The following is a 57043-nucleotide window of genomic DNA, read 5'->3' as shown; positions in this document are numbered from 1 at the left end:
TGGATGTGTTCCGGCGCTTCCCCTGAAGTGCCTTCCACTTCCTCATGGCCGTCGTGGCCGATCAGGAGGATATCGAAATCGTCCTTGGCGAAGCGGACGGCTTCCTTGTGCACTTTTGTGACCAGGGGGCACGTGGCATCAATGGTGCGCAGGCCCCGGGTTTCGGCGGACTCGACCACTGCCGGGGACACTCCGTGGGCGGAGAAGATCACCAGGGCACCTTCGGGCACCTCATCGGTTTCGTCCACGAAGATGGCGCCCTTTTCCTCCAGCGAGCTGACCACGTGGACGTTGTGGACGATCTGCTTGCGGACGTACACGGGCGGACCGTAGTGCTCCAGCGCCTTTTCTACGGCGATCACGGCACGGTCAACACCGGCGCAGTAACCGCGCGGAGCGGCCAGCAGTACCTTCTTGGTGCCGTTCACGGGGGCCGCAGCTGCTACTTCCTCCGGGGAGCGGCGCCTGCGCGGAATGGTTGGCATCGAAAGGGATACAGCCGAGGTGGTCATGCCTCCATGCTACCGGCTGGCCCCAACCCGTTTCCGGGATGCGAACAACGTCACAATGCCCACCGCCACCAGGACGCCGCCGGCAACCCCGGCCGTGGTGATCCACGTTTGGAAGTCCGCGCCGGCGGCGGCAAGGAAATGGTCGCGGAACATATTGGCCACCGCGTTGCCGGTGTCCGTGGCCTGGGCGCGGGCTGAGCCCAGCCGCAGCCCCAGCCCCCACAGCCCGGCGAGCGCCAGTCCGCCGAGGCCGGCGGCCAGCAGTACCGTCCCGCGGCGGCGAGCCGCCACGAGCGCCAGCAGGAACGCTACGGCCGACCCGATGGCCAGGATGTAGCCCATGGGCGCGTAGGTGGCCAGCCGTTCAGTCCATTCCCTTTGCGCAGGCTGGCCTACATTGATCAGCGTCTGTTCCGGTGGATCGATGGGAAGCCTGGTGGTGCGGGAGATCTCCTCCGAGCCCAGGGCAACCAGTGGGGCAACGTCGAGGGTCAGGGACGACGCCGATGCTCCTCCCTGGGATGCCGCGGCAGGATCGGCAAAGCTGAGTCGGTGGCTTCTGCGGAGGGTCTCCTCCCAGGCCGCCGGATAGCCGGGCAACCCGGTCAGCGACTCCGCCGCCTTTTCAAGCATTGGCTCCACCAATCCCGAGAGGAACCCGGGAACCGACCCGGTGTCAATCGTTCCCACTGCGGCCGCGGCCAGTTTCTTTTGGAATTCCGTGTCCTTGCCAAGCGGAGCTGCAAGACGGACGAAGCCGTCTTCCTGGACGATGTTCCGGTCCACCCAGATGGCGGGAACGGCAACGGCGGCGAGGAGGATGCCCAGCACGGTGGCGATGGCAGAGATAAAAGTGCGCACAACAGGTCCTTAGGGGTTGGGGGCCTTATCCCATCCTAGGCAGGGTCCGGGGGCTGCCCCTGTCAGTCCCCGGTGCTAGACCTTATGGATAAGGTTGATTGACCGCCCACAACAGTTGAAGGACCGCATGCCCGCAGCACCAGCCTCCCACCGGCGTCCGCATGTCTGACCAGGCCTCCTTACCGGGTACCGCCCCCACCACCCTGCCGGCCACTGCGGCGGAAACCAGCCCGGACAACCCCTGGCCGCTGCAGCTGCTGTCGCAGAAGCTCAAGGCGCACATCGACCGCACCCCGTCGGCGTGGGTTGAAGGCCAGGTCATTGAACTGAACCGGCGCGGGACCAACGCCTACATCACGCTTCGGGACGTGGATGCCGAGGTGTCGCTGCCGGCATCCGTCTGGACCAAGGTCCTGGAGCGGCAGAACCTTCCACTGGAGCGCGGTTCACGGGTAGTGGCCCTGCTGAAACCGGAGTTCTGGCTGAAGACGGGCCGGCTGAACATGCTGGTACGGGACATCCGGCCGGTCGGACTGGGTGACCTGCTGGCCCGCATTGAGCGGCTGCGCCAGGCCCTTGCAGCTGAGGGTCTTTTCGCCGACTCCCGGAAGAAGCGACTGCCCCTGCTGCCGCACCGCATCGGCCTGATCACGGGACGGGACTCGGACGCCAAGAAGGACATCCTTCGCAACGCGGCCCTGCGGTGGCCGGCGGTCGAGTTCGAGATCCGCGAGGTGGCCGTCCAGGGGAACACAGCCGTGTCCCAGGTGGTCCGTGCCCTGCGTGAACTGGACGACCGGCCTGAGGTGGATGTCATCGTCATCGCCCGGGGCGGCGGGGCACTGGAAGATCTTTTGCCCTTTAACAGCGAGGAGCTGATCCGGGCCGTGGCCGCGGCCAACACGCCCGTGGTGAGCGCCATTGGCCATGAGGCGGACCGCCCGCTACTGGATTACGTCGCCGATCTGCGGGCCTCCACCCCCACCGACGCCGCGAAGCGAATCGTGCCGGAGGTATCCGAGGAACTTGCCGGGGTGCGCCAGGCGCGGGAACAGCTGCGGCGCTGCGTGGAACGGCTGGTGGACCGGGAGTCGGACCGGCTGGCGGCACTGCATTCGCGGCCCGTCATGGCGGCGCCCGAGGGCATGGTCTCCGTCCGGGGCGAGGAAATCGAACGGCTGCTGCGGCGCTCGTCCGCCGCGGTGAGCTCCACGGTGGTGCGGGCAGCGGACCAGCTGGAGCATCTGAAAGCCCAGGTCCGTGCGCTCTCACCGCAGAAGACCCTGGACCGGGGGTACGCCGTCGTCGAACTGGCAGGCGACCAGGCCGCACGGATCGCCGAGGCCGGCCACGCCGTCGTCCGCAGGCCCGCCGAAGCACCTGCGGGTGCCGCCTTGTCCATCCGTGTCGCGGAGGGCCGCTTCGGAGCCACCTCCACCGGCCCTGCGGAGTCCACCAGGGCACCGCACCCAGGAAACCCAGACCAGCACCAGGAAGTGGAAGAGAAGGCATGACCGAACAGAAACCAGAATCCGATGTCGCCGCGCTGAGCTATGAGGAAGCCCGGGAGCAGCTCATCGCCGTGGTGGGCAGGCTGGAGGCCGGAGGGGCAAGCCTGGAGGAATCCCTGGCCTTGTGGGAGCGTGGCGAGGCACTGGCCGCGCGGTGCGAGGAGTGGCTCGAGGGAGCACGAAAGCGCTTGGCCGCTGCCCGGGACCAGCCGCTGTAACCAACCAACCGCCGGACCGGGCCAGCCCTGGGAACCGCGGCTGTCAAACCGGGGGAACCTGCTCCGGCCCCACGGGCCCGGGTCAGGAACGGGCCACGAGCTCCCGTTCAATGTCGACGTCGAATTCAGCCTTGGGCCACTCCAGGCGGAAATCGGACAGCGCCGACATCACCAGTTGCTGCACGGCGATGCGGGCGAACCATTTCTTGTTGGCCGGAACCACGTACCACGGGGCAATCGCTGAGCTGGTCTCGTCAAACGCGGCCTGGTATGCAGCCATGTAGTCATCCCAAAAGGCGCGTTCCTTCAGGTCGCCACTGCTGTATTTCCAGTGCTTGGCAGGGTTGTCCAGGCGGGCCAGCAGCCGGGATTTCTGCTCATCCTTGCTGATGTTGAGCATCACTTTGATGATCTTGGTGCCGGCGTCGGTTTGGCGGGCTTCGAATTCGTTGATGGCCCGGTAGCGCCGGCTGATTTCTTCCGGGGTGGCCCAGTTGTGGACGCGGTGGATGAGGACGTCCTCATAGTGGGAGCGGTCAAAGATCCCCACCATCCCGGCTGCGGGGACCTCCTTCTCGATACGCCAGAGGAAATCGTAGGACTTCTCCTGCTCGGTGGGGGCCTTGAACGCCTTGAACTGGACGCCCTGGGGGTCCATGGTTGCCATGACGTGGTTGACGATTCCGCCCTTGCCGGCTGTGTCCATGGCCTGCAGGACCAGGAGGATCCGTTTCTTTCCGCCGGCCCGGGATTCGGCGAACAGCTGTTCCTGCAGCTCCGAGAGCGTCCCGTCCATCTCAGCCAGCAACGCCTCGCCGTCCGCCTTGTTGCCGTTGTAGCCCGGGGTGGCGTCCGGGTCCACCGCTGCCAGGGAAAATCCCTTTCCAACGCGGAGCGTCTCAGACGGATGCTGGTCGAAGCCAACGACGCGGGCCATGGGGTTCCTCTCCGCAGGGGGTACACGGGCCCGGTGGCCCGTGAGCACAGGCTAGTTCCCCTGGTACCTGCTTAGGAAGTCCCCCATGCGCCCAATGGCTTCTTCGATGTCCTTCACGTTGGGCAGCGTCACCATGCGGAAGTGGTCCGGGCGCACCCAGTTGAAGGCGCGGCCGTGGGATACCAGGATCTTCTGTTCCCTCAGCAGGTCAAGGACAAACTTCTCGTCATCCCGGATGTGGTAGACCTCGGGGTCAAGCCGCGGGAACAGGTACAGGGCGCCTTTGGCCTGCTGCGTGCTGACGCCGGGAATGGCGTTCAGCATGTCGTAGGCCTTGTTGCGCTGCTCCAGCAGCCGGCCGCCCGGGAGGATGAGGTCGTTGATGCTCTGGTAGCCGCCCAACGCCGTCTGGATGGCGTGCTGGGCCGGGACATTGGCGCACAGGCGCATGTTGGCCAGGAGGTTGATGCCTTCGAGGTAGTCGGCGGCGTCCTTCTTGGGTCCTGAAATGGCCATCCAGCCTGCCCGGTAACCGCAGACGCGGTAGGCCTTGGACAACCCGCTGAAGGTCAGGCACAGGACGTGGTCGCCCGTGAGGCCGGCCAGGTTCACGTGGACGGCGTCCTCGTACAGGATCTTTTCGTAGATCTCGTCGGCGAAAATCACCAGGCCGTGCTTTTCGGCCAGGGCCACGATGCGTTTCAGGGTCTGTTCCGGGTACACAGCGCCGGTGGGGTTGTTCGGGTTGATGACCACGATGCCCTTGGTGCGGGGAGTGATCTTGGCTTCCATGTCCTCCAGGTCAGGCTGCCAGCCGGACTCTTCATCGCAGAGGTAATGCACCGGTTTTCCGCCGGCGAGCGCTACGGAAGCCGTCCAGAGCGGGTAGTCCGGCGTGGGGATGAGCACTTCGTCGCCGGAGTCCAGCAGCGCCATCAGGGACATGGTGATGAGCTCGCTGACGCCGTTGCCCAGGTAGATGTCGTCAACGTGGATGTTCTGGATACCGCGGGTCTGGTAGTACTGCGAGACGGCGGTGCGGGCAGAAAAGATGCCGCGGGAATCGCTGTAGCCCTGGGCGTGGGGCAGGTGGCGGATCATGTCCACCAGGATGGCGTCGGGCGCTTCAAAGCCGAACGGTGCGGGGTTGCCGATGTTCAGCTTGAGGATCCGGTGGCCCTCCGCCTCCATCTGCTGGGCGGCTTCGAGGATCGGTCCACGGATGTCATACAGGACGTTGTTGAGCTTCGTGGACTGCCTGAATTCTGCCATCCCTCAAATATGCCACAGGAAGGATGAATGGCCGTTGAGACATCCGCCACATGGCCGACGGCGGCTGCCGGACCTTCGAAAGGCCGGCAGCCGCCGTCGTTGTCACCCGCGTGTTCCTGCCCTGGGCAGGGAACGCGGACCTACTTGACGATGCCCTTCTCCTTGAGCCAGTTGGTTGCTGCCGTCTTGGCGTCCTGCTTCTGGCTGCCGCTGACGGAGCGGTTGAGGTTGATCAGGTCATCGGTGGTGAGGGTGCTGGAGACCGAGTTGAGTGCCTGCTTAGCCTTGTCCGTCATCTTGGCCTTGTTGTACAGCGGCAGGACCTGCTGGGCGATGAAGTTGTTCTTGGGATCGTCCAGCACCACGAGGTCGTTGTCCGCGATGGACGGCGTGGTGGTGTAGATATCGGCCACCTGCACCTGGTCCTCCAGGAGGGCCTTGAGCGTCACCGGGCCGCCGCCGTCGCTGAAGGGCTCAAGCTTCTTGGGTTCGCAGTTGTAGTTCTTCTTCAGCCCAGGCAGGCCGTAGGCGCGCTCGGCGAAGGTGGCCGGGGCGCCGACGACGATCTGGCTGCAGACCTTGGCCAGGTCCTCAATGGATTTCAGCTGGTACTTCTCGGCCGTTGCCTTGGTGACCACCATGGCGTCCTTGTCTTCGGCCTTGGACACGTCCAGGACGCCAAGGCCATCCGGCAGCTTGCCCGGCAGCGCCTTGGCGATGTCACCGGCGGAGACTTCCGTGGCTTCCTTGTCCACGTAGAGCAGCAGGTTGCCGCTGTAGTCCGGCACCACATCCACTGACCCGTCCTGGACGGCCTTGAAGTAGACCTCGCGGGAGCCGATGTTCGGTTTGGTGGTGGCGGTGATTCCGTTGGCGTTCAACGCGCCGGCGTACAGTTCGGCGATGATCTGGCTTTCCGGGAAGTCCGCGGAACCCACCACCAGGGATGTGGCCCCACCGGAAGCGCCGGCGCTGGATGCGGGCGCGTTCTTCAGCGGATCGGACGAACCGCCGCAGGCTGACAGCGCCACTGCCAGGCCAAGCCCGGCGGCAAGGCCGCTGAACGCCCGCCTGCCGAGGCGCTGGGGACGGCTATCTTTCATGATTTACCTCCTTGTACAACAGTCTCCGCAACAACGGGGTCTGTGAGAGCAACCGCAGCCTCCTGGCTGCGGAAGGACAGCTTCGAGGCCCCTGGTGTCAGGAACAGCCTCTGGAACAGGGACAGGAGAAGGTCGACGGCGATGGCCAGCACTGCGATGAGAAGGGAACCTCCCAGCATCTGGGGGAAGTCGCTGAGGACCAGTCCGTCAAAGAGATACCGGCCCAGTCCGCCGAGGTTGATGTACGCGACCACGGAGACGGTGGCGATCACCTGCAGCACGCCGGTCCGGAAACCGCCGAACATGACGGTGAGGGCGTTGGGCAGTTCGGCCCGGAACAGAACCTGCAGTTCCGTCATGCCCATGGCCCGGGCGGCATCAACCACGTTCCGGTCCACGCTGGAGATGCCCGCGTAAGTCCCTGCCAGGAGCGGGGGCACCGTGAGGATTACCAGGGCCCAGATGGGCGGCATCAGCCCGATGCCTGCCAGGAGCACGAACAGGATCAGCAGGCCAAGGGTGGGCAGGGCGCGCAGTGCGCCGGCCAGGGCCACGACAGCGACGCGTCCCCTTCCCGTGTGGCCGACGAACATCCCGACGGGTACTGCAACGGCGGTGGCGATCAGCATGACCAGGCCGGTGTACTGGAGGTGCTCCCCCAGCCGGGCGGGAATGCCCATGCTTCCGGCCCAGTGCAGGGGGTCGGCGAGCCAGGCGAAGGTATCGGCGAAGACGTTGCTCATGCTGCCTCACCCACTGTGGAAGCAGCCTCTTCAGCAGCGGTGGTTCCGGAGGGGACGCCCAGGGCTCCGTGGTTCTTCAGCTTCCCGGCCCGCTCCCAAGGGGTGAGGACGCGTTCCAGGAGGACCAGGACGGCGTCCATCAGCAGCGCGAGGACCAGGATGGCGATGATGCCCACCACCACCTCGGTGACGAAGTCGCGCTGGAGCCCATCAGTGAAGAGCATGCCCAGGTTGCCCACGCCCAGGAGGGCCGCAACGCTGACCAGCGAGATGTTGCTGACGGACACCACCCGGAGGCCGGCAAACATGACCGGAAGGGAGAGCGGCAGGTCAACCTGCAGGAACCGGGCCAGGGGCTTGAACCCCATGGCCTGCGCGGCCTGGCTGACGTCCGCGTCCACGGAGTCGAAGGCATCAAGGGCCGCGCGCACCAGCAGGGCCACGGCATAAATGGTCAGCGCCACCACCACGTTGAGGGGATCCAGGATCCGGGTCCCCAGGATGGTGGGAAGGATGATGAACAAGGCCAGCGACGGGATGGTGTAGAGAAGGGAAGAGGCCGTCAGCACCACGGAGCGGAGCGCACTGTTTTGCCGCGCCAACTGTGCCAGCGGGATGGAAATGAGCAGGCCCAGGACCATGGGGACCAGCGCCAGCACCAGGTGCTGGCCGCCGCGCTCCAGGATCATGCCGGTATTGGCCAGGAACCATTCCATCAGAGGGCAGCCTGCCGCACCTGGCGCGCTTCTTCGATCAATGCCAGGACCTCACCGCCGCGGACCACGCCCAGGACCACGCCGTCGGCATCCACGGCGACGCCCAGGCCGGAGGGCGAGGACAGGGCGGCATCCAGGGCGCGGCGGAGGCTCTCTCCGGGGCGGAACAGCGAGCCGCCGGGAATCAATTCAGTCTCCGTGCCGGGTGCCGACCATCCCAGCGGACGCTTGTCCGCGTCCACCACCAGTTGCCAGCCGCCGGCAGCGCTGGAATCGGACTGGTACCCTCCGGAGGCCCGGATGATCGTGGGCACCGGGTGGATCGCCACGCCGTCGGACGGGGAAAAACCAAGGTGGCGGAAGCCGCGGTCGCGCCCCACGAAGGAGGCCACGAAGTTGTTGGCCGGCGCCCGCAGGATCTCCTCTGGCGAGGCGTACTGGGCCAGCTTGCCGCCGGTGGCAAAGACAGCCACCTTGTCGCCCAGGATGGTGGCCTCATCAATATCGTGGGTCACGAAAACGATGGTCTTGGCCAGATCCTTTTGCAGCCGCAGCAGCTCGTGCTGGAGTTCGTCGCGGACAACGGGGTCCACCGCGCTGAACGGCTCATCCATGAGGAGTACGGGCGGGTCCGCAGCGAGGGCACGCGCCACGCCCACGCGCTGCTGCTGGCCGCCGGAAAGCTGCGACGGGTAACGCCCACCCAGCGACGGCGCCAGGCCCACCACATCCAGGAGTTCTCGGGCACGCTTCCGGGCGTCCGCTTTGGAGACCCCGTTCAGGCGCGGAACGGTGGCGATGTTGTCCAGGACGGAGCGGTGCGGCAGGAGACCGGCGGACTGCATCACGTACCCCATTGACCGCCGCAGTTCCGCCGCCGGTACCGACGTGACATCCCGGCCGTCCACGGTGATGGTCCCGGACGTGGGTTCCACCATCCGGTTGATCATCCTGAGGGACGTTGTTTTGCCGCAGCCGGAAGGACCCACGAAGACGGTGACGGACCCTTTGGCGATGGACATGGACAACCCGTCCACGGCAGGCTGGCCGCCCGGATACTGCTTGGTAACGCTCTGGAACTCGATCATCGCCTGGTCCATGATGCGGACTTACCTGTTCTCTTGGACGGGCTGTTCCCAGCACCGCGACACTGCCATAAGCACGCTGATAGTTACGGTAACCCAAACCGGGTCAGGCTTCAGCAGCTGGGGCCCTAATCCGTACAAAGGAATCCCTACTGTAACCATTCGGAACCCCGGCCGGGATGGATGGGATTCACTGGATCCGGCCCTGCAGCGGCTCCTGTCACGGGCGCCGCGGCCGGGCCTACAGTGGAGGCGTGACCAACTTGGAAGTATCGCCGCAGCAGGAAGTTTGCCCACCCGCACCCGAAGGAGGGATGTCCGGCCCCTGCCTGCAGCTATGGCCGGAACGTGAAGTACCCCTGGGCGGCGTCCGCGCCATGAACGTCAAGCGCACGTTGCCCCAGCGCGGCCTTCCCACGATCGGGGCCTGGTGCTTCCTGGACAGTTTCGGCCCGGACCGGACCGCGATGTCCGTCCTTCCCCACCCCCACATCGGGCTGCAAACGGTCACCTGGCCGCTGGCGGGGCACATCCGCCACCGGGACAGCGTGGGCAGCGACGTGGTGGTGCGCCCCGGGGAGCTGAACATCATGACAGCCGGCCACGGCGTCTCGCATTCCGAGTTCGCTGTGCTTCCTGCCGGCGGCGGGGAGTTGCCGCTGCAACGGGGCCTGCAGCTGTGGGTGGCCCTTCCCGACGGGGACCGGCACCGGGAACCGGCATTCGAACAGCACCGCGAGCTGCCACGCGCTGCCGGGCCGGGCTTCACGGCGACGGTCATGGTGGGCGAGCTTGCAGGGGTGGCCTCCCCCGCAACAGTGTTTTCGCCGATCGTCGGCGCGGACGTTTCCTGCGAGGGCGAGGCGGTGCTGCCGTTGAAGCCCGGCTTTGAGCACGGCATCCTGGTCCTCGACGGCGGCCTGGCGGTGGACGGGCAGGACCTGCCGGCGGGACCGCTGGGCTACCTGGGCACCGGCCGCAGCGAACTCAGGGTGGAGGCTCTCCCCGGTACGAGGTTCCTGCTGATCGGCGGCGAGCCGTTTGGTGAGGAACTGCTGATGTGGTGGAACTTTGTGGGCCGCACCCATGACGAAGTGGAAAAGGCCAGGGACGACTGGGAGGCGCAGGCCGGCCTGCCGGACGCTGAGACGGCTGCAGCCCGCTACGGCCTGGTGCCGGGCCACGGCCCGGATGCCGGGGCGGAGGCCGGCCGGATTCCCGCTCCCCCGCTCCCCGGTGTCCGGCTGACACCGCGGAAGCGTTCCGTGGGCTAGGCGGGTTCGGCCACCAGCTGCAGCACGCCGAACACCGGTTCCTGGTCCAGCACCCTGACGTCGGTCACGCCGGTTTCGGCGAGGTTCCGGCGGAAGGACTCCTGCAGGGGTGCCACGTTCATGCCCAGACCGCCGCCCAGGATCACCGGACCTTCGATTTTCAGCTGGCCCAGCACCTGGCCGGCCAAAGCAGCGAGGTCCTGCCCGGCCTGCTCCAGCAACATGGCGCTGTCCCGGTGCCCGGAGGCCGCGGCTTCCACGACGTGCCTGGCCTGCTGCGCCCAGAAGCGCCTCCCGGTGTCCGGGGAGTGGAACAAGGCGATGAGCTTGTTGGGGTGGTCCAGCCCGCAGGATGCCAGGAGCGCCGCCGTAAGCTGGTCGACGGGCAGGCCCTGGTTCATCCTGCGGAGGCTGTGCCGCACCGCTTCCCGGCCCAGCCAGTAGCCGCTGCCTTCATCCCCCAGCAGGTATCCCCATCCGCCGGCCCTGGCCTCGCCGCCGTCGGCATTGCGTCCCCACGCGGCAGATCCGGTGCCCGCGATGACCGCTACTCCGGTGGCGGCGCGGCCCGCGGCCAGCAGGAGGCGGGAGTCATGGACAACGGTGACGCGTGCTTCGGGAGCCAGGGGCTGGATCAGCGCAGCCAGGGCGGCGGCGTCTTCATCGGTATCGATTCCGCCGGATCCCGCGTATACCCGGTCCACGTGACCTCCGCCGATCATGGCGAACAGGTCCGCAAGGTTGCGTGCCGCCTGCTCGCGGCTGACATTCTGGACGTTGGAGCTTCCGGCCGATTCGTCGGCTACGGGGTGGCCGTCCTCGAAACGGATGCCGTGGGTCTTGGTGCCCCCGATATCCAGCCCGATCGTGATGCCGTGCAAAGGACTGGCCGCGGAGCCTGCCGCTTGGTCAAAAGGAGTGGCAGAGGAGTTCTGGGTGTTTGTCACGTCACAAGGGTACTTGCCCCATGGTCTTTGGCACCCCGCCGCCCCTGCACCGGAAGCCAGCCGCCGCCGTCGGACATTTTCCCGGCTCAGCGGCCTGCCCTCGTGACCAGCCCGGCCAGTAGCGCGGGCCCCTGCCCCACCACCAGCTCGCGGAAAAGCCTGGCCGGAACCGGCTCGCTTTCCGGTTTCCTGCGCCGCCAGCTGACGCCGACTTCCCGGAAGGCGAGTGCCGAGTCCAGCGGAACCTCCACCCACCCCAGGTCCCCGGTTTCGGGACGCGGAGTCCGGCCGGGAGCGTCGCCGCCCGGCGGCAGGATGCTGACGCCAAGGCCGGCGGAGACCAGGCCGCGGACGGTGTGGGAATCCTGGCTTTCGAAGGCGATCCGCGGACGGTACCCGGCCTCGCGGAAGAGCGCGTCGGTCAGGGAACGCAGCCCATAGCCGGGCCCGAGCACTACGACGGGCTCCATCCGGATGTCGGCCAGCCGGGCCATCCGCTGCCGGGCAAGCGGATGGGCGTGATGCACCACCAGGCGCAGCGGCTCGCGGTACAGCGGCGCCGAGTCGAGGTTCTTGCCCGGCGGCGCCACGGGTGCCGTGAGGGCGAGGTCCGCCTCCCCCGCTGACAACTCATCCAGGCAGGTATCCCGGGCGCCTTGGCTAAGGCGGAAGCCGGTCCCGGGATGCCGGGCACGGAAGGCGCTGATCAGCAGCGGCAGGGTGGCTTCGCCGAAGGTGTGCTGGAAAGACACGGACACGGTGCCCCTGACCACCTGCGACTCGTTCCGCACCAGATCGAGTCCGGCCTGGAACTCTGCGAGCGCCTGCTCGACGTACGGCAGCAACGTGCGGGCAGCCTGAGTCAGGCGGACTCCGCGGCCGTCCCTGACCAGGAGTTCGGTGCCGACGGCGGCACTGGCCCTCGCCAGCGCCCGGCTCACCGTTGACTGGGGTACTCCGAGCAGTTCGGCCGTTTCCGTCACGTGCTCCGTCCGGCCCAGCTCTGCGAGCACCGGCAGCAGCGGCAACAACTGCGCAAGTTGTTTCCGGTCAGGCTCCATCGGCAGTTCCTCCCAAGGGAAAACAATCCATAATTGCTATCACTTTGGCATAAAGCATGCATTGGATGCATTCATCCGCCGAGACTACGCTGGCTGGATGCCTCAGAACGCAAGCGCCGGCACTGACGCTTCCCCCCTCTGGAACGGCCACGCCAAGGGATCCAGGGCCTACGGGCGGATCCTGGCCGGCCTGTCCTGCGCCGGCGTGGCCACCTTCGCCCAGCTCTACTCCACCCAGGCGGTCCTTCCCCTCCTGGCGGCCGACCTGCGCATCACTGCTGCCGAGGCCGCCCTCACTATTTCCCTCGCCACCGTTGGCCTCGCCGCCACGGTAATCCCCTGGTCCTTCCTGGCGGACCGGATCGGCCGGGTGAAGGCCATGATGTGGGGCATCACCGCGGCCACCATCCTGGGACTGCTGGTACCCATGTCCACCAGCTTCACCATGCTGCTGGTCCTGCGGCTGCTGGAGGGAATGGCCCTGGGCGGCATTCCCGCCATCGCCATCGCCTACCTGAACGAGGAAGTCAGCAAAGCCCACGCCGCCCTCGCCGCGGGAAGCTACGTGGCCGGCACCACGCTGGGAGGACTGTCCGGGCGGCTGGTGGCGGGGCCGGTTGGCGAGCTCTGGGGATGGCGGTCCGCGGCGCTGGCCGTGTCACTGCTGGCGACCGTTGCCGCCGTCGCGTTCCTTGTCCTGGTGCCCCGCGCCCGGGGTTTCGTCCCGGCCCCGGCTTCCGGGCTCCGCAGTGCCATCGGGACCCTGGGCGGCCACCTGCGCAATATCAGGCTGCTGGCCCTGTACGCCCAGGCATTCCTGATGATGGGCGGCTTCGTGGCGGTCTACAACTACCTGGGCTTCCGGTTGTCCGGTGCGCCGTTCGGGCTTCCGGCGACAGTGATCAGCCTGATCTTCCTTGCCTACCTGTCCGGCACGTTCTCCTCCCGCTGGGCGGCGGGGATGACCACGCGGTACGGCCGCCGGAGCGTGCTGCTGGCAGGACTTGCGCTGGCCCTGGCAGGACTGGCCCTGACACTCACCCAGTCCCTGGTCCTGATCCTGGCCGGGCTGGTGGTGTTTACCGGCGGTTTCTTTGCAGCCCACAGCATCGGCTCCGGCTGGACGGGTGCCATCGCCAGGACCGGACGGGCGCAGGCAGCGTCACTGTACAACCTTGCCTACTACCTTGGTTCCAGCCTGCTGGGCTGGGCCGGCGGCCTGGTCTTCCAGGCCTGGGGCTGGAACGCCCTTGCGGGAGCTGTCATGGTCCTGGCCTGCCTGACTGCGGCAACTGTCGCCGTCGTCCATCCGCCGGCGGAACGCGCGTCCTGAGCCGGCGTGCCGCGGACGAATTAACCAACTTCACGAGGCCTTGGGAGGGTTTGGATGTTCGGCAGGACGCGTGCCTGCTGCGCAGCTCGCGGCGATTCTGCGGTCTAGGATGAACTAGGACCGCTTGGAAGGAACCGCAGTGAGCACGAATGCAAGGAACACCAGGCCCGGGGCGCACCTGGAGCCGCTGGACGCCATCGACGAGCGGCTCCTCGCGGCCCTGGTGGCGGATGCCAGGATTTCCAACAAACAGCTCGCCGAGATGGTGGGGATTGCGCCCTCGACGGCACTTATGCGCACCCGTGCCCTTTCGGAGCGGGGCATCGTCCAGGGTTACGAGGCGAAGCTGAGCCTGTCAGCCATCGGCAGGTCCGTACAGGCACTGGTGGCTGTACGGCTCCGCGCCCACGACAGGGACCAGATCGACCGTTTCACCGCCCGCGTGCCGCACCTGCCCGCCGTGCTGTCCACCTTCCACACCTCAGGTTCGGTCGACTACCTGCTGCACATCGCCGTCGGGACTACAGAAGACCTGCGGGACTGGGTATTGGACAACCTGGCCACCGACCCCGTGGTGGGGCACACCGAAACCACCCTCGTCTTCGAGCACATCCAGGGCAACCACGGCCCGCTTCCGGACTAGCAGCGAAACAGCCCCGGGGGCCACGGTTCAGGCGGCGGACTGCCGCCTCGCCGTTTGGACCAGCGTCGCGGCGGCAAGTCCAAGGGCCGCCGCACCGCACAGCAGGACGAAGCCCTGCACGGCCGCTGCCATGCCGAACGCGGCGCTGGCCCAGCCCAGGCCCAGGACCGGCACCGCGCTTCCCAGGTAGGTGATGACGTAGACGGTGCTGATGATCTGCGCGTGGCGGGCCGGTTCCACCCTGGCCGCCACATCGTTGAACACGGTACGGAATGCCAGCCCCTGCCCCACTCCGGCGGCAACGGCGGCGCCCACCAGCATCACGGGGCTGTGCCAGGTCCCGGCGGCACCCAGCAGCATGACGGAGACGCCTAGCACGGCCAGGCCGGCGGGCACGGTCAGGCGCCCGCGCACGGTCACCAACTGGCTCAGGGCCGATGCACCAAGCGGCAGCCCGGCGAGAACGCCGATCAGCGGCCGGGAGTCCGTGCCCAGGACCTGGGCGAAGTATCCCGGGGCCAGGGACAGGGAGAAGCCAAACACGGCAAAGCTGAGGAAGCCGACGCCGGATGCCAGCCAGAAAGCGCCCCTCGCCTGGCGGGACACGGAGGGCCTGCGCGGCGCAAGGGCATGCAGCGGCCGGGACACCGCGGGAACCATGATGGCCGGGCGGGCACGGATCAGGTACAGCGGCACCAGAAGCCCGGCGAGCAGCAGCGAGTGGACGGCGTACGGAGCCGTGGTGGCGCCGGGAAGCAGGGACAGCAGGCCGCCGATGACAGGCCCGGCCGCAACTCCCCCTGAAGAGGCCAGCAGGGTAAAGCGCGACGCCCATTCCGGCCGGGAGGGAAGCAGTTCACGCAGGGCAGCCGCGCTGGCCCCCGTGGCAAGCGCGACTGCGATACCCTGCAGGGCCCGGCCGGCGCACAGGGCCGCCAGCGAGTGGGCCTCGGCAAATATTCCGCCACCCGCCAGTCCGGTCAGCACGGCCACCAGGAGGGCTGCCCGCCTGCCGATATGGTCCGACCAGTGCCCGGCCAGGAGCAGGGTCCCCACCAGCGCCAGGACATAGCTGGCGAAGGCTGCTGTGACTTCCAGGCTGGACAGTCCCAGGTTGGCCTGCAGCAGCGGGTACAGCGGCGTGGCAAGGTTGGCGCCCACCAGGAGCATGAAGATGGCGGCCCCGGAAATCACCAGCCGCGCCGTGGTGGATGCATTCCACCCGCTGGGCGTAGCCGGTACCGGACGCATGCGCAGTTCGCTGAAGACCGTCATTGTGCCGCCTTAAGGATCGCCGCGGCGGGTGGTCCTTGTGGGAGCCCTTCGCGGATACAACAGTGTTGATACAAGAGTGCGGCACGGCTGCGCCATCCGTCCGTTATGAGGTGGATAATTGAGCAAAATCATCAACTTACGGATCACCGCATGATGGAGAGTGACGATCTTGAACAAGTTGGACACCACAGACCTGAAGATCCTCCTGGCCCTCATCAGGGATCCCCGGATCCAGATCGGCGAGCTCAGCGACTCCCTGGGCATCGCCCGCAACACGGCCCAGTCGCGCGTGCGCCGCCTGCTCCGCACCGGCGTACTGCGCCCTGGCGGCCGCGAAGTCGATCTCGAAGCGGTGGGCTATGACGTGGTTGCTTTCGTCACCATCGAAGTCTCCCACCGCGAGCTCGACGGCGTCGTGGCGGCGCTGCGCCTCATCCCGCAGGTCCTGGAGGTCCATGAGATCTCCGGCCGCGGGGACGTCTGGTGCCGGGTGGTTGCCACGGACACCCACAACCTCCAGTCCTCCCTTCGGCAGGTCCTGAGGATCAAGGGAGTCATCCGGACAGAGACCGTTCTGGCCCTGCACACCCATATCCCCTACCGCACCGAGCCGCTCATCAGTGGCCTTAGCAGTGCCGCCGCCCCGGCTAGGATTTCCTGAATGACCATCATCGATAACGCCGTCTACGTCAACGGCGTCCGCCACGCAGAGCCCGAAAGCCTGGAACAGACCTTTGAGACCCTGGCCCGGCACGGCGGCATGGCATGGATCGGGCTCTACCGTCCCACTGCGGAAGAAATGACCGCCGTCGCCAGTGAGTTCGGGCTGCACGCCCTCGCGGTGGAGGACGCCGTCTCGGCACACCAGCGGCCCAAGCTGGAGCGGTACGACGACAACCTCTTCACCGTCCTGCGTCCGGCCCGGTACCTGGATGTGGACGAGACCGTGGAGTTCGGCGAGCTCCACGTCTTCACCGGGAAGAACTTCGTAGTGACCGTACGGCATGCTGAAACGGCGGGCGTGGCCCGCGTGCGGCAGCGGCTGGAGGCCCGCCCCGACCTCCTCCAGCACGGGCCTGAAGCTGTTCTTTACGCCCTGCTGGACCGGGTGGTGGATGACTACGCGCCGGTGGTGGCGGGCCTGGAGAACGATATTGACGAAATTGAGGACCAGCTGTTCAGCGGCGATTCCTCGGTGTCACGCCGGATCTATGAACTGGCCCGCGAAGTCATCCAGTTCCAGCGCGCCATCCACCCCCTGCCGGAGATGCTGGACCAGCTGAAGCGGGGCTTCGAGAAGTACGGGGTGGAAACCGAACTGCGGCACAACCTGCGCGACGTGGAGGACCACGTGGAGCGGGTGATTTCCCGGGCTGACTCGTTCCGGGACCTACTGCAGAATGCCCTGACCCTGGACGGAACCCTGACCGCCAACCGGCAGAACGAGGCCAGCGCCGAGCAGAACGAACAGGTCAAGAAGATCTCATCCTGGGCAGCGATCCTGTTCGCGCCGTCATTTGTGGCCGGCATCTACGGGATGAACTTCGACAACATGCCTGAGCTCCACTGGGCCGGTGGTTATCCCTACGCCTTGGTCCTCATGGTTGCCGCCGGGGCCCTCATGTACGGAATCTTCAAAAAGAAGGGCTGGATCTAGGGGCTTCGGCGCCGCGGGCCCTGCCGGCCTTTCCGGCCTTTCCGGCCGCCAGCGCCGCCCGCGCGTTGCCCGCCGCGTGGACCAGGACCGAGACAACCAGGAACGCAACCAGGACCTGGGCCGTGGAAACAAACACCCTGGCCCACCCGCCGTCGAGCGTGGGATCCAGGAAGTCGTAGACGTACCATCCGTCGAGGCCCCCGCGGATCCAGGAGAACGCAAGGAAAGCCACGGGATAGCCCAGCCAGGCGAGGGGCCGCCACCACGCCCCGCGCAACGTCCGTGTCACCAGGAGCCAGTCGAGCGCCGTCACCAACGGGGCGAGGCGGTGGTGCACCATCTGGGGCCAATACAGATCCCAGCTCCACCACGGTTCACCCGGCGGAGCCACCAGCACCACATAGATGATGCCCGTCATCACCAGATAAAGGACCAGCGCTCCGAAAAGGTGGTCCCACCAGTGCGGCAGCCGGGCCCGCCGCCGGACACCCGAAACAATCAAAACGAGCCCCAAGGCAAGGTTTCCCTGGACGGTGAACTCCGAGTACAGCTGCGGAACATCCACGTCATTGCCCGGGAGGGTGGCGTCGAACGTCTTCTGGACCAGTGCGGCGAGCACGAAGAGTCCGACCGATATGTGAACGGACCGGATCCAGGGACGGTCAGGGTGCAGGGCGCGGTTGGCAGGGGTATCCCGGCGGACCGGTGGGACCAAGGCCAAAGGACCGGCGGCGGGCTCTGTGAGGCTCATGGAGAAAGCGTGGAGCTGCGGAGGCGGAAGGGCTAGGGCCTTTTGGCAGTAAGGAATTCAACGCCGGCCGGGCCGGCCATTGGCCAGGCCGGCGGATGTACCGTCAGGCGTTGGTTCGGCGCTTTAGCCAGCCCCAGACGCCGGTGGCGACGAAGAGGACCAGGCCGATGATGGCGAGCCAGAGCAGGCCCTTCACGACGAAGCCGACGATGGACAGGATGAGCCAGATGACCAGCAGGCCGATGATGATTCCCATGGGCCCCACTCTAGGCCCCCATAATTCAATCGGGCCGCCCATCGGTCCCGCGTTTTGCCACGTGGCATTTTGCCCACTGGACTGCCCGCAGCGTCTGCCTCCGGCCGGCAGTGTTGGCTTGGGTCAGACCGCGGTGACCCGCCCCGTGCTTCCGTCCACCATGACGGCCTGCCCGTCGGCCAGGGTGCGGGTGCCGTTCCCCGTGCCCATGACGGCCGGGATGCCGTACTCCCGGGCGACGATCGCGGCATGGGAGCCGGCGCCGCCCAAATCCACCACCACCGCAGCAGCCCGCTGGAACAGTGGGGTCCACGATGGGTTGGTGTAGGGGCAGACCAGGATTTCACCGCTCCTGAGCAACCCGAATTCCTCCGGGCTGCGGATCACCCGCACTGTCCCCGTTGCCTGGCCGCGGCTGGCAGGCATGCCGCTGGCCAGGACCCCGTGCGGCCGCCGGGAGTCCGCGAACAGGGAAACGGGGTCTAGCAGCGGGATACCTTCAAGCTCCCTGCGCTTGGCAGCCCTTGCCAGCACCAGGCGGCGGTACCGTTCCCGGTCGTCCGGTGGCAACGCCCCGCCGTCGGGCATTGCGGCCAGTTCCTCGAAGCGCAGGTGGTTGACCTCCTGAGGGTCCGCCAAAACTCCTGCGATGACCAGGCGGCGCCCCAGCTCCAGCAGCGCCCGGCGCAGGGGCGGCAGCACTTTGGTGGCATGGAAGTGGCTGTCCTCCCGGAACGCCATCCCGGTTTTGGCTGCCTGGACAGTGGCCAGGACGTGGCGGCGGAGGACGGGCACACGGAGGGCAGGATGCCGCATCAGGTCCGCGAGCGCCTCGCCGGTCTGGTCCCGGACCGGCGGGCGATCGCCCATCATCGACGTGATGAGCCCGAGCACCACCTCGGGCGCGTCCGACCACGTGGGCGCGCTGCTGAGCAGCACACTGACCGTTTCGCGGTGGCCGTACTCGGCCAGGAAACCGTCGAACGCGGACCGGAAGCCGGCGAACTCCTGTTGGTGCTCAAGGGCAGCCAGCAGTTCGCCCGGTGCGAGGCTGCTGAAGGCCTGCTTCAGGGCCGGGCTGGTCCTGACCTGGTCAGCCAGATTCCCGAGCGCCGTGTTGGCCTGGCTGGTGCGGGTCTCCGCACCGGCGATGAGTGCGGGTGCAAGCTTCAGTTTGCCCAGTGGGATGAGCAGCAGGCGTAATTCCAGTTGGGGAAGGAGTATCCCGGGAAGGTACGAGATCCTGAGTTCGGTGATCCCCCGCATGGTGGTGAAGGCCTCAGTGGCGAGCGAAACGACTCCCTGCCAGGAGAGCGGGCGCGGGTCCTGGGCCGCCAGCCTGCTGACGTTGTCCAGAAAGGCCGTAAAACTGCTGTCGAGGGTCCACCGGGAAGGGTCGTAGCGCCTGGCCCGGCGGATAAGGGCCAGCGGCGCTGCCAGCGTCCGCAGGGTGGGCCGGGGTACCGGCGGAACCAGCCGCACCACCACACCGTCCTCTTCGGGCAACAGTTTCTCCACGGGCGGGAATGACACCCCCACGCTGCCGGCTATGCCATGGAGCATGGCCAGGATGCCGCGCTGCATCCATCCGGAGACGTCCAGGGGGTAGGGGCGGACCTGGAACATCTCCAGCAAAAAGGGCGCCAGCAGGCGCTGGATCGGGTTGAGCCGCAATGGCTGCGGGGGCAGGGCCGTTATGGGCCGGGCCTGCACCAGGAATATACGGCGGCCGGCAATCGCCCATTCGATGTCCTGGGGGCGGCCGAAATGGTCCTGCACGCCCACCGCCAACCGTGCCAGCTCAGCCGCCTGGCCGCTCCCGAGTCCGCGGACGGGCTCCCCTGCCCCAACGGACCTCTGGGTGCCGCCTTCGGTCCCTGCCCGGATAACCACCTCATGCCGGCCCGGCCTGAAGGCGCGGATCCCGCCCGCCCGGTCCAGGACATACCGTTCAGGGATGACCTCGCCTGCAACCACCGCCTCACCCAGACCGGGGCTCGCATCGATGAGGATTTCGTTGCGCTCACCAGCTACCGGGTTGGCGGTGAACATGACGCCCGCCAGGTCTGCGCGCACCATTTCCTGGACGACGACGGCCATGGCGGCGCCGCCGGGGTCCACACCCTGCCTGCCGCGGTAGGCAATGGCCCGGTCCGTCCACAGCGACGCCCAGCAACCCACCACGGCCTGGACCACCGCCGTCTCGCCATGGATATTCAGGTAGGTATCCTGCTGCCCGGCGTATGTGGCCCCTGGCAGGTCTTCGGCGGTGGCGCTGGAACGGACCGCCACCGGGCTCCCGCCCATCCCCGCATATGCCGCGGCAATGTCCTTGCGGACACGGTCCGGCATCTTTGCCTCCGTGAAAAGACTGCGTACCTCCGCCGGCGCGGCGCCTGCCTTGAGCAACCGGCCCAGCTCGCCGCCCACCCCGGATTCCTCCAGCATGGCAAGGTATGCCCTGGTGGTCACTACAAATCCGGGCGGAACCGGAAAGCCGGCGCGGACCAGTTCGCCAAGGCTGGCGCCTTTCCCACCGGCCAGGGCGACGTCGCGGGCACCGAAATCCCCCAGGTTGCCGACCGTCGTCCCATTCATTCCGGGGCTCCTGACACTGTTCCGCCCGCTGCTCACTCCACGCTAAGCCCCCCGGACCGGGCACACAACAACAACCCAGCCGCCGGCGTTAGGCATGTATGGACGGGAAGCCGGCGCGGGTGTATACCGATGGAAGCCGCGACCGCGGGCGGGGTGAGGGTCGGATTCCCAGGAAGACGAAATGGCCAAGCGCATAGTAGTTTGCTGCGACGGAACGTGGGCAACCCCGGACCAGGCTGACGACGGGCAGCCGTGCCCCACCAATGTCACAAAGCTCGCCCTGGCCATCGCTGCGGCCGGCAAGGACCAGGACGGCACCGACATTGAACAGAGGGTCTTCTATCATCGCGGCGTGGGCACCGGACGCCAGGGCCGTCTCGGTGGAGGCGCGTTCGGCGCAGGGCTCTCCTACGACATCCTCGCCGCCTACCGCTTCATCATGGGCAACTTCCAGCCAGGGGATGAGCTGTTCCTGCTGGGCTTCAGCCGCGGCGCCTACACAGCCCGCAGTACCGCTGGACTGATCAGGAACGCGGGCATCCTGCGCCGGCGTTTCCGTGGAAGGCTGGGCGACGCCTTCAGCCTTTACAGGGACCGGACTGCCACCACCAACCCGCGTTCGGTCGAAGCCACGCTCTTCCGCCGGTCCTTCTCCCACGAGACCAGGATCCACTGCATCGCGGTCTGGGACACCGTGGGGGCGCTCGGCATCCCGCTCACCGGGGTACCTGTCGTTGACAGGTTCAACCGCAGGTTTGCCTTCCACGACACGGCGCTGTCCACCACCGTCGACAACGCGTTCCAGGCCTTGGCAATCGATGAAAAAAGGAAACCATTCGCTCCGACACTCTGGCAGCCGCAGGACGACGCGGGAACCCAGAGACTGGAACAGGTATGGTTCACCGGAACGCACGGGGACGTAGGCGGCGGCAACCGGAGCACCCTGCTGTCCGACGTTGCCTTGGCATGGATCGTTGAACGCACCCGGAGCGCAGGGCTTGCCTTCTGCCCCGATGCCTCCGGGGCCGCGGCAGGGGCGCCGGTTGAGCCGTCCAACCAGTACCCGCCGATCCAGGAATCCCGCGTTGGTTTTTGGAGAATGCTGCCTGCCTACGTCAGACCCATAGGATCAACCGATCCGGCGCACGAACGGGTGGCCGAGTCCGCTCTGAAGCGGCATGATGCCGATCCTACCTACCGGCCGTCCAACCTTGTCCGCTATCTGGGGGAAAGGCCCGGCACTCCATCCCTGTCCTGAGGGGCGGCCGGTCACCCGCCGGAACCGGCCGGGTGCCTGCAATGGTGGAGCTAAGGAGATTCGAACTCCTGACCTCTTCGATGCGAACGAAGCGCTCTACCAACTGAGCTATAGCCCCGGACGTATCCGCGCCCTGGCGGACTGCTGCCCGCCGGTGCGGGACCGGTGTCCCTAGGCTACAAATTTTCCCGGCTCAACGCCAATTGACGCGCGCAGTGCGCGGCGGAGGAAGGCAAGGCGTTGCCGGGCCCTATGCGCGGCGGCGCTGCAGGACGTCGTCGAGGTTGCTGAGGGCGCTTTGAGCCTTGGACAACTGCTGTGCTTCCGCCGCAGCAGCCGTCTCTGCCGCCGGCGCTGCGGAAGCGCCCTGCTTCAGTGACGGCTTGCCGACTGCCTTGGGCGCTTCGGGAAGCTCAAGCGGCTTCGGCTCGGGACGCTCCGCCTTTGGGGCTTCCACGTACACGGGCTTGGGGACTTCCACCGGCTCCCAGGGGGTGCTGGCGGGGGCGGCCGGAGCAACTGCCGGTGCGCTGGTGTCGCCGGCAGCCACGGCAACGGCGAGGGCGGCTTCGCGAAGCTCCATGGCGGTAAGCGGTTTGACCTTCGGCTCCCCCGCCTCGGCGTCGAAAAGCCGGCTTTCCGGCAGCACGGGGGCGGTTTCGGGCTTCGCAGGCAGGGCGACGGCGTCTTCCGGACGGCGCGCCGGGGCGCTCATCGCGGAGCGGAAGGCGGCGTCCACCTTCGCCTTGCGGTCACGGATGGCGAGCCAGCGCAGCAATGCCACGGATGCAACCGTCAGCAGGGTGCAGGTGAGCGGCAGAGCGGGCGAGCCGATGCCGAAGGGAAGCAGCACACCTGAGATGAATGCAGTCACCAGGGAAAGGAGTCCCACAAGGGCCAGGCCAGTGCGGCCGTAGCGGATGCGGAACGGCGCCGCAGGTGGGGTGCTTGCAGTGCCGGCGAGGGATGCGGCACTCTTCCTGGGTTCCATGGCTTTCTCCTCCTGGGCGGCGACGTTCAGGACCAGGCCGGCATGCGGATCCGGCCTTTCATCGGCGGGGGCGTCTGCCAGGAACTCGCCGGCGGGCTGGAACTGGTGCCTGCGGTTCCGGAGGACGTAAGGGGCAACCCATACAATCCAGAGCGCGACGGCAACCACAAGGATCACTGAGCTGCTAAGGGGGAAGTCCACACTCAAAACCGTATGAGCATCATGCCTGCTCAGGCCGCATTAGCTGCGGTGTGTCGTGCCCCCACTAACAAACCGTTGGATTTATGACCGGCGCGACGCCAGCCACGGACCCAGGAGGCCTTCCGGGACCTCTTCGGAGGTGAGGGCGAACGAACGGTGGTCCGCCCATTTGCCGTTGATATGCAGGAAACGGGGACGGTACCCCTCGTCCCGGAACCCCAGCTTTTCCACCACCCGCAGGCTGGGTCCGTTCTCGGGCCGGATGTTGATTTCCATCCGGTGCAGGCCAAGCGTACGGAAACAGTGGTCCGTTACCAGCGCCACGGAGGTGGGGGCTATCCCCCGTCCCGCCCGGGATTGGTCCACCCAGTACCCCAACGTTGCCATCATGGCCGAACCCCAGACGATGGAAGACACCGTCAGTTGGCCCACGATGGCCGGATTCCTCAGGCCCGGCCTCCACTCCGTGATGACGAAGGGCAGGGCGGTAGCCTGCGCAGCCTGCAGGTTGAGCGAGCGGACCATGTGCCGGTAGTCGGGAAGTCCGCCGGACGGGTCCGGGTTGGAGGCCTCCCACGGTGCCAGCCACTCACTGTTCCGTGACCGGACTTCTGTCCACTCTTTCTTATCCCGGTACCGGATGGGCCGCAGGACCAGGTCGCCGCACTCGAGGGTGGCCGGCCAGATGGGACCTGTGCGCACGGCGCTACCGGGAGAGGCCGGCGGTGAAGCCCGGCAGCCATTCCCGCAGGCCGGGCCCCAGGTCATCGCTGTCGATGGCCAGCTGGACGCAGGCCTTGAGGTAGCTGAGCTTGTCGCCGGTATCGTAACGGCGGCCCCGGAACACCACGCCATACACGCCATGTCCCTCGCCGTCACCGGAGGCGAGTTCCTGCAGGGCATCCGTCAGCTGGATTTCGCCTCCGCGGCCCGGCTCCGTGTGCTCGAGGACTTCGAACACGGCGGGGTGCAGGACATACCGCCCGATCAGCGCCAGGTTGGACGGTGCTTCCTCGGGCGAGGGCTTCTCGACGAGCCGGTTGACGCGGACATAGTCCTCGCCGTCGATGGCCTGGACGTCGGCGCAGCCGTAGGCGCTGATCTGGGAGGGTTCCACCTCAATGAGGGCGACGACGGACCCTCCGGTTTTCGCCTGCACGTCAATCATGGTGCTGAGGAGTTCGTCGCGGGCATCGATGAGGTCGTCGCCCAGCAGCACGGCGAAGGCTTCATCGCCCACATGCTGCTTCGCCCGGAGCACGGCATGGCCCAAGCCATGGGGATCGCCCTGCCGGACGTAGTGGATGTCACCCAGCTGGCTGGCGGCCTGGATGGACGCAAGCTTTTCCGTATCGCCCTTGTCCTCAAGGGTCGATTCGAGGGACGGCACCCTGTCGAAGTGGTCTTCGAGGGCCCGCTTGTTGCGGCCGGTAATCATCAGGATGTCGTTGAGGCCCACATGGACGGCTTCCTCCACCACATACTGGATGGCAGGCTTGTCCACGACGGGAAGCATTTCCTTGGGCATGGCCTTGGTGGCTGGCAGGAACCTGGTGCCCAGGCCCGCTGCGGGAATGACGGCTTTGCGGACTCTGGGTTTACTGGTGTTCACCGGACTAATCTAACGTCAGCGTCAAGTATTTCAGTAACCCCCGGCACCGAAGGCCGGCACGCGGCCTCAAGGGGCGGAACACCGGACTTCAGGGAGGACGACATGCTGCAGGAGACAAACGCCGTCAAGGACGGGATCCGGGCTACCCACCGGCAGCGGCGGGCAGGCCTGACGCCGGCGCAACTGGAAGCTGCCGGCCAGGCCCTGGCCACCCATGGGGAAGCCTGGGCTGGATCGGTGACGGAAGGCCGTCCCGGGATAGCATGCGTATACCTTGGCGTGGGTCAGGAACCACCTACCCTGCCGCTGATCAAAGCCCTGCACCGCAGCGGCCACCAGGTCCTGCTTCCGGTGTGCGAACCGGCCAGGGAGTTGAGCTGGGTGTTCTGGACTCCGGACACCGGCTTCGAGCGCAGCAGGTACGCGCCCATCCTGGAACCCACGGGGCACCGGCACGGGCCCGAAACCGCTGGCGACGCCGCTGTGCTTTTCATTCCCGCCACAGCCGTGGACCTGGCCGGCAACAGGATTGGCCAGGGCGGCGGCTACTACGACAAATTCCTGGGGCACCTCGCTACGGCCGGGAAGGAAATCCCGCTGGCCGCTCTTATCTACGACGATGAATTGCTGCCCGCCGGACGGATCCCGGCCGAGGAGTTCGACCGTCCAGTCCCGGCCGTCCTGGTCCCTTCCGGGTACCGGCCCCTGGCGGGCGGCGCCTGAACACCGTCGTTCCGTGCACAGTGATAGAATTAGCACTCAGGCCCTGCGACTGCTAATGGTTTACCAGGTGGCAGCACGGGACCTCTCGTTTGCCCAAGAGGAGGAGCACCAGTGCCAACATATGCTTACGCCTGCAAGGATTGCGGCCACGCCTTCGACATCGTCCAGTCGTTCTCGGACAGTAGCCTGACGTCCTGCCCTGAATGCGAAGGCACGCTGCGCAAGAAGTTCAACAGCGTCGGTGTCGTCTTCAAGGGCTCCGGCTTCTACCGCACGGACTCCCGCGATTCCAAGGGCAGCTCCGTTTCCGCCGCGCCTGCAGCGCCTGCTGCCGCCCCCGCCGCGCCGGCGCCCGCAGCCGCCGCGAGCTAATCCGGCACAGACTTCACGACGGCGGCCGGCGCTTTCCAGCGTCCGGCCGCTTTTGTCCACATAGGCCTTATCCCGGCTCCCTTGCGCGTGCGCCCGGAGTTAGCGTGGGCGCATGCCCCTACTTCCCCGCCGCCGTGCCGCCCTCCGGTATTCTTCGGGCCCCGCAGGCGCTGCCCGCAGCCCAAGGAACCGCCCCCTGCCCGCGCGTGTTGCCGCCTGGTTGAGCCGGAACCGCCGGCTCGCCGCTGCACTGTTGCTGTGCGCAGCTGCCGCCATCGCCGTCCAGCAGCTCACTCCTGCCCCGCTCTCCACCGCCACCGCACTGGCCGCAGCCCGGGATCTTCCTGCCGGGACCGCCGTGACGGACGCGGACGTGGTCCGAGTCCAGGTGCCCCCTGGCATGGTGGCCGACGGCTTCCTCCGGGATGACGCCGCCGCCACCGGCAAACAGCTCGCCGCACCGATGCGCAAGGGCCAGCTCCTCAGCGATGCCCAGCTGGTGGGTCCCGGGCTCCTGGCAGGTACACCGCCCGGTTCAGCCGCAGTTCCACTGCGGATGGCGGATGCCTCGTCGATTCAGCTGGTCTCCCCCGGCCAACTGGTCAACGTTGTGCTCACATCGGCCAACGGGTTCGACCAGCAAGGCCCGTCGGAGGTACTGGCGTCGGCCGTCCCCGTGCTCTGGACCTCCAACAAGGGCGGCCAGAGCGGCCAGTGGCTGGGCACCACGGAGACCGACGGTCTGATCGTGGTGGCAGCCACCGCCGAACAAGCATCACGCCTGGCCGGAGCGTCAACCCATGGCCGGCTGTTCTTCGTCCTGGTCGGCCCGCCGTAAGCTTGCGCCGGTCAGCCCCAGTGCGGCGGCTTCTGTTCCTTCAACCACGTGTCGTGGTCATCCTCCCGGTCACCCCAGCTGCGGGCGTCATCCTCTGCGGCCTTGCTCGGGAGGATCTCTTCAGTGCCGCCTGTTACTGTCCGGGGCGCCGGTGCCGTTTCGGCCGGGCCTGCAGGAACGTCCCCGCCGGTTACTGTTTCTGCCTGCCCGTCCTGGAGCTCATCCTGGCGCATGTCTTCCTCGCGGCCGTCTTCCTCAAGCCTGCCGTGTGCAGGTTTCTTTTCCTCGATCATGGATCCCGCTTCCTGGTGTCCGCTGTCACCGGTCCGGCCTGCGCCGCGATCCCCGGGCAGGTAGGAAACTCCGGCGGACGGCGCGGCGTCAATTCCATTGAGCGCCTGGTCAACGTCGTCGTCAAGGAAGCCCGCAGACTGGTGGGTCCTGCCCGGCAGCACCATCTTTTCCAGGCCCAGATAGCCGGCAATGCGGTCTGCGCAGGACGACGGGTCCGTGAACACTTCGATGGTCCACAGCGGCATGTACCGCCAGCCAAGGCGTTCCAGCAGTTGGGGACGCAGCCTGCTGCGTTCCCGCACGCTCATGGTGCGGTACTGCGCAGTGCCGTCGGACTCGATGGCCACCGGCCGCGGGATGTCGGAGTCCTCCTGGCCCATGGTATTCAGGGGGTCGGCGGCTGCCACTACATCGATTGCCCCGTCGTATTGGTGCCAGACCCTGGCGCCCCGGGCACGCAGCCGGTCACCGAGATCCGCCACCAACGGGTCCGCGCCCAGCGCCTGTTCGCTGGCGGCGGCGCGGGACGCGGGGGTGCCAAGATCCGTGTTGCCGGAAATTTCCCGGTCCAGCAGCGCGTACAGGTCCACCGCCCCGTGGGTAAGCCGGGTGTGGTCCAGGTCCTCGGGCCGGAAGCACGTAAGTACGTGCAGGGAACGCCGGGCCCGGGTCATGGCCAGGGCAAACTTCTCCCGGCCGCCTTCAGCGGACAGCGGCCCGAAGTTGTGGAGGGCACGGCCGTGCGGGGTCCGCCCGAATCCCGGCGAGAAAATGACATGGTCGCGGACCAGGCCCTGGGCACGTTCCAGGTCCACCACGCGGAAGGACTCCGGGCCGGCGCCGAAGAAGCCGGCCAGGCCCGGCTGGTTGGACAGCTGGAGCCGGATGGACTCGCCAATCCTCGCGGCGTGGCGCAGGCTGGCGGTGACTACGGCGAGGGAGGTCCGCGGACGCAGGCGGGCGTGCTCGAAGACCAGCTCCACTACGCGGTTGACCTCGGCAACTACGGACTCCACGCCTTCGTGGTCGGCACTGGGAAGGCCGGTGCCGTCCGGCAGGTATTCCACCAGCAGGGACCGGTCCAGCCCCGTGGCCGACTGGCCCTCGGGCAGCCGGCGCAGGCCGCCGTCGTAAAAGTTCTTACTGAGCTGCAGGACCAGGTCCTCGTCAACTGCGCGGTACACCACGTTGAGGCGCCACACCGGCAGCACTGCGGAGAGCGCGGTAAAAGCGCTCTCGACGCGGTGGTGGGCAGACTCGCCGGGTGCAAGCCGCTCCACCCCAACCGTGAACGTCCGGGGCGTGGCAATGCGCGGGTCGCCGAAGGCGATCACCTGCCGTGCCCGGGCAATCGACGGCAGGACGGCCTGCAGGGAGGTGGCCTCCGCGTCGAGGATCACGACGGCGTCGAAGTGCTGTTCTGCCGGGAGCAGGCCCGTCATCAGGTACGGGCTGACGGACCAGACCGGGACGAGTGTGCCGATCAGCTCAGGTGCCTGGGCGGTGAGGGAAGGCAGGGACACCCGGCCGTCCTTGAGCAGGCTGCGGAGCAGGTCTGCCTGGCGCGGCTGGGCAGCGATGGCTGTCCGCCACCGTTCCGCGAGGTCCCACCGCAGACGGGCGGCGCCGCTGGCAATGTGGGCGTTGTCGGCCAGCCGGTACTCCGCTTCCAGCTGGCGCAGGGCGTCGCCGTCGGACATCGCCAGGTAGTCGTCGCCGCTGATCATTGCCTCAAGCGCGGACTGCCACCACGCCAGCTCCAGCTCCGCGGCGACGGATCCTTCCGGAACTTCCCGTTCTGCGAGATCGGCCAGGAGTTCACCCAGGCCATGTTCACGCATGTTCTCAATGAGGAGTGTGCGTTCGGGCAGCGTCTTGAGCGTATCGGTGTCCGCCACCAGGCGGTCCAGCCGGTCCATCAGCTGCGCGTAGGGCACCGTGGCCAAAGCCCCGCCATCTTCGGTGTGCTGCAGCGCCTCGCCCAGCTGTGCCAGCTCCTGGTCCAGTGACCGGTACATGGCGTTCATTTCGGCCAGGCCGGAGGGAACAGCGGGATGGCGCTGCGTGGTGGCGTAGCCAGCCCAGAGGGCACGCTGTTCCTGGACCAGCACCAGGGACGAGTGCAGGTCCGCGATGTGGACGCCCGGGCGCACGTATTCCTTGGCCACCCTGCGCAGCCTGGAGCGCTGCATGGCGGTCAGCTCGATGCCGCGCTCCCGCCGCCACGCGGACGGCGCCGTGGCGGAAATCAGGTCTGTCACGGGCCGGTCGAAGATGTCCGGAGTGAACTTGTCCAGGCTGCCGCGGACGGCAACCAGCAGTTCCAGCTGCTCTCCCCACTCCGCGAAGGACTCGCCCAGGCGGATCTCGGCGTGCTCGGCAACGGCGTCCATGCGGTCGCGCAGGACGGGGAGGCTCTTGGCCACCGAGCGGACCAGGTCCTGGGCTTCCTCGGTTTCCTTCCGGGTCAGCAGCCGGGCGCCGTGCCAGGGGCTGGTGGTGGCCGCCTTGCTGAAGCTGCCCAGTTCCGCGGCGCGCCGCAGCCTGCCCGCCAGCTCCTCACGGTCCCGGATGCTGTCCAGGACGCTGCGCTTGAGCCGGACGGTGGTGGCCGGGGCAGGATGGATCGAGGTGAGCTCAGCGAGTGACTGCATGGCCTGGTACGGCGAGCAGCCCCACCTCTCGCGGACGTTGTGGAGCGATGCCACGTGGTCCATGAGGGCGTGCCGGTGTTCGGTCAGGGTGGCGTGCAGGTTCCCCAGCTGGGGTTCCAGGGACTTTTCATTGCGGACGATCGCCCGGACCAGCTGGCCTTTCAGCTGTTGGGCGGTGACGTTCCCGGTCAGTTGGAAGAGGATGGACTCCAGGCCCAACGACTCCAGGTGTCCGGAAACCTCGTTCAGGCTGGCGCGGCGATCGCCCACCACCAGCACGGTCTTGCCGGCATCCACCAGGGCGCCGATGGTGTTGATGGCCGTCTGGGTCTGGCCGGTCCCGGGCGGGCTGCTGACCACCAGGGAGTCCCCGGCGCGGGCAGCATCAACCACGTACTGCTGGTCCGTGTCGGCATCCAGCAGCAGCAGTTCGTCCTTGGGGTGCCTGTTGTCCAGGTGCGGGAAGCGGGACGGGTCCGGTTCCTCGACGTCCACCACTTCGCCTCCGGCGGCGGTGGCCAGCGCAGAGACGATGGGGTGGGAATCGTTGATCCAGGGGTCGTCGAGGTTGCCGGAGAGGTCCGCAAAGGTGGAGACCAGCAGGTTGTGCTGGGTTTCAGCGCCGTGGATGGGCCGGATCAGGGTGGCCAGCCGGTCCAGGACGGGCTGGGGGTCGAACCGCGCGGTGCTGTAGGCCAGGCGGGTCACGGCGTTGACGTCGAACACGATCCCGTGGATGTTCTTCAGGTGCCGCACCAGGGCGGGGTTGATCTGCGCCTGTTCGGTCAGCTGCAGTTCGAAGTCGTCCTCCCCGGGGCGCACCGTCAGGGAGATGGCGGTCAGCATGACCGGGGCTGACACGCGCTGGGGTTTGCCCCCGACGGCGGATGTCCACACCACGGTGCCCGCCGACAGGTATCCGGCGTCGATGCCGCGGTCGTTGGCGAGCTCGAAGATCTTTGACCGGATGTTGCGTGACGCCCTCGCGGCCACCACATACTGCTGGCGGTCACGGATCAGGGTGGACAGGCGTGTGCGGCGCCCAGCCATGAGCTGGGCAAGGCCCGAGGGGTGTGCCGAGGTGAGGTCGATGGAACCTTCCGGCGTCTTGGTGAAGCGGAGCATTGTGTCCGCGCCGGTGACGGGTTTGAGCCCGGACAGCCATTTACGAAGCTCTTCCGAGCCTTCCGGGTGGCCTTGACCAACTGACACTTCTGCCTTCTTTTCTGCGTTTGCACGTGACGCCCTGGACCATACCGGCATAGATTCGAGAGTAGCCGCTCCGGCGCCGGACTTGAGCGACCGCAACACTGGGGCACCGGAAATTGCGGAGGAATTCGCTGGGAAAAAGCAGTGGCCGGCCTCCGCTGACGGAGGCCGGCCACTAGGATGCTATTCCCACTCGATGGTTCCCGGCGGCTTGCTGGTGACGTCCAGCACCACCCGGTTGACGCCGTCCACCTCGTTGGTGATCCGGCTGGAGATCCGTGCCAGCAGGTCGTAGGGCAGGCGCGACCAGTCGGCAGTCATGGCGTCTTCCGAGGAGACCGGACGGAGCACGATGGGGTGGCCGTAGGTGCGGCCGTCGCCCATGACGCCGACGCTGCGGACGTCTGCGAGCAGGACTACGGGCATCTGCCATACCTCGTTGTCCAGCCCGGCCGCGGTCAGCTCGGCACGCGCGATGGCGTCCGCCTTGCGGAGCAGGTCCAGCCGCTCCTTGGTGACCTCGCCGACGATCCGGATGCCCAGGCCAGGGCCGGGGAACGGCTGGCGGCCGACGATTTCCTGGGGCAGGCCGAGCTGGGCGCCGACGGCACGGACCTCGTCCTTGAACAGGGCCCGCAGAGGCTCAACGAGCTCGAACTGCAGGTCCTCGGGGAGGCCGCCCACGTTGTGGTGGCTCTTGATGTTGGCTGCACCTTCACCGCCGCCGGATTCGACGACGTCCGGGTACAGGGTGCCCTGGACCAGGAACTTGATCTTCTCGCCGTGGGCTGCGGCCTCGGCGATGATGGCCAGTTCGGCTTCTTCGAAGGCGCGGATGAATTCCCGGCCGATGATCTTGCGCTTGGTTTCGGGATCGCTGACGCCGGCCAGGGCCGAGAGGAAGCGTTCCTGTTCGTTGGCCACGTACAGCTTCACGCCGGTTGCGGCCACGAAGTCGCGTTCAACCTGTTCCGCTTCGCCTTCACGCAGCAGTCCGTGGTCCACGAACACGCAGGTGAGCTGGTCGCCCACGGCGCGCTGGACCAGGGCTGCCGCCACGGCCGAATCGACGCCGCCGGAGAGGCCGCAGATAACGCGGGCATCCCCTACCTGCTGGCGGATGCGCTCCACCTGTTCTTCCAGGATGTTGCCCGTGGTCCAGTTGGGCTCCAGCTTTGCGCCCTTGAACAGGAAGTTCTCGAGCACCTGCTGGCCGTAGGCGGAATGCTTGACCTCAGGGTGCCACTGCACGCCGAAGAGGCCCTTTTCCTCGTTGGCGAAGGCTGCTACTTCGGCGCCTGCCGTCGTGGCGAGGACATCGAAGCCTGCAGGGGCTTCGTGCACGGAGTCGCCGTGGCTCATCCAGGTCTTCTGGTGCTGGGGCATGCCCTCAAGCACCGAGCGGCCGTCACCGAGGATGGTGGTTTCCGTGGATCCGTACTCCCGCAGGCCGGTCTTGTCCACCTTGCCGCCCAGGGCGTTGGCCATGGCCTGGAACCCGTAGCAGATCCCAAAGACGGGGACGCCGGCTTCGAAGAGGTCGGCACCCACGCTGGGGGCGCCGTCGGCATAGACGCTGGAGGGGCCACCGGAGAGGATGATGGCGGCAGGGTTCTTGGCCAGGAGCTGCTCGGTGGAGTAGGTATGCGGAACCACTTCCGAATACACATTCGCTTCCCTGACGCGGCGGGCAATCAGCTGCGCGTACTGGGCACCGTAATCAACAACCAGCACCGGCTTCTGGGAAGTCTGGGATGCAGTGGGAGTAGTCACCGTAATAGCCTACTTTGCGCCCTTGCACCGGCGCACCTTCAGAAGCCGCGCTGTGACGCAGCAGACGTCCGACGGCGGATGGCCGGCGCGCGCCGGGCCCGTTTCAGTAGCGCTGGGGAGCCTGCGGATTGGCGGCAAGCTCGGCTTCCACCTCTGCGTGGAATTTCTTCTCCACGATGAAGGACAGGAACGGCACGACGCCGCCCAGTGCCAGCAGCACCAGTTTCAGGAAGGGCCAGCGCATCAGGGACCACAGCCGGAAGTTGGAGATCAGGTACACAACGTACATCCAGCCGTGCACGATCAGGACGGTGACGGAGACGTTCATGCCGTTGAGCACGCCCGCCGGCTCGGCGTCGGCGAATCCGAAGCCGAACGGCTGGCCGGTCACAGCGTTGGTTCCGCCGGCGAACAGGTACTGCCCGAAGCCGTACCGTGCCACCAGTTCCGCACACAGCAGCAGGAGCATGGTGCCGGTGAGGTAGGCCATGACCTTGTAGAACTTCAGGGCGGACCGGATCTGCGCCTCGGTACCGCCGAAACGGCGCTTCTTCCCGGAGGTCTGGCCGGAGGCCTGCGATGAGGGGGTGGCCGGTTTCGGATCAATCATGGCTGTACCTTCTGCTGGTGCTGTTCAGGCTGCTGGTGCTGTTCGGCCTGCTGTGGAAGCTGTTGGTTTTCGTCGTGCCCGTCATCGTCGTCCCCGGCGTCGTCAAGGGCCTCCTCCAGGTCCCGGTGGTAGTCGTCCTTGACCAGCCGCCACCAGATGAAGAGGGCGAACCCGGCGAAGACAACCCACTCGATGGAGTAGAAGAGGTTGAGCCAGTTGATGTGCTGCGCCGGCGGCTGCGGACCGATGTCCAGTGGAAGGAGGTTCCCCGGAACCGCGGCAGCGCTGACGTCCTGGCCCCCCACCACTTCCGCGGTGGCAGACACGAAACCTGGGTAGCTGCTGACCTCCCAGTAGTTGATGAGCTCCGCCACGGAGACGGCCGAGGCCTCCCCCGGTTTCGGAGCTTTCCCCGCCACCGGCGCTTCGGACGGCAGCAGCCGGCCGGTCAGCTCAACAAGGCCCGACGGCGGTGCTGCCGCGTCCCCGGGCTGGGCGACCCACCCGCGTGCCACCGGGATCCACGTCTGTGGTGAGGCACCTGCTCCGGTCAGGGCGGGGGCACCGTTAACGGCGAAGGCTGAAACAACCCAGTAGCCGGTTTTGCCGTCGTGGAGCCTCCCGGGAACCAGGACCTGCTTGTCGGGACTGTACGTCCCCTGGGCAGTGACCATCTGGTCGGCAACACTGCCATGGAAGAACTCACCCGGCTGCAGGGTGCCGGTAAGCGGCTGGACCTGTTCGGTGGCGGGATTGACCGGCACCTCGGGCTGGGTGGAACGGCCGAATTGCCACTGGCTCAGCAGCACGAAGACCCCGGAGAGAGCGATCGCGAAGATAAAGCCTGCGATCCATCGGGGCTTAAGGGCTGTTTTCCACACGTCTTAACCGTACTTCGTAGTTCTGTAGAACAACTAAACGCCGGGGGCGTCCGGGCCCGGAGGCGGGACCGGGGATGCGCCTAGTGGTCGAAGAACACCAGGCTGGAGTTGATGAGCTCGGCGATTACTTCGGCGTCATAGGCACGCCGCAGCGACTCACGGAATGATTCCTTGGAGAGTGACCGGGCCAGGGTGGCCAAAACTTCCAGGTGGTCGGAGAAAGAGCTCGCCGGGGTGGCAATCAGCAGGATGACCGTGGCAGGACCGTCGGCTGCCCCGAAGTCCAGGGCGTGGCCGTACTTGGTGATGCCGACGGCGATGGAGGTCTGGGACACGAATTCGCTGCGGGCATGCGGCAGTCCGATGCCGCCCGGGAGCCCCGTGGCCAGCTGGTGCTCCCGGGCATTGACGTTTTTCAGGAACCCGTCAAGATCCGAGATCCGCCCGGCGGCGTGGAGCCGCTCTGCCAGCTGGTTGGTGGCGTCGGTCTTGTCCTTCGCCTCCATTTCCAGGATCACCATGTCGGCGGTGGTCAGGTGGGCGTCATACGGGTCCAGTGGTTCCGCCAAGGCGTTTCCCTTCGGTCAGCAGTGGGGCGAACGGCCCCTCAACGCAAGGGCACGATATCTTCCGCGCCCAGGCGGGCGGCGTCTGCGGATTCGTCGTCCGGCTGTTGCTGGCTGAGGCGTTCGGCCTCCACGCGGGCAAGGTAGTGGCGGACTTCGTTTTCACGCTGCATGTCACTCCAGCCAAGGACGTCACCCATCAGTTTAGCGACAACGGGGGCGGCGGACACGCCGCGGTCCCATGCCTCGATGGAGATCCTTGTGCGCCGGGTCAGGACGTCCTGCACATGGCGGGCACCTTCGTGGCTTGCGGCGTAGACGGCCTCTGCCTGCAGGTAGTCGTCGGCGCCAGGGAGTGGCTCCGCCAGCTCCGGGTTCTGCTCAATGAGGGCCAGGACCTCAGGCGTCATGGACCCATACCGGTTGAGCAGGTGCTCGATCCGGGCGACGTGCACCCCGGATTCCTCTGCGGTGCGGTTCCGGCGGTTCCAGGCGGCCCGGAAACCGCTGGCTCCCAGGAGCGGAATGGTTTCGGTGCAGCTGGGCGGGACGCGTTCGTCCATGGTGCGGGTGGCCTCGTCAACGGCATCCTTGGCCATGACCCGGTAGGTGGTCCACTTTCCGCCCGCCACCACCACCAGTCCGGGAACTGGGTGCGCCACCACGTGCTCGCGGGACAGCTTGGCGGTGGAGTCGTTTTCGCCGGCGAGGAGCGGCCGCAGGCCGGCATAGACCCCTTCGACGTCTTCCCGGGTCAAGGGCCGCTTGAGCACCTGGTTGACATGCTCCAGGACGTAATCGATGTCCTTGCTGGAAGCGGCCGGATGGGCCTTGTCCAGGTGCCAGTCAGTGTCAGTGGTGCCGATGATCCAGTGCCGTCCCCATGGGATGACGAACAGCACCGACTTCTCGGTGCGCAGGATCAGCCCCACCGTGGACTGGAAGCGGTCGCGGGGAACCACCAGGTGGATGCCTTTGGAAGCACGGACCTTCAGCTGGCCGCGGTCGGTCACCATGGCCTGCGTTTCGTCGGTCCACACGCCGGTGGCGTTGATGACCTGCTTGGCGCGGATGCTGAACTGCGTCCCGTCCTCGCGGTTTTCCACCTTGGCCCCCACCACGCGTTCGCCTTCGCGGAGGAAGTCCACCACCTTCATCTGGTTCACGGCGTGGGCGCCGTAGTAGGCAGCCGTGCGGACCAGGTTGGCGCAGTATTTGGCGTCATCCACCTGGCCGTCGTAGTACCGGATGGACCCGACGAAGGCGTCGTTCTTGAGGCTGGGGGCGGCCCGGAGCGTTCCCCGGCGGCTGAGGTGTTTGTGGAACGGCACTCCCCTGCTGTGGCCGGCGGAGACTGACATGGCGTCATAGAGGGCGATGCCGGCACCAACGTAGGGCCGCTCGATGAAGGGTTTGGTCAGCGGATACAGGAACGGCACCGGCCGGGCCAGGTGGGGTGCAATCTCGGAGAGGAGCAGCCCGCGTTCCTGCAGGGCCTCTTTGACCAGGGCGAAGTCCAGCATTTCCAGGTAGCGCAACCCACCGTGGATCAGTTTGGAAGACCGCGACGACGTGCCTGCCGCCCAGTCGCTTGCCTCGACGATGCCCACGCTCAACCCCCGGGTCACGGCGTCGAGCGCGGCTCCCGTGCCGACGATGCCGCCGCCGACAATCAGGATGTCCAGTTCCTGGCCGGGTTCCGTGGTGGCGCGCAGCCGCTGGATGGATGCTTCCCTGGCTTCCGGGCCAAGGACCCCGCCGTTTGCAGGAACACTCTTCATTGAACGCCTCCAGTGCCTCTAGTGCCGGTAGTAAACCCACACTACTTGCTGGGGGCGTGCTTTGGGCAGGGCGGGAGGGCGCCCGCCCCGCCCTGCCGCGGCGTGTCAGTTCCCGGCGTACGGCGACACGACGACGTCGACCCGCTGGAATTCCTTCAGGTCCGAGTATCCGGTGGTGGCCATGGAGCGCCGCAGGGCGCCAATGAGGTTGGACGTGCCGTTGGTGTGGTGGCCTGGTCCAAACAGGACCTCCTCCAGGGGGCCCACAGTGCCGACGTTGGCGCGGTCTCCGCGCGGCAGCTCCGTGTGGTGCGCTTCCTGGCCCCAGTGCCACCCCTTGCCCGGTGCTTCTTCTGCCCGGGCCAAGGCACTGCCCAGCATGACGGCGTCGGCGCCCATGGCGATCGCCTTGACGATGTCACCCGAGGTGCCCATGCCGCCGTCGGCAATCACGTGCACGTAGCGGCCGCCGGACTCGTCCATGTAGTCGCGGCGGGCGGCGGCGACGTCGGAGATGGCTGAGGCCATGGGCGAGTGGATGCCCAGGGCACGGCGCGTGGTGGTGGTTGCACCGCCGCCGAAGCCCACCAGTACGCCCGCGGCGCCGGTGCGCATGAGGTGCAGCGCCGGAGTGTAGCCGGCCGCGCCGCCGACGATGACGGGGACGTCGAGTTCGTAAATGAACTGCTTCAGGTTCAGCGGCTCGTGGTCCTTGGAGACATGCTCTGCGGACACGGTGGTGCCACGGATGACGAAGATGTCGACGCCGGCGGCCAGGACCGTCTTGTAGTGTTCCTGCGTGCGCTGGGGGGTCAGGGACCCGGCAACGGTGACGCCGGCGTCACGCATTTCGGCGAGCCGGGACGTGATGAGCTCGGGCTGGATGGGTGCCTGGTACAGCTCCTGCATGCGCGTGGTGACGGCAGGGCTGTTGGTTTCATCCTGGAGCGCCGCGATCTCATCGAGGATGGACTGCGGATCCTCGTACCGGGTCCAGAGGCCTTCCAGGTCCAGCACGCCGAGGCCGCCCAGCTTGCCGAGGGCGATTGCGGTGGCCGGGGACATGGCCGAGTCCATCGGCGCGGCGATCACCGGCATCTCGAACTGGTAGGCGTCGATCTGCCAGGAGACGGAGACGTCCTTGGGGTCGCGGGTGCGACGGTTGGGGACGATTGCAATGTCATCCAGGGAGTAGGCACGACGCCCACGCTTGCCACGGCCGATCTCGATCTCATAAGTCACTGCTCTAGGTTATCCCAGCAGGTCCGCTGGCCTGGCCTGGGCCGGCTCTGAAGGTCATCGCTGGCCCTGGCGACTGCGCCGAGCAAGCACGTAGCCTTGGGCAGGGGGCTTCGGTGGATGCTCCCGCGACAGCTTCCACGATTGGGCCTCCTTCCGATATGACGCACTCCATTCCTTTTCCCGCCGACACGCCTGTCCATTCGCTCGACCATTGGCTCTCCCCCGAACTGGCCCGTGTCAGCCCGCCGGACGCCCCCTCCCGGCTCCGCGAGCTGGCCGATGCCCAGGGCACTTTGGCCGCCGGCTGGAGCGGGGCGATCGCCGGCGGCCCCGTCCTGGCCCTGGCAGGCGCCTTCACCTCCGTGATGTCGGGGAATCCCGCGGCAGCGCTTGTCCTGCTCCCGCTGGGGGCCGTCCTGGTGCTGCTGGGCCTCTTCGGGTGGAAACGGGTCCGATCCGTCCTGCCCCGGACTGACAAGGCCCTGATCACCCGTGGCCCCGGATCTGCCCGCGGCGGCATCGGCATGGTGTCGTTCCTGGCTGTCGTTCTCGGCGGGATCATTTACCTGTACCTGCCCTCCGCCATGGCGAAGGGCGCCGGTGAGGTCACTATCCTGGTGGGCAGCTACGTACTCATGCTGGCCCTCCTGGTCGCGTGCATCATCGTCCCGTCCGCGGTCCTGGGCCGGGCCCGGGAGTCGTTCCGCCTGCGGGTGCAAACCAGCCCGAGGCTTCGGAGGGCACTCGAGGAAGATCTGGCCGTCTGGCGCGATCCCTACGGCAACGCCGCTTACGGCCCCCTCTGACATCCGGGAAGCGCAGGATTGTGATGGGCAGTCGGTGGACATTTGACGGGCATATCGCCGGGATCGGCACTGCCTCCGGGTTGCGCGCCGTAGTTGGAATGTGGCAGGACTCCCCCTTTGGGTCCTTCTCGGACGTCATGGTGCAGCAGCCTTCTGGGCATCGCCTTCTGCTCGCTCCGACATCCGAGGTGGCCGGCTTCATTGCCGCCACCTACACCTTTGATGAAGTGCGGGTGCTGGACGTTGCTGCCTCGCTCACCGACCACACGTTGACGGTCGATGCCGGCCCGCTGGCAATCCAGGCCGTCACCGGTTCGAGGACCCTGCTGGGAACAGCGCTGCGGACAGTACCCCGGCGCCTTGCAGTCCATCCCCGCTGGCTCGCCGCGGTCAATCCGTTCGCTGCCCTCGCGGCACCCGGCGCCCGCACCTACGGAACTGCGGGCAGCGGAAGGACGGAGTTCTATGGGGTGACGGACCTGCACCACGTGACGTCCGCCGTTGTCCGCTGGAATGGTGCCGATGCCGGAGCGCTGGCCCCCATCCGGCCAGCCGTCACGTTCGGCTTCAGCAGCGTCCCTCCCCGCCCGAGCATCGCCCGCGTGCGTACCACCGTGGTGGACGGCAGGCACGGAGGTTAGATCTGCCCATCGCTGCATGCGCGGGCCTGTATTAGCCTTGGCACCGGAAAATTGATTTTGGGGGGAACAGCGTGGCACCAGGCGACGAATCAACGGCATCGGCTCCTGCCTGTTCCGGCATCAGGGATCTGAGAAGGGTGCCGGACGCGACGGCTTACGGCTACGCCCAGCGCCGGTCCTGGATCTTTTTTGCCTGGTGGTACCCGGCAGTGCTGGCTTCCGCCGGCCTGCTTCACGCCGTGCTCGCGCTGGCACTGGGCCAGAGCGCCGAAACCGGCATCGGTATGGCCGTTCTGGGGGCAGTGCTGGCTTCCACGGGTTGGGCCTTGACCGCCTGGCTCCGGTTCACCCGCAGGCCACCGCGCCCCGCTTCTAACCTTCTGCGGGTGGAGCGGGGGATCCGGGGCACCCCAGTGATGGTCTGGACTATCCTGGTCGCCACCACGGCCGCCGTTGTGGCCTTGATCCTGTTCACCCCCAACGGCGCCTCTCCGGAAAATTTGCCGGTGCTCGGACTGCTGATCACGGTTCCCCTCGGCTCGGCCGCCGGCCTGCTGCACACCCGCCGCCTGATGTGCAACAACGCCGGACTCTACGCCCGCTGGCTCGAACGCCGTTCCCTGACGGAGCATTCATGAGGGGTGGCGTGGCTTCGCCCAGCACTGAGGCCGTCCCGCAACTAGCCCTGGGCCATGCCCATCGCAGGGCCCGTGTCTTCTGGTTTTGGTGGATGGGCATGGTCTTCGCCGTACCCGGCGCGGTTCAGGCGATTGTATTGGCCGGCACTGGCCAGAATCCCGGGAACGGACTTGTGCTGCTGGTGCTGGTTTCACTCCTGATGGTGGCCACGCCGCCCGGAACCGCACCCGACGTCTTGCCCATCCTTGCGTTCCTGGCTGCTTTTCCCGTGACAACTGGAACAGGAATGCTGTACTCGCGGCATCTGCAACAGCACCGGGACCGCCTGTACGCCGCCTGGTTGCGGCGACGCTGACAGAAGTGCCCGATCGGCGGGCGGGCTCCCCCGACCTGCATCAGACTCCTTCAGGTTCCTCCACGGAAAGCTGGGACTCGAACATCCTGAAGTACCGGCCGCGCAGGGCCACCAGTTCCTTATGGGTGCCTTTCTCCACAATGCGGCCATCCTCCAGCATGTACACCACGTCCGCCTTCTCGATCGTGGCGAGCCGGTGGCTGATGGCGATGATGGTGCTGCCGCGGTCAGCGAAGAGCCTGGTGAAGATTCGGTGCTCAGCGAGGGCATCGATGGCCGAGGTGGGCTCGTCCATCACCATGAAGGATGCGTCGCGGTAGAAGTTCCGTGCCATGGCCAGGCGCTGCCACTGGCCTCCGGACAGGCCACTGCCCTTCCGTCCGCGCGGATCCTCCATCCAGTTGCTCACGTGGTTGTCGAGTCCGTTCGGCAGCCTATTGATGAAGTCGAGCGCCTCGGCGTCGGCTGCAGCCTTGCGGACGCGGGCGTCGTCCCGAGGTGAATCAACGTCGCCGAAGTAGATGTTCTCGGCTGCCGTGGCGAACTCGTACTTCAGGAACTCCTGGCTGAGCACGGCAAGGTGGCGGTGCCAGGATTTAACGTCGACGGCGGCGAGGTCCACGCCATCGAGCAGTATCTGCCCTGAGTCGGGCCGGTAGAGTCCGGCGAGGATGCGGATGAGGGTGGACTTCCCGGCGCCGTTCTCCCCGACGATGGCGATGTGTTGGCCCTGCCGGATGGTGAGGCTGATGCCCTTGATCACCTCGATGTCGCTGCCCGTGTAGGTGAAGCGGATGTCCTTCAGCTCCACTTCCCTGGGCGCCTCCAGGAGGGGTGGGGCATGTTCCGAGTGCACGGGCATCGCCATGAACAGCTCGTAGTCCTTCAGGTTGGCCAGGTCTTCATCAATGGAGCTGAGCGAGGACACCAGGCTGTTTGCGGTGGACAGGGCACGGCTGACGATCTGCTGGACGTAGAGGAACTGGCCCACCGGGGCTGCGCGGGCAATGATCTGGCCCACCACCCAGATCAGCGAGACCACTTCCGCGCCGTACTGCAGGGCGTCCGCCGCCAGCTGCCTGGGGATGTATCGGCGCTGGTAGTCCAGGCGCCGCCGTTCGTCGGCGTCCCGGAGCCGGGACCGAAGGTCCATGAGGAAACCGACGATGCCATAAAGCCGCATTTCGGCAATGTGCTGCGGCCGGAGGAGGTTGGTCTCGATCATGCGGCGCTGGCGCCGCGAGTCCACCTGCGTGTTCCAGTGCGCAATCTGTTCCCTGGACAGCTTGAACTGCAGGTACACGCTCGGAACGATGGCCACCAACACGATGACGGCGATCCACCAGCTGACCAGCAGCAGGGCGCCCACGGCCAGGATGACCGAGACCAGCTGGGTGAAGATCGCGGCAATCCGGTCCAGGACGCGGGCGTAGGAGTCGGAGAACCGTTTGGCGCGGTCGTAAAGGTCCACTGTCTCCTTGTCGTCGTAGCGCCAGAAGTCCAGGGAGAGGAAGCGCTCGTACATCTGGTCCCCCACGATGGCGCCTACTTTGAAACTCATCAGCTGCTGGATGTAGCGGTCCACGCTGTTGAAGGCGCCCCAGAACAGGCCCAGCGCGGCAGTGACGACGACGTACACGATGGCAAGCCGCCCCGCTCCGCCGTCGCCCGCGTACGCTGCCGCCATTGCTGTGGTGGTGAGGGACGCGTAGAAGGTGGTGACCAGCGGCAACACCGCGGAAATCAGGGAACCCAGCACCTTCATGACGACGGCGCCCGGGGAGGCATGGAAGCTCACCCGGAGCACCTGGGCCACGGCCTTGGTATAGGGGCGCACGGCAAGCCGCTTTTGCGGGTTGCGTTTAGGGGTCAGCTCCGCCGGATGGCGCGGTTGGGACATGGAATCAGCCTAATGCGGGGCGGTCCGTCACGATGTGGAATGGAGACAGCGCAGCAGGGCATCTTCGCCTGGCGAGTGTGCCATGTAGTGGAAGTCCGGCGGCCCACCGGCCAATCGACGTGCTCCACCGCTGTGGTACGCCGCGCTCATCCACTCCGGGCCACGCCATTGTGGCCAGTGGGATGGTTCGGGGTCGGGGTGTTCGGGTTTGTAGTGGCGTCCGGTGGGTGAGGTCCAGCCGGGCGGCTCGTTCTTGGTGGCCGGGTCGGGTGTCCATTGGCTGTGGTGTTTGAGTCGATGGTGTTTGGGGCAGAGCTGGGCCAGGTTGCTGACGTTGGTGGTGCCGCCGTGTTGCCACGCTTGTAGGTGGTCGGTTTCGTTGTCGGGGGTGCGGTTGGTGCAGCCGGGGAAGGTGCATTTGGTGTCGCGCATCCTGATCCAGCCGGGGACATATTCCATCCGCCGGTCCGCCGCACCCTTGGCGTGCCGCTTCTCGATGGAGTCCGGATGATGGCGTTCCCTCCACCCACGGACCTTGGCCCGGAACCGGGACGGGACAAGCTCACCGGGAGCCGCACCCCGGGCGGGGTTGGCAGCGGCGGGGTCGAAGAGGTGTGCCACCAACCCGGCGGCGCCAGCGGCATCGAGGCCGTCGGTTTCGTCGGCGATGATCTTTGCGTGCTGCCAGGACAACGACCCGGCCGACAGGGCCTCAAACACGGGCGGGAACAAACAGATCCGCCGTGACTGCTCCACCAAAGCGCCCGCGGCCGCGGAGCTGATGGTCAGCACCCCGGCGACCTCCTCCACCACCGACATGTCACCATAAGTGCGGTCCTGGATCGAGGCGTCCGGCGGCGTCATCGCCTGCTGGAACTCCACTGCCTCAGCAGCGGTCTCCGCTTTCACCGCAGCCAGTTGCGCTTCCAGCCGAGCCATAAGCTCCAGCCGCTCCAACCGGATCCCATACCGCCGCTGCAACACATCCGTACCCGCACCAATATCTACACCGGCACCACCATGAGCCCCGGAAGCCAGGAAAGCGTCCTCTTTCTCCAGGGCGCTCAGGGCAGCAACAGAGGCACGAACACCCTCCAACGCCACCCCAGCACTACCGCCGATTCCCTTAAGAACATCATCCAACGGGGGTCCGACATTCAAACCGACCGCGTTCTCCGGTACCCAACAACAAGAGGAGGCGGGAAAATCCCGCCTCCTCTTTCACACGCCTCAGCGTGAAAAACCCTTCGCCGTTAGCGCGATCCGTAGTTCGGCGCCTCGACGGTCATCTGGATGTCGTGCGGGTGCGATTCCTTCAGGCCGGCGGAGGTGATCCGGACAAACTTGCCGCGGACCTTCAGCTCGGGAATGGTGGGCGCTCCGGTGTAGAACATGGTCTGGCGGAGGCCTCCCACCAGCTGGTACGCCACTGAGGACAGCGGGCCACGGTACGCCACCCGGCCTTCGATGCCTTCGGGGATCAGCTTGTCGTCACCGGACACGTCGGCCTGGAAGTACCGGTCCTTGGAGTAGGACGTGTTCTTGCCGCGCGACTGCATGGCGCCGAGGGAGCCCATGCCGCGGTAGGACTTGAACTGCTTGCCGTTGACGAAGATCAGGTCGCCCGGAGACTCGTCGCAGCCAGCCAGGAGGGAGCCCAGCATGACTGTGTCGGCGCCGGCCACCAGGGCCTTGCCGATGTCGCCCGAGTACTGGAGGCCGCCGTCGGCGATCAGCGGCACGCCGGCCGGAATGGCAGCCTTGGCGGATTCGTAGATGGCCGTGATCTGCGGGACACCCACGCCCGCCACCACACGGGTGGTGCAGATGGAGCCGGGACCAACGCCCACCTTGATACCGTCGGCGCCGGCGTCAATCAGTGCCTGGGCACCTTCACGGGTGGCAGCCTGGCCGCCGATAACATCCACGTGAGCGGCGACGGGATCGGACTTCAGCCTGCGGATCATATCCAGGACACCCTGGGAGTGGCCGTTGGCGGTGTCCACGAACAGCGCGTCCACGCCGGCGTCCACCAGGGTCATGGCGCGCTCCCAGCCGTCGCCGAAGAAGCCGATGGCGGCACCCACCCGGAGGCGGCCTTCATCGTCCTTGGTGGCCAGGGGGTACTGCTCGGCCTTGGTGAAGTCCTTGGTGGTGATCAGGCCCTTGAGCCGGCCCTGCTCGTCCACGAGCGGGAGTTTTTCGATCTTGTTGGTGGCCAGCTTGTGCGAGGCTTCCTCGCGGCTGATGCCCACGTGTCCGGTGACCAGGGGCATCTTGGTCATGACGTCGCTGACCAGCCGCAGCGGAAAATCGGACTCCGGCACAAAACGGGTGTCGCGGTTGGTGACGATGCCCAGAAGGCGGTTGTCCTCGTCCACCACGGGGAGGCCGGAGACGCGGTAGTGGGCGCAGAGATCATCGAGCTCGCGCAGCGTTGCCTCGGGGCGGATGGTCAGCGGGTTGGTGATCATCCCGGACTCGCTCCGCTTGACCCGGTCCACCTGGTCCGCCTGGTCGGCGATGGACAGGTTGCGGTGCACGACGCCCAGGCCGCCCTGGCGGGCCATGGCGATGGCCATGCGGGACTCCGTGACCGTGTCCATCGCCGCGGAGAGCAGCGGGGTCTGAACGGTGATGCGCTTGGAAATTCGTGAGGACGTGTCTGCCTCGGACGGGATGACGTCCGTGTGGCCCGGCAGGAGCAGGACGTCGTCGTAGGTCAGGCCGATGAAGCCAAAGGGGTTGTGTTCGGGCTCGGTCATGAGTGCGCCTCTTACCTTGGTTGCTGGGTCACGGGTAGGGGTTGCAGCCGATGACCAGCCCGTAATTACGGAACTGGCCTGTGCAGACGATCCTGCGGGAGCACCGTGCAGGACGGCGTTCCGGGGGCAGAAAGTGTTGAGTAAATATTAGAACCTCGGCGCCAATCCCCCTATTCCAGGCCGGCAATGTGAGCAACCTTACGGCCCGGCAGGCGGAATGGTTCAGCTCCAGCCGGTGGCGGCCAGCAGCCGCTGCTCGAACATCGGGATCATGGTTTCCACATAGGTCCTGGTGAGGTGGTTGTCGTCCTTGTAGACGTACACGTTTCCCACCACGGCCGGGCAGACGCCCCGCGCGCAGATGAAATCGCTCATGTCCATCAGGTGCAGCCCCGGCAGTTTCCCGCGGTAGTTCTCCAGCGGTGACGGCTCCACCAGGGACTCCGCCAGGGACGGGTTGCAGGCAGGGGCGCTTGCACCGTTCCGCTGGGCACACTGGGGCATGTTGAAGGTGAACCGCGGGTTGTCCCGGATGCCCACGATTTCGATCCCGGCGTCCGCGAACGGCCGGACGCCATCGAGGTATCCCGGCACTTCGGTTTCGAACGGAGCGTCCTCGTGGGTCAGCGACGCCACCGTGAACACGGCGTCCGGCCGGTGTTCCAGGACATAGGCGGAGCTGGCCCTGTTATAGGCGTTGCATTCGGCGTTCCTGGTGTCCGATTCGGCGCCGAAGCGGCAGGCAGGCATCAGCAGCGTTACCAGTTCCCAGCCACGGGCCGCTGCCACGGGCGCCAGGGCGGCGAGGTACTGCTGGGCGTGGGAGTCGCCCAGGACCACGATGCGCCGGGTGGCCGGTTCCTCCGGCAGCTCCTGCCGGCAGCCCTCAAGGATCGGATCGCCGGTGGCGTTGGCTCCTGTGCAGGGCGAATCGATGCCGGCCCAATCGTTGTCCAGCGCTGTGGGTCCGGGAATGGTGCGCGCCCTTGGTGCGGGCGAGTTTTCGTTTTCCGGGGTGAGCGCCAGGGCACCTGGCGTCAGCTCCCGCGGTTGGGCCGCCGTCGCGCTTTCCTCTGCGGTGAGCGTCGTCTGCCAGACCGCGACAGGCCCCGCCAGGACGGCGCCGCAGGCGACGATGACGACGGCGGTCCGCCAGGCGCGCAGCTTGGGCCAGTGCCAGTCGCGCAACGGCTTTTCCACGAAGCGCGTGGTCAGCACGGCAAGCACGATGGAGGCCCCGACGATACCAAGACCCTGCTTGAGGTTCGGCGCTTCGACGCCTGTGGCGGCCAGCACCAGCACCAGGACGGGCCAGTGCCAGAGGTACAGGGCGTAGGAGTTGTCCCCCAGCGCGACGGCGGGCCGGCTGCTGAGGAGGCGGTCCACCCCGTACCGGCTGCCCGACTGGCCCGCGACGATGATCGCTGCTGCCGCAAGGGTTGGCCACAGGGCCACATAGCCGGGGAAGGAACGGTCAACGGTAAGGACCAGCCCGCAGGAAACCATGGCCGCCAGGCCGACCCAGCCCAACGCCACGCGCAGGACGCGGCCGGGCTTGAGGTACGGCAGCGCCAGTGCCAGCAGGGACCCCAGCGCAAACTCCCACAGGCGGGCCCGGGTATCGAAGTAGGCGTACGCCTGGTTGGTGGCGGTCTGGTCAATGGAGTAGGCCAAGGACACCGCAAATACCGTACCGAACACCAGCGCCAGCAGGCCCCGGTACGTCAGCCAATGCAGGCGGGGGACCCTGCGAAGCCCGGCCAGCACGACTGCCGTGGCGGAAAAGACCAGCGGCCACAGGATGAAGACCTGCCCCTGAATGGACAGGGACCAGAAGTGCTGCAGGGGGCTGGCACCGGCGTGGTCCTGCGCGTAATAGTCCACCGACAAATCAGCAAGGAGCCAGTTTTGGCTGTACAGCAGTGACGCCCAGGCCTCGTCGAGCACCTGCGGCCACCGGCCCTGCGGCAGGATCAGCCAGGTGCCGGCGAGAACTCCGAGAATCACCACGACGGCGGCTGGCAGCAGTCGCTTGAACAGGTGCAGCCAGTGCGCCAGGAGCCCGAAGGGTTTGCCTGATTCCGCCTTGCGGACGAAGGACAACGTAAGCAGGAAGGCCGAAACCAGCAGGAAGATGTCCACGCCACCGGACACGCGGCCCAGCCAGACGTGGTAGGTGACAACCATCAGGACGGCCAGGGCCCGCAGCCCCTGGACCTCGGGCCGGAAGGTGGGCTTCCGTTGGCGGGGGGCGGCGCCGGGGCCGGGTTCGGGTGCCTGCGGGGTTTCCGTTATCGACACTAGAACCTCTCACAATGCCCGCCAGCCAAAGCCCCAAGCCTAGCCAACGCGCTGTTCAACAGCCAATCACGCCGCCGGTTCAGACTATGCTGGCCCCAGTCGTGGAAGGGAGCGGGCGTGGTTGTCCAGCTGCGGATTTGTGTGCCCGGGGAGCTGTCCGACGTGACCCGGCAGACCTGCCGCGACCAGCGCGGAACGGCAGAGGTCGCTGTGGTCCGGGGCGCCTCCGTGGTGCCGGAGGGCGATGTTATTGAAGTCCTGATCGCCCGGGAGGCAGTGGAGGAACTGCTGGAGAAGCTGAATATCCTGAAGGTCCGCGATGTTGGCTCCATTTCCATGTCCACACCGGAATTTGTGCTGTCCAGGAATGCGGACCGGGCAGAGCGGGACGCCCCCGGGGATGGCGCCGACGCGGTGATCTGGGATGACGTCACCCGCCAATCCGGCGAAGACTCCCGGCTGACGTGGAACTTCCTCGCGTTCCTGGTGCTGGCCACGCAGCTCGCGGGGATCGGCATCGTGACCGATTCCCCCATCGCCATCGTGGGCGCCATGGCGGTGGGCCCTGAGTTCGGACCGCTGGCCGCGCTGGCGGTTTCGATCGCCACCCGGAAGTGGAGGCTTGGCCGCCGGGCTGCAGTCGCCCTGGCCGTGGGCTTCCCGGTTGCCATGCTGCTGGCGGCACTGACGGCGTGGCTGTCGATCCCGCTTGGCCTCTTCCCGCGGGATGCCCTGGACAAGGGATCCGCCGTCGAGTTCATCTACCATCCCGGCCCGTATTCGTTGATCGTGGCCCTCCTGGCCGGAATCGCCGGAATGCTCTCCATCATTGGCCGGCGTTCGGCGGCACTGATCGGCGTGTTCATCTCCGTGACCACGGTGCCGGCCGCCGGATACGTGGCGGTGGCCTTGGTGCTGGGCGAGTACCAGAAGGCCGCCGGTTCCGCGCTCCAACTGCTGCTCAACCTCGTGGGCATCGTGGTGGCCGCCCTCGCGGTGCTGCTCTTCTACCGGGTGGTCGCACGGCGCCTGCCCGACGGGGTGGCACGCAGCCTGAAGCGCCAGCGGACCGGAACAGGCCGCTGACCGCTCGCCTCTAGGAGCGCAGCAGGGCGCGCAGGGCCTGGATGGTGTCCGCTTCCGCCGGGGCCTTGTCGTCCCGGTAGCGCTTGACGCGAGCGAACCTCAAGGCGATCCCGCCCGGGTAGCGCGGCGACTGCTGCACGCCGTCGATGGCTATTTCGACGACCGTGACCGGTTCAACCCAAACAGTGCCTGCCGTGCGCCGCACCTCAAGCTCCTGGAACCGCTCCGTCTGCCAGCGCAGCAGTTCATCGGTGAGTCCCTTGAACGTCTTGCCCACCATCACGTAGCCGCCGGGTTCGCCGAACTCCCCGGTGGGGTCAAGGGCACCCAGGTGCAGGTTGGAGAGCATTCCCGTGCGGCGTCCGGAGCCCCATTCGCAGGCGAGCACCACCAGGTCATACGTGTGGACCGGTTTCACCTTCACCCAGTTGGATCCACGCCTCCCGGCGGCGTAGGTCGATTCGATCGCCTTCACCACCACGCCCTCGTGGCCCGCGGCGAGTGCATCCCGCGACACCCGTTCGGCAACGGCCGGATCCGCCGTGACCTCCCCGGGAATCCGGTGTGCCGGTGCAACGCGTTCCAGGACGTCGATGCGGGTGGACAGCGGTTCATCCAGCAGGTCACGTCCGTCAATGTGGAGCACATCGAAAAACCAGGGATGGAGCAGCGTTTCGCGGACTGCATCGGCGCCGAAGCGGGACATCGTTTCCTGGAAGGGCCGCGGGGCGCCGTCCTCATCCAGGGCGAGCGTTTCGCCGTCGAGGATCACGTCCTGCACGGGCAGCCCGCGGACCAGGTCAACCACCTCGGGCAGCCGGTGCGTCACCTCCGCGAGGTTCCGGGTGAAGATGCGTACCTCGCTGCCCGACCGGTGCACCTGGATGCGGGCGCCGTCGAGCTTGAATTCCACCGAGGCCTCCCCCGTCGCTTCCAGGGCGGCACCCGCGCTGCCGGCGGTGGCCGCGAGCATGGGCTGCACCGGGCGGCCCACCACCAGGCCGACGGCGTCAAGCTCGGCCGGGGTGCCGGTGAGCGCCAGGAGGGCGGTTCCTCCGAGGTCCCCGGAAAGCATTGCCGCGCGCCGTACCGCCTCGACGGACCTGTCTGCGGCGCGGGCAATGGCATCCGTCAGGACTCCTTCCAGGGCGCCGGTGCGCAGTTCCCCGAGCAGCACGCCGGCGATGAACGACTGCTCCGACGCGGTGGCCGCTCCCATCAGCGTCCCGAGGATGGAGGCCCGCCCCGCACCCGACCCGCTGCCCGCCGTTGCCAGGAGCCGGTCCAGCGCGGCATCAAAATCCGCCACGGTGAGGCTTGGCTCCGCGGCGGGTTCTTCCTTGGCCGCCGCCACGGCGCTCCAACCGACGCCAACCCGGCCCTGACGGGGCTTGGCACTGAGCAAACCCACCGCCGTCGGGATCTCAGCAGGTTCCAGCCGGCGCAGGAGGTGGGCCAAAGCATCCACTTTCGCGAGCCGGGACCGGGTCGATGCGACGGTTTTCGTGGTGTCCACGAGCTCAAGGAGCAGCATGGCACCATCCTGCCACGGGCCCCGGACAGGGACACTGGACAGAGCCCCGGCGCGGGTCCACAATGTGCGCGTGGGGATCATCGTGGCGAACCTGTTCATCACCCTCGACGGCGTGTACCAGGCGCCGGGCGGCCGTGAAGAAGACCCCGAAGGCGGATTCGCGTTCGGCGGCTGGCAGGCGCCGGTGTCCGACGACGAGGCCGGCGCGTCGATAGCGGACGAGATCGGCCGGATGGATGCACTCCTCCTCGGCCGGAAGACCTATGACATCTTTGCGTCCTACTGGCCGCATCAGTCCGGTGACATAGCCGATGCCCTGAACCGGGTCCCCAAGTTCGTTGTCTCCGGCACGCTGGCGGACCCGGACTGGGCCGGCACCACCGTCCTGCCGGATGCCGCGGCCGCCGGCGGCCTCCGGGACGGGTTCGGGCAGCTGCACATGTTCGGCAGCGGGATGCTGATCCGTACCCTCCTGGCTGCCAATGTGCTGGACCGCCTCCACCTCTGGCTGTACCCGGTGGTCCTGGGCCAGGGCAAGCGCCTGTTCGATGAGGGAACGGTTCCCTCCACTTTCACGCTGGCCGAGCAGGCCCGCAGTTTTCCCAAGGGTGCGGTGTCGCTGGTGTACGAGCGTGCCGGAGAAGTTGAGACGCGGGAGATGGACGCCGGCTAAGCGCCCACCGCCCCCTAACCTCGCTTCGCTCAGCCAGGGAACCCTGGCGGCGTGGGCCCACCCACCGCCCCAGAAGCAGCAACGCAAAAGGCTGGCCCGGCAGATGCCGGACCAGCCTTTTCAGCGGTAGGCCGCCAGGGCGCAGCGTTAGTGGCTGTGGCCTGCGTGCTCGTCCTCTTCGGCCGGCTTCTCCACGACCAGGGTCTCGGTGGTGAGAACCAGGGCGGCGATGGAGGCCGCGTTACGGAGGGCTGCACGGGTGACCTTGACGGGGTCGATGACGCCCGCGGCAATCAGGTCCTCGTACTCACCTGACTTGGCGTTGAAGCCGTTGTTGGTCTCAAGGTCGGCAACCTTGGAGGTAACAACGTAGCCATCGAAGCCGGCGTTCTGGGCGATCCAGCGCAGCGGCTGCACCAGTGCGCGGCGGACGATGCCCACAGCTGCGGCGGCGTCGCCTTCGAGGGCCTTGACGGAAGCGTCCTCATCCAGTGCCTTGAGGGCGTGGATCAGGGCGGAGCCGCCGCCGGCAACGATGCCTTCTTCGAGGGCAGCGCGGGTGGAGGACACAGCGTCCTCGATGCGGTGCTTCTTTTCCTTGAGCTCAACCTCGGTGGCAGCGCCGACCTTGATGACTCCGATGCCGCCGGCAAGCTTAGCCAGGCGTTCCTGGAGCTTTTCGCGGTCCCAGTCGGAATCGGTGCGGGTCAGCTCGGCGCGCAGCTGGGCAACGCGTGCAGCGACGTCCTCGGCAGAACCGGCGCCGTCCACGATGGTGGTGTTGTCCTTGGTGACCGTGATGCGACGGGCGGTACCCAGCACCTCCAGGCCCACGGAGTCCAGGCTGAGGCCCAGTTCCGGGGAGACAACCTGCGCACCGGTGAGGGTGGCGATGTCCTGCAGCATGGCCTTGCGGCGGTCGCCGAAGCCGGGAGCCTTGACGGCTACGACGTTCAGGGTGCCGCGGATGCGGTTGACGATCAGCGTGGACAGGGCCTCGCCCTCAACGTCCTCGGCGATGATGAACAGCGGCTTGGAACTCTGCAGCGCCTTTTCGAGCAGCGGCAGGAATTCCTGGATCGAGGAGATCTTGCCCTGGTTGATCAGGATGAGTGCGTCCTCGAGGACTGCTTCCTGGCGCTCCGCGTCGGTGACGAAGTACGGGGACAGGTAGCCCTTGTCGAACTGCATGCCCTCGGTGAGGACCAGTTCGGTCTGGGTGGTGGAGGACTCTTCGATGGTGATGACACCATCCTTGCCCACCTTGCCGAAGGCCTCGGCGAGCAGTTCGCCGATTTCGTCGCTCTGCGCCGAGATGGCGGCAACGTTGGCTACCTGGGTGCCTTCGACCGGGCGGGCGTTCTCCAGCAGGCGGGCGGCCACGGCCTCAACCGCAACCTCGATGCCGCGCTTGATCTGGCCGGGGGCAGCGCCGGCTGCAACGTTGCGCAGGCCTTCCTTGACCAGCGCCTGTGCCAGGACCGTGGCGGTGGTGGTGCCGTCGCCGGCAACATCGTTGGTCTTGGTGGCTACTTCCTTGGCCAGCTGTGCGCCAAGGTTCTCGTAGGGGTCGTCCAGCTCGACTTCGCGGGCGATGGTGACGCCGTCGTTCGTGATGGTGGGGGCACCCCACTTCTTGTCCAGGACGACGTTGCGGCCGCGGGGGCCGAGCGTCACCTTGACGGTGTTCGCGAGCTTGTCGATGCCGGCCTCAAGGGACCGGCGGGCAGCGTCGTTAAACGCAAGCTGCTTTGCCATGGTTTTGTCCTTTCAAAGACAGAAACCCCGCGCTGCCGGCCAGCGTGAGCATGGCCGGCAGCACGGGGATCCGGAAGAGTTACTTGACGACGATTGCCAGGACGTCGCGGGCGGACAGCACGAGGTACTCGGTGCCGCCGGTCTTGACTTCGGTTCCGCCGTACTTGGAGTAGATGACGACGTCGCCAACGGCTACGTCAACGGGAACGCGGTTGCCATCTTCGAAGCGGCCGGGGCCTACGGCGACAACTTCGCCTTCCTGCGGCTTCTCCTGTGCGGAGTCCGGGATGACCAGGCCGGAAGCCGTGGTCTGCTCGGCTTCGAGCGGGCGGACAACAATACGATCCTCAAGAGGCTTAATAGAGACCGACACTCGGACCTCTCCTTTTCGTCAGCAAATTCGTGGACTGGAAAGCTTTCCGCCGTAGCTGGCAAACCGTCGTCGCGGTGCCGGCAGCAGCCTGGCTGGCAGCTCTTCATGTGTTAGCACCCTCCTAGGGAGAGTGCTAATGAAGACTCTATGTATGAGTTAGCACTCGGTCAAGGTGAGTGCCAACGTTTCGTCATGGGCGTACAGCCCGGGGCGGACGACGGCAGGTGGCCGGGGACGCGAAATGGCGCCCTGTCCCTACCGGCCCAGGTCGTCGAAGTCCACGTCCTCGCCGCCCTCCGTGTCGCTGCCGCCCTGCTTCCGTCCCCGGAAGAGCACCCAGCCGGACACCGCTGCGGCGAGCAGCGCAGCAGCGAGGAAGAAGATGCTCCCGGCCCGCGCGCCGTCGTACAGCCCGCGGATGTCCCGGGCCTCCTGGGTGTTGTCCTGGACGTCGTTGCCTCCCACCGAGTAAACGGTGGCGTTGAACGTATCGAGCAGGAAGATGATCACCAGCAGCGCGATGCAGACCACGGCCACGACGGCGGCGGCGATCAGCACAGGACGGGCGAACCTGGCCGGATGGCGGTCCCCGGACTCGTGGTCGCCGGTCTCGCGGGGGGCTGCGCTCTCATCCATGGATTCAACACTATCCGCATCCCGGCCACGCGCTCCTCCACTAGGCTGGAACCCATGGCTCAAGCTCCCCAGGACCAGATTGCACAGGACCAGATCGCACCATTGCTGACCCCCGAAGGCTGGGAGTTGCTGGCGTCCCTGGGCCCCTACCGGGACGAGGACTCGTTCGAGCTGAACTCCGCGCTCCGGAAAGCCGGACACCCCGCCGTGCTCGTGTCCGCCGTCCTGACGCAGTCACGGCTGCGGACCAAGGCAGAGGGGAAATTCGGGGAGTTCGCCCGGCAGATGCTGTTCACCCAGGCGGGCCTGGAGCAGGCCACGCGCCTCAACGTCGCCGCCCACCACGCCCAGCGGTTCGCTGCCGCGGGGATCAGCCGCGTGGCGGACCTGGGCTGCGGCCTCGGCGCCGATTCCCTGGCGCTGGCCTCCCTGGACATCAATGTCACCGCCGTCGAAATGGACGAAACCACGGCGGCGTGCGCCACGGTGAACCTCATCCCGTTCCCCAACGCCACAGTGGTGCATGCGGATGCGGAATCGGTTCCGCTGGACGGGGTGGATGGCGTCTGGCTGGACCCTGCCCGGCGGGTCACCTCCACTTCCGGCACCAAGCGGATCTGGGACCCCGAGGCATTCTCCCCGCCGTTGTCCTTCGTGGAATCACTGGCCGCCCGGGGCAAGGCAGTGGGCGTGAAGATGGGACCGGGCATGCCGCATGAATCCGTGCCCGCGGGCTGCGAGGCGCAGTGGGTCTCGGTGGCCGGTGACGTCACCGAGGTGACCCTGTGGTTCAACGCCGTGCGCCGGCCTGGAGTCCGCCGCGCCGCGTTGGTCCTGGGGCCGAAGGCTCCGGCGGAGCTGACCAGCCCGGAGGATTTCGGCGGCGGCCCGTCAGCGCCGGTGGGACCGGTGGAGGGATACCTGTACGAACCCGACGGCGCCGTGATCCGCGCCGGACTGGTGGCGGACGTAGCACTGCAGCTCGGTGGCCACCTGGTGGACGAACACATTGCCTACATCTGCGCTCCGGAACTCCTGGCCACCCCGTTCGCCCGGGCCTACAAGGTCCTGCAGGTCATGCCCTACAACGTGAAGGCGCTCAAGGCCTGGGTGAAACAGGAGGGCATCACCGTGCTGGACATCAAGAAGCGCGGCACCGCCGTCACCCCCGAAGAGCTGCGGAAACAGCTGCTGCCCGGCGGAAAGAACGCCAGGAAGGGCGGCAAAACGGCCACCCTGGTCCTGACGCGCATCGGTGAGGACCGGGTGGCCATCGTGGTGGAACCCGCCTAGCTGCCCCTACTGGGCGCGCATGAACTCCTCGGCGGCCCGCACCTGGTCCGGGGTGGGCCGGACGCCCGTGTACAGGACGAACTGTTCCAGTGCCTGGATGGTGGCCACTTCGGCCCCCGTGATCACCGGCTTGCCGGCCGCGCGGGCGGCCTTGATGAGGGGGGTTTCGGCGGGCAGCGCCACCACGTCGAACACCAGGCGGGCCGCGTTGATGGCTTCCGCCGGGAAAGCCACGGTGTCCGCTTCCGTCCCGCCGGCCATCCCCAGCGGGGTGACGTTGATGAGCAGGTCGGCCGTCCCGCCGTCGAGCGCTGCCCGCCACTGGAAGCCGTACTGGTCCGCGAGCGCACGCCCCGCGGCCTCGTTCCGGGCCAGGACGGTGACGTCGGTGAATCCGGCGTCCCGGAGGGCGGCAACCGTGGCCTTGGCCATGCCCCCGGCGCCCTGCACCAGCACCGAATAGTCCGTGGGGACTGCATTGGTGGCGAGGAGTTGTTCGATCGCGGTGTAGTCGGTGTTGTACGCCTTGAGGTGCCCGTCCGTGTTCACGATGGTGTTCACCGAGTCGATGGCCTTGGCGGAGGGGTCCATCTCGTCCACCAGGGCGATGACGTCTTCCTTGTACGGCATGGAGATGGCACAGCCACGGATGCCCAGCCCGCGGACACCGGCAATGGCCTGTTCCAGGTTGGTGGGTGCGAAGGCCTTGTAGATCCAGTTCAGGTCCAGCTGCCCGTAAAGGTGGTTGTGGAACCGGGTCCCGTTGTTGCTGGGACGGGCCGAGAGCGAGATGCAGAGGGTCATGTCTTTATTCAGAATGGGCACCAGACCATTAAACGCGTTCCAGCCCAAGTGGGTAGCGCCAAGTGTCGTTTTGACGCCTCAAAACGACAGTTCGCGCTACTTAGTTGGGTCGGGGGCAGCCGGTTCCCGCGGGGAAAGGCCCGACGGCGGCGGGCAGCTTTCCCGGAGCGGGCGCCTTCCCTGCCAGCACGGCGGCCAGCGCGTCGAAGGCGGCGTCGGTCCGGCCATAGAGTGCCACCTTCACCGGCGCACTGGACCCCTGGAGCGGCCACGGAGCGTCGAGGGACACGGCGATGTCCCCACCGGCCGGTTTTCCACCAAACCCGATGAGGTTGACCAGCGGGCCTGCTCCCACGGTGAGCCCGGCGCGCGCTGCGGCGGCTTCGAAGCGCTCCCGGTCCCCCGGTCCCCCGCCGGCCACCCGCACGGAACCGGGCACCAGGGGTCCGCTGCAGGGACCGGAAACAACGGTAACGGCCGACGCCGAGACCTGGGCGGACAGGGCGGCCCCGCTTCCGGCCGGCGCACCTGAGCCCGCTGTTCCGGCAGGCGGGGTGGTCCGGGCATGCCAGATCATCATGGTGGCCACGCGCTGCGCTGCTTCATCCAGGCGTGCGGCGGGAAGGGCGCCGGCAGCCAGGGCCTGAACGATGGCGGCGTGCGCCTGCTCAACGTCCGCAGGCATCAGCAGCAGGTCGGCACCGGCGGCCAGTGCCTTCACTGCAGCCGCGCCGGCCGGGTACTGCTTGTCAACGGCGCCCATGTTGAGGGCGTCCGTCACGGCCACGCCCTTGAAGCCCAAACCCCTGAGCGCCGAGTAGCTGGGGGCAGAGAGCGACGCCGGGACGCCTGGTTCCAGCGTGGGTACGGCAATGTGCCCGGTCATGACCACGGGGAGGCCCGCTGCGACGGCAGCCTCGAAGGGTTTCCAGTCCCGGCCCCGGAGCACGTCGATGCCTGCCGGCTGGACGGGGAGGCTGAGGTGGGAGTCCGCCGTCACCGAGCCGTGTCCGGGAAAGTGCTTGACGGTGGGGAGCACGCCGGCGTCCAGCATGCCCTGGGAGAAGGCGGTGCCCTGGGCCGCCGCCGCGGCCGGGTCGCCGGACATGGAACGCGCCCCGATGGTGGGGTCTGCAGGACCGACGGTCACATCCGTGTCCGGCGCGAAGTCGAGGTCGAAGCCCAGTGGCACCAACTCGCTTGCCAGGCCCTTGCCGGCCTTGCGCGTCAGGTCCAGGTTGCCGGCGGCCCCGTAGCTCATGGGAGCGGGCCACTCGGTGAGGGGCGGCCCCAGGCGTGCCACCGCGCCGCCTTCCTGGTCCACGCTCATGATCCCGGGCCAGCGCCGTCCGTCGGCGGCCACAGCCTGCTGCAGCCGCTGGTTTACGGCGCCCATGGCGGCCACGTCCACCTTTCCCTGCGGGTCGCGCGGCACGTTGTCGCCCATGATGATGGATCCGGCCAGGTGGAGGCGCTGGATGAGCGCCGCATGGGCCTCTACCTGGCTGCCCTTGAAGAACGGGAGCAGGACCTGCCCGGCTTTCTGTTCCGGCGACATCGCCGCAACGGCCGCCACGGCGGCGTCCTGGTCCCGCTGCTCCGGGCCCCACCCCAAAGGCCGGGAACCCGGGTCAGGCGACGGGGACGCCGGAGGAGGCGCCGGCGTCGTACTTGCTGATGCGGTGGGGGACGCGTCGGCGGGCGGGGCGGAGGATGAGGGC

Annotated in this window: 52 protein-coding genes and 1 tRNA gene (1 of these 53 running past the window's edge); 18 read left to right on the top strand and 35 right to left on the bottom strand. The window is 67.1% G+C overall.

Annotated elements, in window-relative coordinates:
• Window positions 1–512: the start of a 4-hydroxy-3-methylbut-2-enyl diphosphate reductase gene (locus tag BACI349Y_RS06795; RefSeq protein ID WP_159631464.1), read on the bottom strand. The gene continues 568 nt to the left of window position 1, outside the view; 512 of the gene's 1080 nt are visible here — the first part of the coding sequence; its start codon is at window positions 510–512; its stop codon lies off the left edge, out of view.
• A 9-nt stretch (window positions 513–521) separates the two neighbouring features.
• Window positions 522–1373, bottom strand: coding sequence for a hypothetical protein (locus BACI349Y_RS06790; protein ID WP_159631463.1), 852 nt, complete (start codon window positions 1371–1373; stop codon window positions 522–524).
• A 161-nt stretch (window positions 1374–1534) separates the two neighbouring features.
• Here BACI349Y_RS06790 and xseA point away from each other — a divergent pair, with 161 nt between their 5' ends.
• Both xseA and BACI349Y_RS06780 read left to right on the top strand, forming a co-directional pair.
• On the top strand, window positions 1535–2887 hold the full coding sequence (gene xseA / locus BACI349Y_RS06785) for an exodeoxyribonuclease VII large subunit (protein ID WP_159631462.1): 1353 nt from the start codon (window positions 1535–1537) through the stop codon (window positions 2885–2887).
• On the top strand, window positions 2884–3102 hold the full coding sequence (locus tag BACI349Y_RS06780) for an exodeoxyribonuclease VII small subunit (protein ID WP_056334565.1): 219 nt from the start codon (window positions 2884–2886) through the stop codon (window positions 3100–3102). Before xseA ends, BACI349Y_RS06780 begins: the two co-directional genes overlap by 4 nt.
• A gap of 82 nt (window positions 3103–3184) precedes the next feature.
• Here BACI349Y_RS06780 and BACI349Y_RS06775 read toward each other — a convergent pair whose 3' ends face one another.
• The 6 genes from BACI349Y_RS06775 to BACI349Y_RS06750 form a co-directional block, all read right to left on the bottom strand.
• Window positions 3185–4039: a polyphosphate kinase 2 family protein gene (locus BACI349Y_RS06775; RefSeq protein ID WP_159631461.1), complete on the bottom strand. Its 855-nt coding sequence runs from the start codon at window positions 4037–4039 to the stop codon at window positions 3185–3187.
• 51 nt (window positions 4040–4090) lie between these two features.
• Window positions 4091–5311 carry a pyridoxal phosphate-dependent aminotransferase gene (locus tag BACI349Y_RS06770; RefSeq protein ID WP_159631460.1) on the bottom strand — a complete coding sequence of 407 codons (1221 nt, stop codon included), beginning with the start codon at window positions 5309–5311 and terminating at the stop codon, window positions 4091–4093.
• Between the two features lie 140 nt (window positions 5312–5451).
• Window positions 5452–6414, bottom strand: coding sequence for an ABC transporter substrate-binding protein (locus BACI349Y_RS06765; RefSeq protein WP_159631459.1), 963 nt, complete (start codon window positions 6412–6414; stop codon window positions 5452–5454).
• Entirely contained in the window at window positions 6411–7157 is a 747-nt protein-coding gene (locus tag BACI349Y_RS06760) for an ABC transporter permease (protein ID WP_159631458.1), read from the bottom strand. The genes BACI349Y_RS06765 and BACI349Y_RS06760 overlap by 4 nt, the downstream gene beginning before the upstream one ends.
• Window positions 7154–7873 carry an ABC transporter permease gene (locus tag BACI349Y_RS06755; protein ID WP_159631457.1) on the bottom strand — a complete coding sequence of 240 codons (720 nt, stop codon included), beginning with the start codon at window positions 7871–7873 and terminating at the stop codon, window positions 7154–7156. The genes BACI349Y_RS06760 and BACI349Y_RS06755 overlap by 4 nt, the downstream gene beginning before the upstream one ends.
• Window positions 7873–8973: an ABC transporter ATP-binding protein gene (locus BACI349Y_RS06750; protein WP_159631456.1), complete on the bottom strand. Its 1101-nt coding sequence runs from the start codon at window positions 8971–8973 to the stop codon at window positions 7873–7875. Before BACI349Y_RS06750 ends, BACI349Y_RS06755 begins: the two co-directional genes overlap by 1 nt.
• Before the next feature lie 239 nt (window positions 8974–9212).
• Here BACI349Y_RS06750 and BACI349Y_RS06745 point away from each other — a divergent pair, with 239 nt between their 5' ends.
• Window positions 9213–10232 (top strand): pirin family protein, encoded by a 1020-nt coding sequence (locus BACI349Y_RS06745; protein ID WP_159631455.1) that lies wholly within the window; start codon window positions 9213–9215, stop codon window positions 10230–10232.
• On the opposite strand, the gene BACI349Y_RS06740 is transcribed toward BACI349Y_RS06745, so the two are convergent.
• Window positions 10229–11179 (bottom strand): N-acetylglucosamine kinase, encoded by a 951-nt coding sequence (locus BACI349Y_RS06740; RefSeq protein ID WP_159631454.1) that lies wholly within the window; start codon window positions 11177–11179, stop codon window positions 10229–10231. The two genes, BACI349Y_RS06745 and BACI349Y_RS06740, sit on opposite strands and share 4 nt — an antisense overlap.
• An 86-nt stretch (window positions 11180–11265) precedes the next feature.
• Window positions 11266–12240 (bottom strand): LysR family transcriptional regulator, encoded by a 975-nt coding sequence (locus tag BACI349Y_RS06735; protein ID WP_159631453.1) that lies wholly within the window; start codon window positions 12238–12240, stop codon window positions 11266–11268.
• Between the two features lie 97 nt (window positions 12241–12337).
• Between BACI349Y_RS06735 and BACI349Y_RS06730 the strand changes: the two genes are divergently transcribed.
• Window positions 12338–13573, top strand: a complete 1236-nt coding sequence (locus BACI349Y_RS06730; RefSeq protein WP_159631452.1) for an MFS transporter — start codon at window positions 12338–12340, stop codon at window positions 13571–13573.
• Window positions 13574–13712: 139 nt separating this feature from the next.
• Window positions 13713–14216, top strand: a complete 504-nt coding sequence (locus BACI349Y_RS06725; protein ID WP_159631451.1) for an Lrp/AsnC family transcriptional regulator — start codon at window positions 13713–13715, stop codon at window positions 14214–14216.
• 27 nt (window positions 14217–14243) lie between these two features.
• On the opposite strand, the gene BACI349Y_RS06720 is transcribed toward BACI349Y_RS06725, so the two are convergent.
• The gene (locus BACI349Y_RS06720) at window positions 14244–15491 is read right to left on the bottom strand and encodes an MFS transporter (RefSeq protein WP_159631450.1); all 1248 of its coding nucleotides are present in this window, start codon (window positions 15489–15491) and stop codon (window positions 14244–14246) included.
• Between the two features lie 169 nt (window positions 15492–15660).
• On the opposite strand from BACI349Y_RS06720, the gene BACI349Y_RS06715 reads away from it, so the two are divergent.
• Together BACI349Y_RS06715 and corA are read left to right on the top strand one after the other, a co-directional pair.
• Window positions 15661–16152, top strand: a complete 492-nt coding sequence (locus tag BACI349Y_RS06715) for an Lrp/AsnC family transcriptional regulator (protein WP_201302400.1) — start codon at window positions 15661–15663, stop codon at window positions 16150–16152.
• A complete protein-coding gene (corA, locus tag BACI349Y_RS06710; RefSeq protein WP_159631448.1) occupies window positions 16153–17148 on the top strand; it encodes a magnesium/cobalt transporter CorA in 996 nt (331 codons plus the stop codon).
• Here corA and BACI349Y_RS06705 read toward each other — a convergent pair.
• The 3 genes from BACI349Y_RS06705 to BACI349Y_RS06695 form a co-directional block, all read right to left on the bottom strand.
• Window positions 17126–17899 carry a Pr6Pr family membrane protein gene (locus BACI349Y_RS06705; RefSeq protein WP_201302399.1) on the bottom strand — a complete coding sequence of 258 codons (774 nt, stop codon included), beginning with the start codon at window positions 17897–17899 and terminating at the stop codon, window positions 17126–17128. The two genes, corA and BACI349Y_RS06705, sit on opposite strands and share 23 nt — an antisense overlap.
• A gap of 103 nt (window positions 17900–18002) precedes the next feature.
• The gene (locus BACI349Y_RS06700; RefSeq protein ID WP_018760353.1) at window positions 18003–18155 is read right to left on the bottom strand and encodes a hypothetical protein; all 153 of its coding nucleotides are present in this window, start codon (window positions 18153–18155) and stop codon (window positions 18003–18005) included.
• Between the two features lie 123 nt (window positions 18156–18278).
• Window positions 18279–20753: a PEP/pyruvate-binding domain-containing protein gene (locus BACI349Y_RS06695; RefSeq protein ID WP_159631447.1), complete on the bottom strand. Its 2475-nt coding sequence runs from the start codon at window positions 20751–20753 to the stop codon at window positions 18279–18281.
• 181 nt (window positions 20754–20934) lie between these two features.
• Between BACI349Y_RS06695 and BACI349Y_RS06690 the strand changes: the two genes are divergently transcribed.
• Entirely contained in the window at window positions 20935–22011 is a 1077-nt protein-coding gene (locus BACI349Y_RS06690) for a DUF2235 domain-containing protein (RefSeq protein WP_159631446.1), read from the top strand.
• Between the two features lie 42 nt (window positions 22012–22053).
• On the opposite strand, the gene BACI349Y_RS06685 is transcribed toward BACI349Y_RS06690, so the two are convergent.
• From BACI349Y_RS06685 to galU, 4 genes are all read right to left on the bottom strand, one after another.
• Window positions 22054–22129 (bottom strand) — tRNA-Ala (locus BACI349Y_RS06685).
• 132 nt (window positions 22130–22261) lie between these two features.
• The gene (locus BACI349Y_RS06680) at window positions 22262–23179 is read right to left on the bottom strand and encodes a hypothetical protein (protein ID WP_159635318.1); all 918 of its coding nucleotides are present in this window, start codon (window positions 23177–23179) and stop codon (window positions 22262–22264) included.
• A 105-nt stretch (window positions 23180–23284) separates the two neighbouring features.
• Window positions 23285–23905, bottom strand: a complete 621-nt coding sequence (locus BACI349Y_RS06675; RefSeq protein ID WP_159631445.1) for a GNAT family N-acetyltransferase — start codon at window positions 23903–23905, stop codon at window positions 23285–23287.
• Window positions 23906–23909: 4 nt separating this feature from the next.
• Window positions 23910–24815: a UTP--glucose-1-phosphate uridylyltransferase GalU gene (galU, locus tag BACI349Y_RS06670; protein ID WP_159631444.1), complete on the bottom strand. Its 906-nt coding sequence runs from the start codon at window positions 24813–24815 to the stop codon at window positions 23910–23912.
• 102 nt (window positions 24816–24917) lie between these two features.
• Between galU and BACI349Y_RS06665 the strand changes: the two genes are divergently transcribed.
• The 3 genes from BACI349Y_RS06665 (at window position 24918) to BACI349Y_RS06655 (ending at window position 26748) form a co-directional block, all read left to right on the top strand.
• A complete protein-coding gene (locus BACI349Y_RS06665) occupies window positions 24918–25538 on the top strand; it encodes a 5-formyltetrahydrofolate cyclo-ligase (RefSeq protein WP_159631443.1) in 621 nt (206 codons plus the stop codon).
• Window positions 25539–25649: 111 nt separating this feature from the next.
• Window positions 25650–25910 carry an FmdB family zinc ribbon protein gene (locus BACI349Y_RS06660; protein WP_159631442.1) on the top strand — a complete coding sequence of 87 codons (261 nt, stop codon included), beginning with the start codon at window positions 25650–25652 and terminating at the stop codon, window positions 25908–25910.
• A gap of 112 nt (window positions 25911–26022) precedes the next feature.
• On the top strand, window positions 26023–26748 hold the full coding sequence (locus BACI349Y_RS06655) for an RcpC/CpaB family pilus assembly protein (protein WP_159631441.1): 726 nt from the start codon (window positions 26023–26025) through the stop codon (window positions 26746–26748).
• A gap of 11 nt (window positions 26749–26759) precedes the next feature.
• On the opposite strand, the gene BACI349Y_RS06650 is transcribed toward BACI349Y_RS06655, so the two are convergent.
• From BACI349Y_RS06650 to BACI349Y_RS06620, 7 genes are all read right to left on the bottom strand, one after another.
• Window positions 26760–30959, bottom strand: a complete 4200-nt coding sequence (locus BACI349Y_RS06650) for a DUF4011 domain-containing protein (protein ID WP_159631440.1) — start codon at window positions 30957–30959, stop codon at window positions 26760–26762.
• A 129-nt stretch (window positions 30960–31088) separates the two neighbouring features.
• Entirely contained in the window at window positions 31089–32678 is a 1590-nt protein-coding gene (guaA, locus tag BACI349Y_RS06645; protein ID WP_159631439.1) for a glutamine-hydrolyzing GMP synthase, read from the bottom strand.
• 103 nt (window positions 32679–32781) lie between these two features.
• Window positions 32782–33288 carry a DUF3817 domain-containing protein gene (locus tag BACI349Y_RS06640; RefSeq protein ID WP_159631438.1) on the bottom strand — a complete coding sequence of 169 codons (507 nt, stop codon included), beginning with the start codon at window positions 33286–33288 and terminating at the stop codon, window positions 32782–32784.
• The gene (locus BACI349Y_RS06635) at window positions 33285–34169 is read right to left on the bottom strand and encodes an SURF1 family protein (RefSeq protein WP_159631437.1); all 885 of its coding nucleotides are present in this window, start codon (window positions 34167–34169) and stop codon (window positions 33285–33287) included. Before BACI349Y_RS06635 ends, BACI349Y_RS06640 begins: the two co-directional genes overlap by 4 nt.
• Before the next feature lie 80 nt (window positions 34170–34249).
• Complete coding sequence (locus BACI349Y_RS06630; protein ID WP_159631436.1) at window positions 34250–34738, bottom strand: PTS sugar transporter subunit IIA; 489 nt, start codon at window positions 34736–34738, stop codon at window positions 34250–34252.
• A gap of 38 nt (window positions 34739–34776) precedes the next feature.
• Window positions 34777–36516: a glycerol-3-phosphate dehydrogenase/oxidase gene (locus tag BACI349Y_RS06625; RefSeq protein ID WP_159631435.1), complete on the bottom strand. Its 1740-nt coding sequence runs from the start codon at window positions 36514–36516 to the stop codon at window positions 34777–34779.
• 105 nt (window positions 36517–36621) lie between these two features.
• The gene (locus BACI349Y_RS06620) at window positions 36622–37758 is read right to left on the bottom strand and encodes a GuaB3 family IMP dehydrogenase-related protein (protein WP_159631434.1); all 1137 of its coding nucleotides are present in this window, start codon (window positions 37756–37758) and stop codon (window positions 36622–36624) included.
• Window positions 37759–37916: 158 nt separating this feature from the next.
• Between BACI349Y_RS06620 and BACI349Y_RS06615 the strand changes: the two genes are divergently transcribed.
• The 4 genes from BACI349Y_RS06615 to BACI349Y_RS06600 all read left to right on the top strand — a co-directional run bounded on the left by BACI349Y_RS06615 (window position 37917) and on the right by BACI349Y_RS06600 (window position 40199).
• Window positions 37917–38564 (top strand): hypothetical protein, encoded by a 648-nt coding sequence (locus BACI349Y_RS06615; protein WP_159631433.1) that lies wholly within the window; start codon window positions 37917–37919, stop codon window positions 38562–38564.
• Window positions 38565–38587: 23 nt separating this feature from the next.
• The gene (locus BACI349Y_RS06610) at window positions 38588–39205 is read left to right on the top strand and encodes a hypothetical protein (RefSeq protein ID WP_159631432.1); all 618 of its coding nucleotides are present in this window, start codon (window positions 38588–38590) and stop codon (window positions 39203–39205) included.
• 137 nt (window positions 39206–39342) lie between these two features.
• The gene (locus BACI349Y_RS06605; protein WP_159631431.1) at window positions 39343–39843 is read left to right on the top strand and encodes a hypothetical protein; all 501 of its coding nucleotides are present in this window, start codon (window positions 39343–39345) and stop codon (window positions 39841–39843) included.
• Window positions 39844–39935: 92 nt separating this feature from the next.
• Window positions 39936–40199, top strand: coding sequence for a hypothetical protein (locus BACI349Y_RS06600; RefSeq protein ID WP_159631430.1), 264 nt, complete (start codon window positions 39936–39938; stop codon window positions 40197–40199).
• A gap of 40 nt (window positions 40200–40239) precedes the next feature.
• On the opposite strand, the gene BACI349Y_RS06595 is transcribed toward BACI349Y_RS06600, so the two are convergent.
• The 4 genes from BACI349Y_RS06595 to BACI349Y_RS06580 form a co-directional block, all read right to left on the bottom strand.
• Window positions 40240–42099: an ABC transporter ATP-binding protein gene (locus BACI349Y_RS06595; RefSeq protein WP_159631429.1), complete on the bottom strand. Its 1860-nt coding sequence runs from the start codon at window positions 42097–42099 to the stop codon at window positions 40240–40242.
• Window positions 42100–42126: 27 nt separating this feature from the next.
• The gene (locus BACI349Y_RS06590; protein ID WP_159631428.1) at window positions 42127–43038 is read right to left on the bottom strand and encodes an HNH endonuclease signature motif containing protein; all 912 of its coding nucleotides are present in this window, start codon (window positions 43036–43038) and stop codon (window positions 42127–42129) included.
• Window positions 43039–43352: 314 nt separating this feature from the next.
• Window positions 43353–44864: an IMP dehydrogenase gene (guaB, locus tag BACI349Y_RS06585; RefSeq protein WP_159631427.1), complete on the bottom strand. Its 1512-nt coding sequence runs from the start codon at window positions 44862–44864 to the stop codon at window positions 43353–43355.
• Window positions 44865–45086: 222 nt separating this feature from the next.
• Window positions 45087–47159 (bottom strand): acyltransferase family protein, encoded by a 2073-nt coding sequence (locus BACI349Y_RS06580; RefSeq protein WP_159635315.1) that lies wholly within the window; start codon window positions 47157–47159, stop codon window positions 45087–45089.
• Between the two features lie 123 nt (window positions 47160–47282).
• On the opposite strand from BACI349Y_RS06580, the gene BACI349Y_RS06575 reads away from it, so the two are divergent.
• Window positions 47283–48251, top strand: coding sequence for a DUF389 domain-containing protein (locus BACI349Y_RS06575; protein ID WP_159631426.1), 969 nt, complete (start codon window positions 47283–47285; stop codon window positions 48249–48251).
• Window positions 48252–48261: 10 nt separating this feature from the next.
• Here BACI349Y_RS06575 and BACI349Y_RS06570 read toward each other — a convergent pair whose 3' ends face one another.
• Window positions 48262–49785, bottom strand: a complete 1524-nt coding sequence (locus tag BACI349Y_RS06570; RefSeq protein WP_159631425.1) for an ATP-dependent DNA ligase — start codon at window positions 49783–49785, stop codon at window positions 48262–48264.
• Window positions 49786–49855: 70 nt separating this feature from the next.
• On the opposite strand from BACI349Y_RS06570, the gene BACI349Y_RS06565 reads away from it, so the two are divergent.
• Window positions 49856–50458: a dihydrofolate reductase family protein gene (locus tag BACI349Y_RS06565; RefSeq protein ID WP_159631424.1), complete on the top strand. Its 603-nt coding sequence runs from the start codon at window positions 49856–49858 to the stop codon at window positions 50456–50458.
• A gap of 147 nt (window positions 50459–50605) precedes the next feature.
• Here BACI349Y_RS06565 and groL read toward each other — a convergent pair whose 3' ends face one another.
• The 3 genes from groL to BACI349Y_RS06550 form a co-directional block, all read right to left on the bottom strand.
• Window positions 50606–52216 (bottom strand): chaperonin GroEL, encoded by a 1611-nt coding sequence (gene groL, locus BACI349Y_RS06560; protein ID WP_159631423.1) that lies wholly within the window; start codon window positions 52214–52216, stop codon window positions 50606–50608.
• A gap of 79 nt (window positions 52217–52295) precedes the next feature.
• Window positions 52296–52589 carry a co-chaperone GroES gene (gene groES, locus BACI349Y_RS06555; RefSeq protein ID WP_003805290.1) on the bottom strand — a complete coding sequence of 98 codons (294 nt, stop codon included), beginning with the start codon at window positions 52587–52589 and terminating at the stop codon, window positions 52296–52298.
• Window positions 52590–52844: 255 nt separating this feature from the next.
• Window positions 52845–53225: a hypothetical protein gene (locus BACI349Y_RS06550; protein WP_159631422.1), complete on the bottom strand. Its 381-nt coding sequence runs from the start codon at window positions 53223–53225 to the stop codon at window positions 52845–52847.
• A 54-nt stretch (window positions 53226–53279) separates the two neighbouring features.
• On the opposite strand from BACI349Y_RS06550, the gene BACI349Y_RS06545 reads away from it, so the two are divergent.
• A complete protein-coding gene (locus BACI349Y_RS06545) occupies window positions 53280–54518 on the top strand; it encodes a class I SAM-dependent methyltransferase (protein WP_159631421.1) in 1239 nt (412 codons plus the stop codon).
• 6 nt (window positions 54519–54524) lie between these two features.
• Here the strand turns inward: BACI349Y_RS06545 and BACI349Y_RS06540 are convergent, their stop codons facing one another.
• On the bottom strand, window positions 54525–55343 hold the full coding sequence (locus BACI349Y_RS06540) for a shikimate 5-dehydrogenase (RefSeq protein ID WP_268891508.1): 819 nt from the start codon (window positions 55341–55343) through the stop codon (window positions 54525–54527).
• Between the two features lie 79 nt (window positions 55344–55422).
• Window positions 55423–56898: a glycoside hydrolase family 3 N-terminal domain-containing protein gene (locus tag BACI349Y_RS06535; protein WP_442858398.1), complete on the bottom strand. Its 1476-nt coding sequence runs from the start codon at window positions 56896–56898 to the stop codon at window positions 55423–55425.
• Window positions 56899–57043: the final 145 nt, after the last annotated feature.

The sequence above is a fragment of the Arthrobacter sp. 8AJ genome (genome assembly GCF_902506025.1).
Taxonomy (GTDB): Bacteria; Actinomycetota; Actinomycetes; order Actinomycetales; family Micrococcaceae; genus Arthrobacter.
The sequence above is the reverse complement of the archived record's forward strand: the minus strand, read 5'-3'. Positions and strand labels throughout refer to the sequence as shown.

Coding starts and splice junctions, on each gene's coding strand:
- xseA (WP_159631462.1), top strand. CDS start 1,535: ATGTCTGACCAGGCCTCCTTACCGGGTACCGCCCCCACCACCCTGCCG.
- BACI349Y_RS06780 (WP_056334565.1), top strand. CDS start 2,884: ATGACCGAACAGAAACCAGAATCCGATGTCGCCGCGCTGAGCTATGAG.
- BACI349Y_RS06775 (WP_159631461.1), bottom strand. CDS start 4,039: ATGGCCCGCGTCGTTGGCTTCGACCAGCATCCGTCTGAGACGCTCCGC.
- BACI349Y_RS06770 (WP_159631460.1), bottom strand. CDS start 5,311: ATGGCAGAATTCAGGCAGTCCACGAAGCTCAACAACGTCCTGTATGAC.
- BACI349Y_RS06765 (WP_159631459.1), bottom strand. CDS start 6,414: ATGAAAGATAGCCGTCCCCAGCGCCTCGGCAGGCGGGCGTTCAGCGGC.
- BACI349Y_RS06760 (WP_159631458.1), bottom strand. CDS start 7,157: ATGAGCAACGTCTTCGCCGATACCTTCGCCTGGCTCGCCGACCCCCTG.
- BACI349Y_RS06755 (WP_159631457.1), bottom strand. CDS start 7,873: ATGGAATGGTTCCTGGCCAATACCGGCATGATCCTGGAGCGCGGCGGC.
- BACI349Y_RS06750 (WP_159631456.1), bottom strand. CDS start 8,973: ATGGACCAGGCGATGATCGAGTTCCAGAGCGTTACCAAGCAGTATCCG.
- BACI349Y_RS06735 (WP_159631453.1), bottom strand. CDS start 12,240: ATGGAGCCTGACCGGAAACAACTTGCGCAGTTGTTGCCGCTGCTGCCG.
- BACI349Y_RS06730 (WP_159631452.1), top strand. CDS start 12,338: ATGCCTCAGAACGCAAGCGCCGGCACTGACGCTTCCCCCCTCTGGAAC.
- BACI349Y_RS06720 (WP_159631450.1), bottom strand. CDS start 15,491: ATGACGGTCTTCAGCGAACTGCGCATGCGTCCGGTACCGGCTACGCCC.
- corA (WP_159631448.1), top strand. CDS start 16,153: ATGACCATCATCGATAACGCCGTCTACGTCAACGGCGTCCGCCACGCA.
- BACI349Y_RS06705 (WP_201302399.1), bottom strand. CDS start 17,899: ATGAGCCTCACAGAGCCCGCCGCCGGTCCTTTGGCCTTGGTCCCACCG.
- BACI349Y_RS06700 (WP_018760353.1), bottom strand. CDS start 18,155: ATGGGAATCATCATCGGCCTGCTGGTCATCTGGCTCATCCTGTCCATC.
- BACI349Y_RS06695 (WP_159631447.1), bottom strand. CDS start 20,753: ATGAATGGGACGACGGTCGGCAACCTGGGGGATTTCGGTGCCCGCGAC.
- BACI349Y_RS06690 (WP_159631446.1), top strand. CDS start 20,935: ATGGCCAAGCGCATAGTAGTTTGCTGCGACGGAACGTGGGCAACCCCG.
- BACI349Y_RS06665 (WP_159631443.1), top strand. CDS start 24,918: ATGCTGCAGGAGACAAACGCCGTCAAGGACGGGATCCGGGCTACCCAC.
- BACI349Y_RS06655 (WP_159631441.1), top strand. CDS start 26,023: ATGCCCCTACTTCCCCGCCGCCGTGCCGCCCTCCGGTATTCTTCGGGC.
- BACI349Y_RS06650 (WP_159631440.1), bottom strand. CDS start 30,959: ATGCCGGTATGGTCCAGGGCGTCACGTGCAAACGCAGAAAAGAAGGCA.
- BACI349Y_RS06640 (WP_159631438.1), bottom strand. CDS start 33,288: ATGATTGATCCGAAACCGGCCACCCCCTCATCGCAGGCCTCCGGCCAG.
- BACI349Y_RS06625 (WP_159631435.1), bottom strand. CDS start 36,516: ATGAAGAGTGTTCCTGCAAACGGCGGGGTCCTTGGCCCGGAAGCCAGG.
- BACI349Y_RS06615 (WP_159631433.1), top strand. CDS start 37,917: ATGACGCACTCCATTCCTTTTCCCGCCGACACGCCTGTCCATTCGCTC.
- BACI349Y_RS06610 (WP_159631432.1), top strand. CDS start 38,588: ATGGGCAGTCGGTGGACATTTGACGGGCATATCGCCGGGATCGGCACT.
- BACI349Y_RS06600 (WP_159631430.1), top strand. CDS start 39,936: ATGGGCATGGTCTTCGCCGTACCCGGCGCGGTTCAGGCGATTGTATTG.
- BACI349Y_RS06595 (WP_159631429.1), bottom strand. CDS start 42,099: ATGTCCCAACCGCGCCATCCGGCGGAGCTGACCCCTAAACGCAACCCG.
- BACI349Y_RS06590 (WP_159631428.1), bottom strand. CDS start 43,038: ATGGCTCGGCTGGAAGCGCAACTGGCTGCGGTGAAAGCGGAGACCGCT.
- guaB (WP_159631427.1), bottom strand. CDS start 44,864: ATGACCGAGCCCGAACACAACCCCTTTGGCTTCATCGGCCTGACCTAC.
- BACI349Y_RS06570 (WP_159631425.1), bottom strand. CDS start 49,785: ATGCTGCTCCTTGAGCTCGTGGACACCACGAAAACCGTCGCATCGACC.
- groL (WP_159631423.1), bottom strand. CDS start 52,216: ATGGCAAAGCAGCTTGCGTTTAACGACGCTGCCCGCCGGTCCCTTGAG.
- BACI349Y_RS06550 (WP_159631422.1), bottom strand. CDS start 53,225: ATGGATGAGAGCGCAGCCCCCCGCGAGACCGGCGACCACGAGTCCGGG.
- BACI349Y_RS06545 (WP_159631421.1), top strand. CDS start 53,280: ATGGCTCAAGCTCCCCAGGACCAGATTGCACAGGACCAGATCGCACCA.